Consider the following 57671-nt stretch of genomic DNA (forward strand, 5'->3'; position numbering starts at 1 on the left):
TTAGACGATACGCTCGTATCGTGAAAAAATCAAAAACCAGTTTCATGCGAAACTGGTTTTTGACTGCAGTATCAATCCTATAATCTTCGATCCAACTCGTTTGCCAAGTATCTCCAAACCCGCGTAAAATATAGGTTTTCCGATTACCTATTGCTCATGTTGTCCAGCGTTTCAGCAGGACAAGCAGGGAGTTGTTCCTCTTCTTTTATCCATGCCCATAGAAAATACTCCAAAAGACAACATGCAGTCGTCTCAAGGCGAAGCACGAAAACCATTGTTTTATGATCCGACTGAGCGGCGTATTCGTAGCTTCGTCACGCGAGCAGGTCGTTTGTCTGAAGCACAAGCCAAGGCGATCGAATTACTCGGTCCTAAATTTATGCTTCCTTACCAGAAAGATCACCTGGATTTTGACATTGTGTTTGGTCGACAGGCGCCAACCATTTTTGAAATTGGGTTTGGTATGGGGGAAACTAGTGCCAAAATTTCATCTTTAATGCCCGAGAAAAATTTTATTGGTGTTGAAGTGCATACGCCAGGCGTGGGGAATCTCTTGAAATTGACTGAGGCTGCGGGCTTGCAGAATCAGCGTGTCATCCAACATGATGCGTATGAAGTGCTGATCAACATGATCGCTCCAGCCTCACTTGCAGGTGTGCATGTGTTTTTTCCAGATCCTTGGCATAAAGCGCGACATAATAAGCGGAGATTGATTCAAGGGCCATTGGTCGCGTTGCTTGCATCGCGGCTGCAAACCGGTGCCTATATTCACTGTGCGACTGACTGGGAAGAGTATGCAGTTCAAATGCTTGAGGTGTTAAGCAACGAGCCAAGTTTGAAGAATACCGCTGACGGCTATGCTCCCCGTCCAGAGTATCGTCCAGTCACAAAATTTGAAAATCGTGGTCTAAAATTAGGACATGGCGTTTGGGATTTGGTCTTCGAAAAACGGTAGTTTTATTTTTTTAACTTAGCTGTGAATTCTTTATTCACGTGACAACCTCAATTTAATTGACCCTCGCAAGGCATACTTCGTGCCTTGCTTCTTGAACTCATCTGATACGGTGGCATCTTGTCATGTCGGTGTCATGAAGCTTCTCTAGAATCCGCCAACTATGACGGATTCAATCAATCACACGCACCAGCGTATTCTCATTTTAAGTGTCTCTGCGGGGGCTGGACATGCGCGCGCGGCAGAGGCAATCAAGGCGCAAGCCGCCATCACCTATCCGGAAAGTGTTGTGGTTCACTGGGACGCGATGGATTTTGTTACCGCTGGTTTCCGCAAGATTTACACGGATTTTTACATTAAATTAGTGAACCATGCACCAGCGTTATGGGGGTATCTCTATCACCGGAGTAATGACGCGAAACCCGATAGTACTTTGGAAAAATTGCGACGCCAACTTGAGCGTTGGAATGCGACCGCACTCGTTCGAGCGATCCAAGAATTTGAGGCTGATGCGATCATTTGCACCCATTTTCTTCCCGCAGAAATGCTGTCGCGTTTGCTTGCATCGCAAAGAGTCGAATGCCCGATTTCAGTCGTGGTAACAGACTTTGATCTGCATAGGATGTGGGTACATCAAGGTATCAGCCGCTACTTTGCAGCAAGTCATGAAGTGGCATTCCGTATGCAGCAATATGGAATTCCGCTGGAATGCATCAAAATTACCGGGATTCCGATCATGCCAAGTTTTGGACATCGTTGGGATCGCTTTGCTTGCTGCACTGAGTTGAAGTTGGATCCACAACGACACGTTGTGATGTTGATGGGAGGCGGTGCTGGTTTAGGGAATATGACCAGATTAGCCGAGCGGATTTTACATATGAGAACAATGGAATCTGATGTGAGTTCATTTCAACTTATCGTATTAACTGGAAAAAATGTTGAGGCGCTTGAATCACTGCAGGCATTAGAGCGTGAATTCCCTGATCGCCTACGTCCCATCGGTTTTCGCTCTGATGTCGAGCGTCTGATGGCTTGTGCGGATCTCATCATCACCAAACCCGGAGGATTGACGAGCTCTGAGTGCCTTGCAATGGGACTGCCAATGATTGTCAATGCACCGATCCCTGGTCAAGAGGAGCGCAATGCGGATTATGTGATCGAAAATGGAGCGGGACTAAAAGCAGTTGACGGTCTTGCACTGGAGTTCCGTTTACAGCAATTGCTATCGAATCCTGTGCGCTTAGCCGCGATGCAGAAACGCGCGCGTGAATTAGGACGAGCTGATGCTGCACGGTGCGTCATTGGCGACGTGATGCTACAACTTCGCTCTCATTCGATATGAGTTTAATTGGATCAGAAACATCGAGATGTACATGAGAATCGACTGGAAAAGATTGAGTCTGACAGTATGTTGGGTGAGCCTCATGGCCTTATTTTTTGCGCAAGTGGAAATTCAAATAGAAGGCGGAGCGGGATGGGCTACCAGTTTGCCCACATGGCGGATTGAGCAGCATTGGTTGCTCGATATCTTTTGGGGCGGTAGGGCGATGACAGGCTACCACGCTTGGATGTTTCCCTTTATTGCAATGATATTTCATCTGCCTTTCTTTTTTCTACATACTTGGAACTGGCAGCTACAAGTACGCGCAGTTGCTTGCATTATGTTATTTTGGATTGTCGAAGATTTTCTGTGGTTTGTTTTGAATCCTGCATTCGGCTTGGATCGCTTTACGCCGCAAATCGTGTTTTGGCACAAGCAATGGTGGTGGGGCTTACCAAAAGACTATTGGACCTTTTCTATTGTTGGAATTTTTCTTTTTTGGATATCATTTCGAACGCATTCGAATCGAAGTATTCCGTAATTCCCCTCATCGCGCTTGTCCGCACTTGGATCAGATCTCTATAGTTTGGTTCGTTTTAACTTTGTTGCTTGTTTATCTATTTTGGCGTTATTGCGATTTGTATGTCGGTCGCATCGTCATGCGTTGAATCGATTGAGATTTATCCTGTCGACAATTGCATTGTTGCGCTCAATTGAATTTGAGTTTCCTTACTTTGATTAAAAAAAAGCAAGAACTCCTTGAAATCTTAAGCTCACTGTATTACTATATTAATACAGTGAGCTTAAGAAGACGTTCTTATGATAAGTAATCGAGATTTAGCGGTGGATATTTTCCAGATTTCGACAGGAAGCACAGAACCCATTTATCGCCAGATGGTCGAGCAAGTGCGCCGTCAAATTCTTGGTGGCCAACTTTTGGCAGGAGATGCTATGCCTTCCGTACGAGAAGTTGCAACCGCTTTAGGTATCAACCCGATGACTGTATCGAAAGCCTATAGTTTGTTGGAAGCTGATGATTGGTTGGTGCGTCGGCGTGGAATGGGAATGGTCGTTGCAGAGAAAACGCTGAGCTTGGATGAAGCCAGTTCACGTTTAGCTTTACTCCGACCAAGTTTAGAACGTGTGGGAACGGAAGCAAAACAACTGCAGCTTCCTGCTGAGGCGGTGTTGAGTTGCTTATCTGAGATCTTAAATCAGAACGATCACGATACAAACACTCAAAAATAGACTTAGTCGTTGAATTAGAAATTTGACTTCATTATTGAGGAAAAAAATGAATACGAACTTGAATAGAAATAAATCGACATTGGCTCATAGTTTCGGTGTGCTGTTGATGAGCTGCCTCTGTTTTTCAATCTTGCCTGTTTTTGCGGAAGAAAAGAATGCACCGCTTACCGATCAAAAAACACGCGAAAATACGCAATCAACGACTTCTGCAAACGAGTCGCCTACGAGAGGGCTGTTGTTCGAAATTAAATCTGGAAATCAGCGAGCCTATTTATTTGGATCGATCCATATCGCCAAAGCGGACTTTTATCCCATGTCTTCGAAAGTCGAAGCTGCATATCGTCAAGCTGATACGGTCGCGATAGAAGCAGACACTTCTGATACGCAAGCTGTACAAGCGATGATGCCAAAATTATCGTACCTAGCACCAGATAAATTAGAAAATCATTTGAGTTCCACCACATGGACGAGTCTCAAAGCCGTCTTTGGCCCAGCACTTGAACAGATGCAAGCGTACAAACCCTTTGTTGTTACTTCGGGATTAGCAGTTCAGATCGGCATGCAAATGGGTTATGAACCCAAGTATGGAATCGATCTGCATTTTATCCAACGTGCGAAAAGTGATAAAAAAGCTTTGGTTGAGTTAGAAAGTTTAGCATTTCAAGCCGATGTGCTTGGTGGACTGTCTGACGAGGAAGGTGACGCATTGCTTAGTTCGACAATCGAGTCTTTAAAGAAACAAGAGTTCCTGAGCGAGCTTGATCATATCGTCAAGGCCTGGAAAGCGGCGGATGCGGCTGCGATTGCAAAACTATTTGTCGATTCAGCGAATAAAGATCCAGCATCAAAAAAAATGATGAAAATGTTGATGGACGACCGCAATGAGGGCATGGCCGCGAAAATTAATCAATTGCTGGGTTCAGGAAAAAAATTATTTGTTGTGGTCGGCGCTGGGCATTTGGCGGGTGAAAAAAGTATTGTTGATTTACTGAGAAAACAAGGCATAGAAGTCAATCAGATTCGCTGATTCTCGCAATTTAATTGCTTGGAGTCGACTCCAGCAAGTGATTTTTCAATTGATCTCTATTTTTAATCAGCATAGAAAGTTTGTCAGGATAGCCTATGAACGCACCGATTCTCATTCAAGGATTGAGCAAGCAATTCAAGCCACAAAGAGTGTTGAAAAATCTCGATTGGGAAGTGGAGGCTGGCAGTATTGTTGGTCTCCTCGGACGCAATGGTGCAGGTAAATCTACCTTGATCGAGTGTATGTTAGGGTTGCGCGACGCCGATCATGGTAGCGAGATCCGATTGTTTGGTGAAGATGTTCGGCATCTCAGCGATATAAGTAAGTCCAAAATCGGCTACGTTCCCCAAAGTAGCGAATTATTTGATTGGCTTACGCCACGTCAGATGTTGAAATATTTTAAGGCAATGTATCCGCGTTGGAATGATGTGAAAGTCGAAAACTTGATGAGACGTTGGGACGTTCCCTATGACAAAGTCATCAGTCAGTTTTCAGGTGGGCAAAAACAGCGTTTGTCGATAATCCGAGCGCTCGCCCACGAACCTGCTTTATTGATTCTTGACGAACCGGTGGCTAGTCTTGATCCTGCTGGTCGTCGCGATTTTTTACGTGAAATTGTTGATAGTGTGATCGATCAACAAACCACTATTGTTTTCTCGACGCACATCTTATCGGATCTTGAACGCGTTGCAATGAAGGTGGCATTCCTTGCGAACGGTCGTATCGTTCATCAACAGATGTTAGACGACTTGATGGAAGTTAGTTTGCAAATTAGTGGACCATCGTCCATCGTCAATCAACTTGGGCCACATAAAGTCTTACATGCGGAAACTAAACATGACGGCTATACCCGCCTTTTGGGTCAATGGACAGAACAGCAATGCATGAGTTTAAAAGCGCGCACGGACCTAAAGGTCGAGCGTCTCAGTTTGGAAGATTTATTTATTGAAATGACCAAGTAAATACTGCTGTCAAATCTGAAAAAAATGGTGCGTGCAAACTCGGATAGACGTCAAAAACTGACTTTGTAAAGTTCGTCTAATGGACGTGAATAGGTAAATTGAGCGTAGGACATGCGTAGGAGGAATCTCGAATTGAATAAAATTTTTAATATTTGGATGCAACCCGTTTATGCGCGCTTTAATATTGAAAATACCAAATGGCTTTGGTTGATTCTCGCATTTTTTCCAATCTCCTCTCAGCTTGTTGCTTTGCTTATTGAGTTGCCTAAGGCTGATCGCTTTCATTGGCAAACTTTTGCAGGAGCATTGGGATTGAGTTTGCTAATTTTGTTGGTTTTACTCTCGTATGTTTGGTTTGTGATGTTGGTACAGAACATTGGAATTCAATTCTCTCCAGCAAACGCGAATTTGATTCCACGCTTGCGATCCACTTTGCAAATCGCGATCGCGCTTCCTATCATAGTCTTTGCATTCTGCGGCATGCTGGCGAGTTGGATTGTCACCAAACAATTTTCAATGCTACCTGCATTTGTGTGCGTCATTGTGAGTGTGTTTTTCTTGTTGATTGTGCGAACGCAATGGGCGGTAATTCCGATGGTCATGTGCTTTCAGGTTCCCACCTTGCTGGTTCGCTCTGGTGTGAAAGATTTAGATAAGCAACTTGAACAGATTTTTCATCTGCCGATTGATTTGTTGCTTTTGTTGTTCTCCGTTTTAATTGTGATCTTTTCACTCCGTTGGATTTTTGTGGTTCGTGATGCCAAACTCTATAAAATGTATCAGCGAACCGTTGCATTTCGTCATGGACTGGCGGGTGGACGTGTGTCTGAAACCTCGGGAATGAGAATGTTTTCGAATCCCTATTTGTGGTGGATGAAGCAAAGAGTGCGGCGAGTTTTTACGCAGAAAGACGGTGCCGATCAGTCTCACTTTGGTGCTTCTGCGATGAAGTTAAGTGCATTTGTATTGGGGCCAAGATTACATTGGACAACCATTTCAGCGCAATTGATTGCAATGATAGTGACCGGATTGTTTGCGATGTATTTGATGCGAGTTTTCTCCAGCGAAAGTAGTGTTGATTTTATGACTGGATTCGGCTTGGGATTTGGTGCGATCGTTTTGATCTTGCAGTGTTTGCTGTTTAGTATGCAATTGCCGCATGTGTTGTATCAGACACGGATTGAACAAGGATTAATTTCTTTGACGCCAGCGGTCACCGATCTACGTCGTTTTGATCGTCTCTTACGTACTTTCCTATTGCGGCAATTTCTTGTTCTATTTGGTATTAGTTGTCTCACCTCGGCATTTTTGATTGGACGTGGAACGGGACTTAGTTTGCGATCTGCGATCGTTATTTTGTTACTGAGCGCGATATTCCCGATGATCATGGGAATTGCACGCAATCACAGCAAAATGCGTAGCGCGAATGATCATCCATTGCTGGTAATCATCTTGACTTCGTTAGGAATATTTGGGCTTTGTGCTTGTTCTCTCTTTTTGCTTCCTTTGAGCATGGCGCTATTCTATGCAGGGCTAATCGTCTTGGTGACGACATATTATTTTGTGCGACGTCTACGCACATTTGACCTACATCCTGGCTTCCCTATTGGGCGTTCTGTTTGAAGTAACAAACGCTGCTGATACAAACCATTCGGTGTTGGATTTATTGCGGCCTTGGGTGCGATGAACTACTCTATGAATTCAGCGATGAGACTAACGAGTTCTGTCCCGTAGCTTTCCAGTTTTTTCGCACCTACACCTGAGACGCCGCGTAAATCGTCTAAGCTGCGCGGTTTTGCTCTTGCGATTTCTCGTAAGGTTGTGTCATGAAAAATAATGAATGCTGCCGTATTGTGTGCTTTAGCAGTTTCAACACGCCACCAACGCAAACGCTCGAAGATCGCTTGTTCTTGATCATTTAAGTTCGTTTCACTGAAGTCTCTAGCGGACTGGCGTTTATGCTTCACTGCTTTGTCAGCCTTTTTATATTGCCGCAGCTGTATTCGCGTTTCACCGCGCAAGACCGGGCGCGAATTTTCTGTTAGCTTTAACGAACTAAAGTTGTCATAGTCGACGCTGACTAAGCCTAGTGCGATTAATTGCCGGAGGAGTGCGCGCCATTCTGCTTCGCTTTTATCTGATCCAATTCCGAAAGTCGATAGTTGATCATGCCGCCATTGTTTTACGCGATCGGTATCAATTCCACGAATAACATCGATCACGTGTCCGGCTGCAAATCGTTGATCGACACGATAGATTGTTGAAAGGATTTTTTGCGCCGCAATCGTGCCGTCAAAAGAAATCGGTGGGGACAGACAAGTGTCACAGTTACCGCAAGGCTCTGATTCTTGTCCAAAATAGTCCAATATATGGACGCGTCGGCAATTTAGTGTTTCGCAGAGTCCTAGCATCGCATCAAGCTTGGCACCTTGTACACGTTTAAACGTTTCGTTGGCTTCGGATTCGTCAATCATTCGACGTTGTTGCACAACGTCTTGTAGACCATATGCCATCCAGGCATTGGCATTGGCGCCGTCTCGACCAGCTCGCCCTGTTTCTTGATAGTAGCCTTCAATACTTTTTGGTAAGTCCAAGTGTGCTACAAAGCGCACATCAGGTTTGTCTATTCCCATTCCAAAGGCGATTGTGGCCGTCATGACGATGCCGTCTTCGCGCAGAAATCGTGCTTGATTTCTGCTTCGGTCAGCTTGTTCCATTCCAGCATGATAGGGCAGCGCTGTAATGCCGTTTTCCTTGAGAAACTCTGCCGTTTCCTCGACTTTTTTTCGTGATAAACAATAGACGATACCGGCATCTCCAGCGTGTTGTGCCTGAATAAAGTCGAGCAGTTGCTTTCTACCGTTTGCCTTTTCGACGATTTGATAGCGGATATTCGGACGGTCGAATGACGCGACGAACTGCATCGCGTTTTCAAGTTGCAAACGATGGATGATTTCATCGCGTGTCTGTTGATCGGCCGTGGCAGTGAGTGCGATTCTCGGTATCGATGGAAAGCGTTCGTGAAGAACGGAAAGTTTGATGTATTCGGGGCGAAAGTCGTGACCCCATTGCGATACACAGTGTGCCTCGTCGATCGCAAACAGCGCAATCGGAGTGACACTGAGCAACTCTAAGCAACGCTGCGTCATAAGCCGTTCAGGCGCGATATAAACTAAGTCGATTTCACCATTGCGCATTAATTTTTCAATGCGGAGCGCTTCGTCGAAACTTTGCGTCGAATTCAGAAAAGCTGCCCGCACACCCACTTCAGCTAAGGCGTCGACTTGATCCTGCATTAAGGCGATGAGTGGTGAAACTACAATCCCCACACCATGCCTAATCAACGCTGGAATTTGGTAGCATAAAGATTTTCCACCGCCAGTCGGCATTAAGACCAATGCATCGCCACCTCGTACGACGTGATCGACGATTTGCCCTTGCTGTGAACGAAATGCGGGATAGCCGAATACAGTTTGCAACAAGTGCAGGGCTTGAGTTTGAGCGGAGCTTAGGTTTGACTGCATAGCGTCTAGTCGATTACTCGGCCCAACTAATGACACCAGTGTAAGCAGTCAGTAAAATCATACAGCCAAAGGCAATCCTGTACCACGCAAAGGCATTAAAACTGTGGGTACTCACATATTTTAGTAGCCAACGTACGCAGAAAAAAGCAGAAATAAATGCTGCAAGGGTACCCAAGCCAAACATTGGAATATCTTGAACCGAAAGCTCACTGCGTGCTTTGTATAATGAATAGATGGTTGCGCCCAGCAATGTAGGAATCGCCAAAAAGAAAGAGAACTCTGTGGCGGCTTTGCGTGACATGCCAAACCACATTGCCCCAATGATCGATGCGCCCGAACGACTTGTGCCTGGAATTAAGGCCAACGATTGCGCAAGTCCAATTTTAAATGCATCGATTAAACGCATATCATCGACTGTCTCAATTTGTGGCGGACGAACTTGCAAGTTTTGGCGGTGTTTGCGTTCGGTCCAAAGTATGAATATGCCGCCTAGGATGAGTGCAGCCGCAACGGGTTCAGGTTTGAATAAATGGGCCTTAATTTGCTTACTAAAAAGTAGACCTAGGATTGCGGCTGGAAGAAATGCAATTGACACGTGCAGGGCAAATCGTTGTGCGGTAACGTCGGTGGTGAGGCCGCGTAGCACCTGTGCGATGCGTGAACGATATTCCCAGCAAACTGCAAAAATTGCGCCCGCTTGAATCACAATCTCAAAAACCTTGATTTTCTCGCCGGTAAAATTTAGCAAGCTACCGGCCAAAATAAGATGACCCGTCGATGAAATTGGCAAAAACTCTGTCAACCCTTCGACGATACCCATGATGATAATTTTGATTGCAAGAGTGAAATCCATAGTTCGAGTGTAAGCAGTAGATCAACTAATAAAAAATAAGGGACGAAGCTTATCACGCATGTCCCCGAATTGCGCCGAAAACGTTAAGGATAAATTCTTAATTTTCCGCCATTTTTGTTCGATCTAAAAACGTCGCCTGTGGTGCGGTCTCTGCCTCCAGTTTTGCTAACCAATGCAGTGCGTACTCACGCGTCTCCCCGCACATTTCTACGGAAGCTTGTAGGCCTGAGCAACAACTTGGTCGATTTGCTTGCGCAAAGATCGCACAACGAAGTTCCGAAGTGAGTTGCGTGCAAGCAATGCCTGCTGGTTTGCCATTTGGCATTCCAGGCAGGGGACTGGATAGGGAGGGAGCAATGCAGCAGGCCGCACAACCTGGGCGACAATTCATGTGAAATATTTATAAAATTCAAAGGCTTATTTTAGCTGCTTTCATCAGTTCGAGGCATGCGAATTGTTGATTGCTTGACCAAATGCAAGCAAAGCTTTACATTAATGACTCACGAGTAAGTTAATTTTTGGATTGTTTGTTGTTATGATGTCATGTCCATTTAAGCCACGATGGGAGCGACGTAAAGATGCGCGACCACAAGAGCTGCTAAGTGCGGCTTTGGATCATTTTGTTGCGCGCGGATTCGCTGCGACGAGGTTGGACGATGTTGCAAAATCTGCAGGCGTCTCGAAGGGCACCTTATATTTATATTTTTGTAGCAAAGAAGAGTTGTTCAAAGCTGTCGTGCGCGAGTCGATCGTACCATTGCTAGGTGAAGCCGAGGGCGTTATCGAGCAATTCGAAGGATCTAGTGAGGAGTTGTTTCGTCTCGTGATGACCACATGGTGGGACAGCATAGGCGCGTCGAAATTGTCTGGTTTGCCAAAGTTGATGTTGGCGGAGGCAGGTAACTTTCCCGAATTGGCTCGATTCTACCAAGAGGAAGTCGTTGATCGGGGCGAGAAGCTTGTGACCACAATGTTGCGTCGCGGCATTTCCCGCGGTGAAATTCGGGATATGGATTTGACGATTGCTCCCAAAATTTTGGTGTCCCCAATCATCATGATGATGATGTGGAAACATTCAAATGGTGTTTGCCAAGTCGAACCCGACAAGCTTGGCTCGTTCTTAGACTTTTATATTGATATGGCGCTACGAGGAATTTTGCTTCCGACAAATGAGGGTCAATTGGAACCCACAATGGTAAAGTAGTGCGATTCTTTGGTTTCAATCAAGCAATTCTCAAATTTTTTTGCTTTGAATTGGAAATAAGTCGTAAAACACAGGTTTCACTGTTCATTTTGAGAAACGCTTTGATAAAATGAGGGTTTAACCTTTGTCACGCCAGTGAACAAATGATTGAACTGATGCTTTACCCTAATTTAATGCAACGAGAAACTGATATGAACATCGAACAAGCCCGTTTTAACATGATCGAACAGCAAATTCGTCCAACTAATGTGAGTGCGCCCGAAGTGCTGGAGTTGCTCGGTGTAGTGAAACGAGAAAATTTCTTCCCGGCTGGGCAGAAAAGTTTAGCTTTCTTCGATACGGGTTTGCCATTGGCGGCGGGGATTGTCTCTTTGAGCCCTAAATTGGAAGCCCGTATTGTGCAAGATGTGGCAGCAAAGAAAACGGAATCGGTGCTGGTAGTCGGTGCTGATAGCGGTTATTTAGCGGCACTACTAGCCCATCAGGCTCGACATGTTACTGTGTTGGAGGCTGTAGCTGAAGTAAAGACTTTGGCTCAAACGAATCTAAGCCAAAATGGAATCGTCAACGTTGATGTGCAATGGGGCGACGCACTGGAAAGTAGCCAATTTGCGACCTTTGACGTGATTGTTGTGACTGGTTCCCTAGAAACGGTTCCAACTAATTTGCAAGAGCAATTAAACGTTGGTGGACGATTGTTTGTCATTGTCGGAAAAGCACCCGTCATGACGGCGCAATTAATTACACGTGAATCCGAATTGTTTTTTAATACAAAGTCTTTGTTTGAAACAGTCATTCCAGCGTTGTCTCAAGTCAAGCCAATGTCAACGTTCACATTGTAATTTAACTTATAATTCAAGAAGATAATTAAATATGCAACACATTTCTGCACTAGAATTGGCGGCTAGGCTTGAAGATTCGTCAAAAAAAGCGCCATTTTTACTGGATGTGCGGGAACCTTGGGAGTTTGACACTTGTCATATTTCTCAAGCATGTTTGATGCCGATGCATAGCGTTCCTATGCGTTTAGATGAATTAGACCGTGACGCAGAGATTGTCTGTATCTGCCATCACGGCGGACGTAGTATGCAAGTAGCTAATTTCCTCGAGAGAAATGGCTTTGATCAAATCATTAATTTGACCGGTGGTATGCACGCGTGGGCATTGCAAGTTGATACTTCGATGCCTACATATTAGAGTCGTCTTTAGTGGTGCTAAGGATCTCTGTGTGAGTGATTTGTCGTCGTTGTGACAGGACGGATGGTCTTGGAGCGCGACATTTTAAATTTTTTCGGAGCATTTTATGCGTAAATCTATTATCGCTACTTTCATTGCGACCGCGTTTATTTCCTTGAATGCTGGTGCTAGCGATTTGCTGCAAATTTATAAAGAGGCATTGGTGAATGATGCCCAATTCAGTGCGGCACGGGCGGCAAAGCTGGCGGGTCAAGAGCGTTCGGTTCAAGGGCGAGCTGGGCTGTTACCAAGCCTTGGTTTGAGTGCTGGCGTCACAAAGACACATACTGAGTTTGATCCTGATTCAGGGCCGACCATTAGTGGGAGTTCGACAGGGCGATCAATGACGTTGGCATTAAGTCAGACTTTGTTCAATATGGCGACATGGGAAAATTACGAACAGTCCAAATTGGCAGTCGTAGCAACTGATCTTCAATTTGCTGCGGCTCAGCAAGATTTGATGTTGCGCGTAAGTCAAGCGTATTTTGATGTTTTGGCAGCACAAAACACATTGAAAACATTGCAAGCACAAAAGATTGCGGTGGCTGAGCAATTGGCATCTGCCAAGCGCAATTTTGAAGTCGGTACCCAAACCATTACGGATACACACGAGGCTCAATCGCAATATGATTTAATTATTGCGCAAGAACTCGCTGGTCAAGGTGATCTTGATGTGAAACGCGCTGCATTACGCCAAATTATCGGAAAAGATGCAGGCGATTTAGCGATATTGAAGGATGGTGTGCAGTTAAGTGCTCCAGTTCCTGCGGTTTTAAATGACTGGGTTAGTTCAGCGGAAAAACAAAATTTTAGTGTAGCAGCGTCAGAAGTTTCCTTGGAAGTTGCAAAACGTGAGATTAAGAAGAGTCGTGCCGGTCATTTGCCAACAGTGGATTTCTCTGCGACGACGGGCCGTAGCAATGGCTCTGCAACGGCAACAACACCAGGTGGAGTGACAAAGCCTACCACTTTGGGGGTGACATTAAAGTTCCCCATCTTCACTGGATTTGCCACTGACAGTCGCGTTCGTGAAACGATCGCCTTAGAAGATAAGGCCCGCAATGACTTAGAAAATTCTCGTCGAGTTGCTGCGCAAGCGGCGCGTCAATCATTTATCGGTGTGGTGAGTGGCCTGGCGCAAATTAAAGCTTTTGAAGCAGCGGAAATATCTAGTCAATCGGCTTTGGATTCAACCAAATTGGGTTATCAGGTTGGCGTGCGTATTAACATTGATGTGTTGAACGCGCAGCAAAAACTGTCGAATACGCGTCAAAGTTTGGCCAAGGCTCGCTACGATTCTATTCTCAATGGATTGCGTTTAAAAGCTGCTGCTGGAACTTTGAAAGAAACTGACTTGGTGGAAGTGAATGCATTGTTGACGCAATGAGTCTAGTCATTTTTCATAAAAAAACCCGCGTTGCGGGTTTTTTTATTTGTTCAATGCATTTTCTACCCACATGCACCAACGTAACCGCAAGACATGCAGCGTGAACAGCCATCAATTTTTTGCAAAGCGTAGGCGCCGCAGTCAGGGCATTTTTTACCTGTGGCGTTGTAATTCACTGGCGCAGAATCGGCTTCGAAAGCTAAATCTTCCATTCCATAAGCGAGTTGCTTGTTCTTGAATTTTTCAGCTAAGACGGTCATTGGTACTTGATTGCCACTCGCATCGAGGAAGCCACGCTTCATCAAGATGCGTTGAAGTGAATAACCAATTGCTGCGACTTCCGATTCGTGAAATAAAGGTGCTTGTGACCCATCATCTTTCGTGATCTTGCCACAACGAACCGTACCTTTATCCCACACAACTTCGCGCATATCGGCCAATGCTTTTGCAATGGATCCACCCGACCGTGCTGCCATGGAGAGCAGACGCATACTCGCTGATATCCACTGTTGGCCGTCATTTTTTTGTCCAGCAGGCATAAAGAACTCAAAGGGGCGCTCTATGGTTGCTTGCTCGCCGCCAATAATGCCTTGTACATGAATGAAGCTAACCGTTAGATAAACTGTTTTTTTGCCTTCATAAGTCATATATTGAACTTTTGAGGTTACCGACTCTAAATCTCCAAATGGACGACCATCAAACTGTTTTCGTAGTAAATCATCGTCAGGAATGACTTTTGGCGTAGGTGCAGTCGACTCTGTATTGACTGATAAAACACTGCCTAAAATATTGTTTGGACGATAGGTTGCCAATCCTTTGAGACCGGCACGCCAAGCATCCATATAGAGGTTTTGAAAATCTTCATATGGGTAATCGGCTGGTACGTTAACCGTTTTCGAGATCGCTGAATCTACGTAAGGCTGAACTGCCTGTAGCATTAGCATGTGATCATGGGCTGACATATCGAGCGCAGTGACAAATGCGGTTGGGAGTTGACTATCATTGGACACATCATGACCCAAATGGCGATACAGGCGCCACGCATGATCTGCTACTTCATAGATTTTATTGTCACCCGCGGCCATTCTCTTTTTCCTGTTATAGACCCAAGAAAAAGCAGGCTCAATGCCATTTGACGCATTGTCGGCGAATGCGAGCGTGATGGTTCCGGTTGGTGCAATCGATAGGAGATGAGAATTGCGCAATCCGTGTTGTGAAATCGCCTGCTGTAGATCAGCTGGGAGTCGTTGAGCAAAAGCGCCGTGAAGATACTGTTCGCTATCGAAAAGAGGAAATGTACCTTTTTCTTTGGCAAGATCTACTGAGGATTGGTATGCTGAATTACGCATTGCTTGCGCAATCGAACTGGCAAGCTCACGGCCTTTTTCAGAGCTATAGCGCACTCCTAGCATGATTAATGCGCTACCAAGACCAAGGAATCCAAGTCCCACGCGCCGCTTTGACATTGCTTCATCTCGTTGCTGTGGGAGTGGCCATGCGGTCGCATCGAGTACATTATCCAGCATTCTAGTAGCGACAGAGACGACCTCTTGGAATCCTTGCATATCAAAACTGGCAGCTTCCGTAAATGCAGCCTTGACGAAACGCGTTAAATTGATTGAGCCGAGACAACAGCAACCGTAGTCAGGCAATGGCTGTTCTCCACATGGATTCGTCGCTTCGATCGCTTCGCAATAATAAAGGTTGTTTTCCGCATTGATTCGTGACAAAAATAGGATGCCAGGCTCAGCGTGATCATAGGTTGATCGCATGACTTGATCCCATAAATCGCGCGCTTTTACTGTTTCATATACCCATAGCCCTTTTTCGTTTTGAATGGCACCTGCTTGTTGACGTTCCTCGCTAGGTTCTGCCTTATGAGAAAGCTCAAAATTTGTATCGTTTGCGACGGCCTCCATGAATTCGTCCGTGACACCGATCGAGATGTTGAAGTTAGTCAAACCACCTTTATCTTTGGCGTGGATAAATTCGAGAATGTCGGGATGGTCGCAACGCAGCACCCCCATTTGTGCGCCGCGTCTTGCACCTGCTGACTCAACGGTCGAGCATGATGCATTAAATACCTGCATAAATGATACGGGGCCCGATGCCCTAGAACGCGTCCCACGCACCAATGCATCTTTTGGTCGAATTGTCGAAAAGTCGTAACCTACACCGCCACCGCGTCGCATTGTTTCGGCCGCATCCGCTAAAGCAGCATAAATTCCGGGTTTGCCGTCGGTTGAGCTCGAGACGGAGTCGCCCACCGGTTGTACGAAGCAATTAATAAGTGTTGCATGTAAATCGAGGCCCGCTGCTGAATTAATTCTTCCTGCGGGAACGAAACCATTTTTTTGCGCCCACAGAAATTTTTCTTCATAGTAGGCTCGAAAATCAGGTGCTTCAACGCTAGCGAGCGCCTTCGCCACGCGACTCTGCACATCATGAATAGTTCTTTCGTCTCCTTTTGCGTATTTTTCTAATAGCACGTCAAGTGAGATTTCTTGTGGCAGCATATCGTTAATTCCTAGAATTTTTTCATTGGCGTTCATGCTAATTTCTTTGCGAATGTCGTAGACAAAAAGGGAGAGGTTAAAGAATTTTATCGATATTTTGACTGATAAATTTCAATTCATTATAGACCCCTAACGGCAATTTTCCTTGATAGCTCTCAATGCCTGTTGAATAAAAAAAACGGGTAGCTGCATTGTTTCTTTTGCATTCTTAAGAAATCTACTTACATAGAATGAAAATCTCGTCAGTTGAGATTGATCCGTTGTTATCATCAAGTTCGACATTTGCTGCTGCAAGATTGTTGTGTTTTTGGCTTTTTCCTGCGATGCGTTTTAGTTGGACGTAATTCGACTTTGAACATTTCATCGCCATTTGATTTAACTTAAGAAATTAAGCTTGTTCATCCGCTGCCTTTGATTTACTTAAGAATGATTCTCGTTTATAGTTTTAACTTGAACGAGAGATTTTTATCAGAGCACGTATGACAACTATCAATGACACGACAATAATTGCAGCAATGTCAACTAATTTATCAGCAGCGTCGACTTGTGGAAGAGTAAGTCTCTCGACCAACACGAAGAGTTTGGCTGAGATTGCGGTCGGAGAATATGGTACGGTGAGCCATTTGCAAGCGCCCGATGAGATGCAGGAATGGGCGACACAGTTGGAAGATCTCGGCTTTATTGTCGGAGAACCCGTTACTTTGATGGCAAGAGGTGCATTTGGTGGTGATCCACTCGTTATACGGATCGGACTATCAACGTTTGCGTTGCGTAAAGCAGAAGCGGCATGTGTGATTGTGCAAGTTGATTCATCTATGCATGACCGGCCTGCGAGAGTCGCTGCATGAGCCAGATTAAACCTGCGATTGTTCACTTCCATGCAACTGGGCCTTTAGTTGCGCTCGTCGGCAATCCAAATTGCGGAAAGACCGCCTTATTTAATCTGCTTACCGAAAGCAAACAAAAAGTTGCAAATTATGCTGGCGTCACGGTCGAGCGCAAAGAGGGGCGCCTCAAGACCAACTCTGGAAAGAGCTTGCGTGTATTGGATTTGCCGGGCACCTACAGTTTGCACCCACGTTCGCCAGATGAGCGTGTAACACACGATGTGTTATTCGGTAATGCAATTGGGGAAAAACGCCCTGATTTTATTGTTTGTGTTGTCGATGCGACCAATTTACGACGTGGGCTACGCTTAGTGATCGCGGTGCAGCGTTTGGGTATTCCTTGTATCGTTGCGTTAAACATGACGGATATGGCGGAGCAACGTGGTTTGCGAATCGATGAGCAAGCCTTATCCGTTGAGTTAGGCATCCCAGTCGTAAGGACAGTGGGGATAAAACAAGGCGGTGACCAAGCATTAAAATCAATGCTCGACCTACTTCTAAATCAACAAAATCGCCAAGTTGAAACGGTCTCTAACAGTGATTTGGCAGGGCAATCGCACACTGACTTAGACCATGAAAAAGTTCGTCAAATCCTTGCTAAATTAGGCTTAGATGAAATTATTCCCCATAATGTCAGCGATAAGATTGATCGGATTGTGTTGCATCCAATTTTCGGCCCAGCTTTGCTCGCGTTGATTTTATTTTTAGTTTTTCAGGCTGTTTTTGCGTGGGCAACGCTCCCGATGGATTTAATTAAAGCTGGCACGGAATGGCTGGCAACAACGGTTTCGTCGAGTTTGCCAGATGGTTGGGTTCAGAGTTTGATTGTGAATGGCATCATTGCAGGTGCTGGTGGGGTAGTGGTTTTTCTACCTCAAATTTTGATTTTGTTCTTTTTTATTTTAATTTTGGAAGAGTCTGGATACCTACCTAGAGCGGCGTTCCTATTGGATCGATTAATGGGAAGTGTCGGTCTATCTGGACGTTCGTTTATTCCTTTGTTATCGAGTTTTGCCTGTGCAATTCCAGGAATTATGGCAGCGCGAACGATTGCTAATTCACGAGATCGACTAGTCACGATCATGATTGCGCCTCTGATGACATGTTCAGCGCGTTTGCCAGTTTATGCGCTCTTGATCGGCGCATTTATTCCCTCGCGCCAAGTGATGGGCGTGTTTGAGTTGCAAGGCTTGGTTTTATTTGCCTTGTATTGTGCAGGAATTGTTGGCGCATTGATTGTCGCGTGGATACTTAAACGTTTTACGGCACAAGGTCAGATTCGTACCTTAATGATGGAATTGCCGAGCTATCACTTACCCACGTTTCGCAATGTTCTGACAGGCTTAAAACAGCGCGTTGTAATTTTTATGAGCCGCGTGGGTGGCATTATTATGCTGTTGACGATTGTTTTGTGGGTGCTGGCAAGCTATCCGAGTGCGCCTGTAGGGGCAACGGGGATGCCGATTGAATATAGTTTTGCAGGGTACATTGGCAAAGCCTTGGCTTATGTTTTTGAACCCATCGGCTTTAACTGGCAAATTAGTATTGCTTTGGTGCCTGGAATGGCAGCGCGAGAAGTTGCGGTTAGTTCTCTTGGAACTGTATATGCATTAGCTGCTTCTGGAAGTGATACAGCGGACGCACTTGCTCCGATTATTGCGCATCAATGGAGTCTGGCAACGGCGCTATCTTTGTTAGCGTGGTATGTTTTTGCGCCGCAATGTATCTCGACATTGGCAACCGTTAAGCGTGAAACGGGTGGTTGGAGAATGCCGATCATTATGATGCTTTATTTGTTCGGACTCGCGTATTTAGCTGCATTTCTAACATATCGAATTGCTCTCGCTTGTGGTCTAGGTTAATTCGATTGAATTGATTTAGCCAATATCCAATTGTGCGAGATGGTCTAATATACCTGACCATCCTTGCGTGACGCTTTCTCTGTATTCCATCCATACACCATCGTGGATCAAATTTAGCTCGCAGCCAGTTTGCGACGATCGAATTGAGATTGTGACGTAGGTTGCTGGAAAGGGGTTTCCGCCAAAGCTAAAGCGTAATCGTGAGGGGCGGATAATTTCAAGATATTCTCCAATATGAATTGCATCCTCACCATTCCGTGATTCAACGATACAAAATTGTCCCCCGACTCGTGCATCTATTTCTACTTTCTTCATGACACCTGTTGGTGTGACAAATAAGAATTTACCGGCTTTTTTAGGATCGAGCCAAGCATCAAAAATTGTATTCGCGGACATATTGAACTGACGACTCACATTTACTGTGCAAGTGGGTTTATCAGACATTGATCAAATTCCTTTCAGTCACTGTGAGCGGAGCAACAATTTTATGATGGGATTTTCGGCTTGTGAGGTTCCAGATGAAGAAACGAGTGCGCCAAGCCTTGGTCAAATATTGACATTGAATGCGTGCGAGTGCAAATAATCGAACAATCAAACTTGATTCAAACTTGATTGTGAGATAGGGCGATTAATTTAATATTTCTTCGATGACCTCGAAATACGATAGCGATTCAATGACCATATCGGAAGACTTGATTCAGGTCTGCTTGAATGGGGATCCGAGCAAGAAAAAAACCATCCGATGTTGCTGGATGGTTTTTTATTTTGGTGGAGACGGCGGGAATCGAACCCGCGTCCAGAAGCACTCTACAGACAGTTCTACATACTTAGTGCTGCCATTTAATTTAACCTAAGCGACGCGGACGCACACGCTGCGTTTAGGCGAGTTACCTATTATTTAGGCCTGAATTAAGTAACCCAATTCAAGACGATTCCCTATAAATGACTCTATGCTGTTTCCAGCCCGCCCTAGGGAAGAAGCGGTTAAGAGTTAGCAAGCAATTAAGCTGCTAATGCGTACGAGTTATCGTTTGCAGTTATATAGTTCTGATTGTATTTACGAGGTAGTCAGGCCTCGGTATGCCCTGCGCTGCTTTGCAACCCCTGTCGAAACCAGGTCGTCCCCAAAGCAATTAACAGTATACTCTATATAAAGCAAGTGATCCAAATTTCAAGTCACGATTAAATGATTGAATTGTCTTGGTCACACAATTATGCAGCTTTGGACTGCGATAATTTTCCTTTGATGAGTTCAAGAAGTTCTAATGGTGTATCGAGAATTGCGTCCGCTTTCCAGTGGGTCGGTTCGGTAGCACCACAATAACCCCATGCGGCAGCAACACTGGTCATTCCAGCTGCTTTGGCAGATAGGATATCTCTCTGATCGTCGCCAACATACCAACACTCGGCCGGTGTGATTTGTAAGCGACGTGCTGCTTCGAAGAGCGGCTCTGGATGAGGTTTTGCAAATGGTGTCGTGTCACCCGAAACGACACAATCCGCATCGTTTAGACGAATGAGCGGTACAAGTTGGTCAGTCAATTTTGCCGCTTTATTCGTTACTATACCCCATTGCAAGTGTAGAGATCTGAGTCCAGCTAGCAGCTCTATTACTCCTGGGAATAACGTGCTATGAGTTGCAATAGAATTTTCGTAATTCTCTATAAATTCGAGTCGCATCGATTCGTAATTGGGATTATCGGCTTGGACTTGGAATCCAGCACCGATTAGTCCGCGCGCACCTGCTGACGCGAAAGGTCGTAGGCTCAAGTAGGGCGCTGGATCTAGGCCGCGTCTGGTGCGCATTAAATTAACCGCGGCTGCAAGATCGGGTGATGTGTCAGCAAGCGTGCCGTCTAAATCAAATAGAATTGCTTTTGGAGTAATCATGGGCGAGTACAAGCGACCAAATAATTGACGCTGGTGTCTGAGTTGAGAGAATAAATTTGGGTGAGTGGGTTGTAGCTCATTCCTTTCATTGCATCAACAATGAGCCCAGCGTTGCGGATGTCCTGAGTAAGTTCTGCGGGCGTGATGAATTTTTCGTAATCGTGAGTGCCCTTTGGAAGCATCTGTAATACGTATTCGGCCCCAATAATAGCGAACAGATAGGCTTTAGGATTGCGATTGATCGTTGAGAAAAAGACTTTGCCACCTGGTTTTACCAAGCGTGCGCATGCTTTAATAATGGAGGCGGGGTCAGGAACGTGTTCCAACATTTCCATGCATGTGACAACGTCATATTGACCCGCTTCTTTTTCCGCAATCGATTCTGCTGCAATTTTCTCGTAGCGAACTTGAATTCCAGTCTCTAAACTGTGTAAATCCGCGACTTTCAATGCTTTGTCCGAAAGATCAATTCCCGTAACAAGCGCTTTGCGTTTTGCCATTGATTCAGCCAGGATGCCTCCGCCGCATCCAATATCGATCACTTTCTTTCCGGCAAGTGGCACGACATTGTTGATCCATTCAAGGCGGAGTGGGTTAATTTCATGAAGGGGTTTAAACTCGGAGCTGGGATCCCACCAGCGATGCGCGAGGTCGCTGAATTTCTGGATTTCAGAGGGGTCAACATTGCTTGGTATGGGTCTTGATTCGGTGCTTTGCATGGTTTTACCTTTGTTGCGCTGATAAAGTTGCGGCGAGTCAGCAATTTGAGTGTCTTTTCTTTTGATTACTTCAAAGTTGCATACATTTTAAAGTAAATGTGGGCGAGGCGTAAAAACCAAAGGACTTAATTCGAGTTTTTCGAATTAAGTTGGACTGGCAATAAAAAAACCCGCCGAAGCGGGCTTTTTCGTAAAGGTGAAATCGGATTACTTCGTAATTGTGCGAGTACCAACAACCTCGATCTCGACGCGACGGTTTTTCGCGCGGCCTTCTTTTGTTTTATTATCTGCAACCGGTTGCTTTTCACCTTTGCCTTCGGAGAAAACGCGTTTCGCGTCAATACCGCGGCTGATGATGTAAGCCTTGACAGCTTCTGAACGACGGATGGAAAGTTTTTGATTGTATTCGTCTGTACCAACAGAGTCAGTGTGACCGACCGCAACAATCACTTCCAAGTTCACATCTTTCAATTTCGATGTCATGTCATCGAGTTTGACTTTTGCTTCAGGTTTTAAGATTGCTTTGTCGAAATCAAAAAATGCATCAGCTGCAAATGTAACTTTTTCAGATGTTGGAACTGGGGCTGGAGCTGGTGCCGGTGGTGCTGGTGGAGGTGGTGGTGGAGCAACTGGTGCTGGCGGCGCTGGAGGTGCTGGTGGGACAATCGGCAAATCACATCCAGCAACAGCGTCAGCGGGTGTGTAGTAGCCAGTGCGCCAGCACAAACCGAATGGGTCACGAACGATAATGCCGCGCGCATCTTGTACGTATGCGCTGTATGGCGCGTTTGCTTTGATATCAGTAATCGTTTGTGCGCTTGCCGAAATAGAGGCAAACGCCGATGCTGCAATCGCGAGCTTGATTATAAGTTTCATATATTTTTCCTCGGTTGAGAATAAGCGCAGTGATGTGCGTTTAAATGATGCAAAAAGTATGTAAAAAAGTGCAAAGGTACAAAATGCTAATCTGTAACAATAGAATTTTATCACGAGCAAAGTGACAACAGTATGACTGTCATAGCAGAATTCTTCTAATTTTAAGTACAGTCTTGTGCAATGCATTAGATTCATTTTGCCACAAGTCCACCTAGGTGGATCAAAAGTCATGGCATGGCTAATTACAGCAAACTGATTGTGTCTTTTTTTGACAACAGCTTAAATGCTTCATGATTTAGTACAAATTCATGATCTTTTTGAAAATATTTGTGATGGCTTGATTGAGTGTAAGTCCGCATATTTCCCCCTCTTTAAAACGAGCTCTCTGTAAGGCTAGAAAAACGATGAATGCGAGAGTCAGCCGTGCTAAAATGAACAGTTGAATACTAAATTCGAAAAAAGCGTGTGAAAGAGACGCTTGAGAGTTAGTTAGCTTATGTAGGTCTTCCGCCAGCCTCGTGCTGGCTTGTTATTTTAACCAAGCTTACTGCTGATTTTTTAAGCAAATATTTAAGCAATTAGACAAGTCTGACCGCCAATGGATCAATTCGCAAAAGAAACACTCCCGATTTCCCTTGAAGAAGAAATGCGCAAGAGCTACCTCGACTACGCCATGAGCGTGATCGTCGGTCGTGCTTTGCCGGATGTGCGGGATGGTTTAAAGCCTGTGCATAGACGCGTTTTGTTCGCGATGCATGAAATGAATAACGTCTACAACCGCCCGTTCGTCAAATGTGCGCGTGTGGTCGGTGAAGTCATGGGTAAGTATCATCCGCATGGCGATGCTTCCATTTACGATACCTTAGTGCGTATGGCGCAGGACTTTTCCTTGCGTTACACCTTGGTTGATGGTCAGGGTAACTTCGGTTCGGTCGATGGCGATAATGCCGCGGCGATGCGTTATACCGAGTGTCGCTTGGATAAGATCGCAAATGAAATTTTGGCGGACATCGACAAAGAAACTGTCGATTTCGTGCCTAACTACGATGGCAAAGAAAAAGAACCATCCGTTTTGCCAACCCGTATTCCAAATTTATTGATCAATGGCTCTTCTGGTATTGCTGTTGGTATGGCGACCAATATTCCGCCGCACAATATCACTGAAATCATAAATGGCGCTTTGCATGTATTGCGCAACCCAGAATGCACGATTGATGAATTGATCGAAATTATTCCTGCACCAGATTTTCCAACTGCAGGTTTGATCTACGGTGTATCCGGCGTGCGTGATGGCTATCGTACTGGTCGTGGTCGTGTGGTGATGCGCGCCAAGACGCACTTTGAAGAATTTGGTAAAGAAGGCCGTACTGCGATCATCGTTGATGAGTTGCCGTACCAAGTGAATAAAAAGTCCTTGTTGGAGCGTATTGCTGAAAACGTTCGCGATAAAAAGCTCGAAGGTATCTCTGATATTCGCGATGAATCCGATAAGTCGGGTATGCGCGTTGTGATCGAATTGAAGCGCGGCGAAGTTCCTGAAGTCGTTTTGAATAATTTGTACAAACAAACGCAATTGCAAGATACGTTTGGTATGAATATGGTGGCCTTGGTGAATGGTCAACCGAAGTTGTTGAACTTGAAGCAAATGCTCGAATGCTTCTTGTCGCATCGTCGCGAAGTAGTCACACGTCGCACCGTATTTGAATTGCGCAAAGCACGTGATCGTGGTCATGTGTTGGAAGGTTTGGCAGTTGCCTTGGCAAATATCGACGATTTCATCGCGATTATTAAGGCGGCACCAACGCCGCCAATTGCGAAACAAGAATTGATGACGCGCGCTTGGGATAGCTCTATGGTGCGTGAAATGTTGACGCGCACAGCGGCTGATAATCCAGGCGGTATCGAAGCATTCCGCCCTGAGAGTTTGCCTAAGCACTATGGCATCCAGCCAGATGGCTTGTATAAATTGTCTGACGACCAAGCGCAAGAAATTTTGCAAATGCGTTTGCAACGCTTGACCGGCTTGGAACAAGACAAGATCGTTAATGAATACAAAGATGTGATGGCAGAGATTGCTGATCTCTTGGATATTTTGTCTAAGCCAGAGCGCGTCACTGTCATCATTACCGATGAAATGACAGCCTGCATGAACGAATACGGCATCGGCAATAAAGATGCACGTCGTTCCGAAATCGTCTTGAATGCGACTGATTTAGAAACAGAAGATTTGATTACCCCTGTCGATATGGTTGTCACCTTATCGCACACAGGCTATATGAAGTCACAACCATTGTCCGAATACCGTGCACAAAAACGGGGTGGACGTGGTAAGCAAGCGGCAGCGACAAAAGACGACGATTGGATTGAACAACTCTTTGTCGCGAATACCCACGATTACATCTTATGCTTCTCGAACCGTGGCCGTATGTACTGGTTGAAAGTGTATGAAGTGCCGCAAGGTTCACGTAATTCACGTGGTAAGCCGATTGTGAATATGTTCCCATTGCAAGAGGGCGAAAAGATTACGGTGATCTTGCCATTGTCTGGTGATAATCGTAGCTTCCCAGAAGACCATTATGTCTTTATGTCGACCAGTCTTGGTACCGTAAAGAAAACGCCATTGACTGATTTCAGTAATCCTCGTAAAGCGGGCATTATTGCTGTTGATTTGGATGAGGGTGACTTCTTGATCGGTGCAGCTTTGACCGATGGTAAGCACGACGTGATGCTGTTCTCTGATGCAGGCAAGGCAGTGCGTTTTGATGAGAACGATGTGCGTCCTATGGGGCGTACCGCACGCGGTGTGCGCGGTATGAATCTGGAAGAAGGTCAACAAGTCATCGCCTTGTTGGTGGCAGAAAACGAACAGCAATCCGTTTTGACGGCAACTGAAAATGGCTTCGGCAAACGCACGCCAATTACGGAATACACACGTCATGGCCGCGGTACCAAAGGCATGATTGCCATCCAAACTTCAGAGCGTAACGGTAAAGTCGTTGCCGCGACCTTGGTCGAACCAACTGATGAAATCATGTTGATTACCACTGGTGGCGTGTTGATCCGTACCCGTGTTTCAGAAATTCGTGAAATGGGTCGTGCAACACAAGGCGTGACTTTGATTGCAGTAGAAGATGGTACAAAACTCTCTGGTTTGCAGCGTATTGTGGAAACGGATGCTGATCCGGAAGTCGCGGATGCTGAGGCTGGTGAAGCTAACGGTGACGCACCTGTCGAAGAATAATCGCAGGGTGGGCACGGTTTACGTGCCCACGCGTTACGCTTAAGTTACTTCGGAAAATATTGAAATAAATCTCCGGCGTTTGCCGGACACGTGGGTGTAAAGCCTTGCCCACCTTACGTTTAATACTACGGTTTGAAAACCATGACGACGATCTACAATTTCTCAGCCGGCCCAGCCGTCTTACCGAAAGAAGTCTTGCAACAGGCAGCGAGTGAAATGTTAGATTGGCATGGCAGTGGCATGTCGGTGATGGAAATGAGTCATCGCGGTCCGGAATTTATGTCTATCTTGGCGCAAGCCCAAGCCGATTTGCGCGAGCTATTGAACGTTCCTGCTAACTATAAAATCTTGTTTTTGCAGGGTGGTGGCCTTGGCGAAAACGCGATCATTCCTATGAATTTGGTCGGGCGTAAAGCGCAGCCTGCGACGATTGATTTTATTCACGCCGGATCTTGGAGTGGAAAATCGATTAAGGAAGCGCAAAAATACGCAAATGTGAACGTTGCAGCGTCGAGCCAGGCGACGGGTTTTGACGTCGTTCCAAACCCAAGCAGTTGGCAATTGAGTGCTGATCCCGCGTACGTGCATGTGTGTACTAACGAGACTATAGACGGTGTCGAATATCATTTTGTCCCGGACGTCGCGGCGCAAACCAATAATGCCCCTTTGGTGGCCGACATGTCTTCGCATATTTTGTCGCGCGAGATTGATGTTGCTAAATATGGTGTGATTTTTGGTGGCGCACAAAAAAACATCGGCCCTGCAGGTTTGACCTTGGTCATTGTGCGAGAAGATTTATTAGGTTCTGCCTTATCCATTTGCCCGTCGGCCTTTGATTGGAAAAATGTGGCGGACAATGATTCCATGTACAACACGCCACCGACTTATTCCATTTATATCGCTGGTTTAGTGTTCCAATGGTTGAAGCGACAGGGCGGCGTAGCGGCGATGGAGCGTCAAAATATCGCGAAAGCCAATTTGCTGTATGACTTTTTAGATAGTACCGACTTCTATGTGACGAAAGTCGCTAAAGAATTCCGTTCACGCATGAACGTGCCGTTCTATTTGAAAGACGAATCCTTAAATGCCGCGTTTTTGACAGCCGCGAAAGAACGTGGTTTGTTACAGTTGAAAGGACATAAATCAGTCGGCGGCATGCGTGCCTCGATTTATAACGCAATGCCGATTGAAGGTGTGCAGGCTTTGGTGGCGTTTATGCGGGATTTTGCGATCGCAAACGGCAAGTAAGATTCGTCAAATAATAGATTCAAAATCATCAGCCCTTTCTTCGCATGGTACCCACCATCACCTAGAAACCGTGGCGCTGATGAATCAAGTCAAAAGCTTGAATTAGATTGAGTAGAAATAAGATTTTTTCAATCGTGCTTTAGGCATGTTTGAACCCAAAACGGTTTTTAGGTTTTCAAATGAACGACAATAAATTACTTCCTCTTAGAGAGAAAATCGATGCGATAGATACAGCAATTTTAGAGTTGCTGAATCAACGTGCCAACGTTGCGCAAGAAGTTGGGCATGTGAAAGCAGAGACCAATGCACCCGTATTTCGACCTGAGCGTGAGGCACAGGTTTTGCGCAATATGGCTGCAAAAAATACCGGCCCTTTGCTGAATGAAGATATTCAATTAATTTTCCGCGAAGTGATGTCCGCCTGTCGCGCGCTAGAGCGGCGTGTGGTGGTGGCATTCTTGGGACCTGTTGGCACTTTTAGTGAGCAAGCGGTGTATAAGCAATTCGGTCACGCGATCGAAGCTTTGCCTTGCATTTCTATCGACGAAGTATTCCGTGCGACCGAAGCAGGTACGGCCGATTTTGGCGTGGTGCCGATTGAAAATTCTTCTGAGGGCGCTATTAATCGCACTCTCGATTTGCTATTGCAAACGAGTCTGGCGATTAGCGGGGAAGTCGCGATTCCTGTGCAGCACAGCCTGATGAGTAAGTCCGGCACGATGGAAGGTGTGACGCGTATCTGTGCACACTCGCAAGCACTGGCGCAGTGTCAGGCTTGGCTCAATCAACATTACCCGCACGTCGAGAGACAAGCCGTTGCCTCTAATGCAGAAGCCGCGCGTATGGCGAGTGCCGATTACAGCGTCGCTGCAATTGCGAGTGAAATCGCTGGCCATCAATACAATCTGGGAATTGTCAGTGCGCATATTCAAGACGATCCGCATAACCGAACGCGTTTTGCGGTAGTGGGGCGTTTGAATACGACGCCTAGCGGCAAGGATCAAACCTCTATCGTGTTAGCCACGCCGAACAAGGCAGGTGCTGTTTACAATTTGTTGGCGCCTCTGTCCAAGCACGGTGTATCAATGACACGCTTCGAATCACGTCCGGCACGTACCGGCAATTGGGAATATTACTTCTACGTCGATGTCGAGGGGCATGCAATGGATGCCAAGGTTAAGGCGGCGATGGATGAATTGAATCAGGATGCGGCCTTCTTTAAAATTCTTGGATCGTATCCTTGCACGGTTTGATGTGAGGATAGGTGCAGGTTGCACCTTCACTACACTACGGATGAAATTCTTGAGCAAATAGGTTCGAATAACATTCCCTCTCCCGCAGGCGGGAGAGGGCTAGGGTGAGGGTGGTTCAGAAATTGTGAGTTGAATTTAGGAGTATGTTTATCGTCGCTCTTGATTTCTGTCCTTCTAAATATTTTTCTGGAATCTGAATCACCCTCATCCCCAACCCTTCTCCCGCTTGCGGGAGAAGGGCATAGTCAAAACGTGTTCTAACAAAATAATTGTTGATAGTGATTTTAAAAATGAAGAATGATGAGACGTCTGTACGTCCACGCTTTAACAAAGTTGTTCTGATCGGCGTTGGTCTAATCGGCGGCTCCTTCGCTTTGTCATTAAAAAAAGCGAACGCAGTAACGCATGTCGTCGGTTTGGACCGCCACTTAGCGTCTTTGGAGGCAGCGAAGCAGTTAAATTTTATCGATAGCTTTACCGAAGATATCGCATCAGCGGTGCAAGATGCGGATTTGATTGTGATCGCGACGCCAGTTGCCCAAACCGAAAAGATACTCAGCGCGATTTATCCGTATTTGGGGGCGAACACTTTAGTCACTGACGTTGGCAGTACTAAAGCCGATGTAGTGCGAGCTGCAAGAAATGCCTTGCATGAAAAAATCGCGCAATTTGTGCCAGCACATCCGATTGCCGGGCGTGAAAAAAATGGCCCTGAAGCAGCTATCGATGATTTGTATGTTGGCAAAAAAGTCGTGATCACGCGCCTAGCAGAAAATAGTGATCAAGCAGTTGAATTGGTTGCGCAAGCATGGCGTGCCTGTGGTGCCATCATTCATCATTTAAGCTCTGAGGAGCATGATCAAGTTTTTGCTTCGGTCAGTCATTTGCCGCATCTGTTGGCCTATGCTTTGGTAGATGATATCGCTGCAAAACCGCACGCTGATCGCCTATTTCAATATGCAGCGAGTGGCTTCCGAGATTTCACACGTATTGCAGGGTCTTCGCCAGAGATGTGGCGCGATATTAGTCTGGCTAATCGTGATGCGATTTTGGAGGAGTTGGATTCATATAGTGCCAAACTAAAACAATTGCGAGCAAGTTTAGAGGCTAATGATAGCGCTGGTTTAGAAGCAATTTACAGTCGTGCACAAACCGCGCGGCTGAATTGGATTACGGCAATCGAAGCGGCAGAAGCACAGAATAGAGATGGCGGCGACTAATTAGGTATAAATAAGTATAAGTAGATATAAATAGCTTGCGCGGTGCGCACTGAGCACTGAGGCGATTGGTTAAAAAAAGGGTGTGTACAGCCCACGCTACGCGAATAGATTCTGTTGTATTTAAATAGAGAAAAAGCATGAAAGAACACAGCAAACATTACCCACCATATCTTGACTTACATCCCGTGATGAAAGTGCAGGGCACAGTCCGCTTGCCGGGTTCTAAGAGTATTTCGAATCGGATCTTGCTGTTGGCGGCCTTGTCTAAAGGCACAACACAGATCCATGATTTGCTCGCATCCGACGACACGATGGTGATGTTAAATGCACTGCAAAAACTCGGTGTACATTGGACCCAAGAAGGCAACACGCACAACTATACGGTGATCGGTGCGAATGGCGTTTTTCCGAATCATCATGCGGATTTATTTATGGGCAATGCGGGTACCGCAATTCGACCGCTGGTGGCTGCACTCGCAGTCCTAGGTGGCGATTACACGGTACACGGGGTAGCGCGCATGCATGAGCGTCCGATTGGTGATTTGGTCGATGCTTTAAATGCCGTGGGTGCGCAGATTGATTACACAAGCAATCCTGGCTATCCACCGTTGCACATCAAGCGCGGGCATATCCATGCGCAGAAGATGCAAGTGAAGGGCAATGTTTCTAGTCAATTTTTAACTGCTTTGTTGATGGCTTCACCACTTGCTGCGCAGCATAGTGATGTGGTGATTGAAGTGGTGGGCGATTTAATTTCTAAACCCTATATCGAAATTACACTAAATCTGATGGCACGCTTTGGCGTCGAAGTTGTACGCGATGGTTGGCAGTGTTTTACTATCAAAGCGGGCCAGCATTATGTCTCGCCTGGAGTGGTGTATGTGGAAGGAGATGCTTCTTCCGCATCGTATTTTTTAGCGGCTGGTGCGATTGCGGGTGGGCCGATTCGAGTTGAAGGCGTTGGCAAAAATAGCATACAAGGCGATGTCCGTTTTGCTGAAGCACTAGAAAAAATGGGTGCCAAAATCACCATGGGGGATAATTGGATTGAGGCTGAAACACAAGGTCCACTGCAAGCAATTGATATGGATTTTAACCATATTCCCGATGCGGCGATGACGATCGCGATCGCTGCTTTGTATGCGAACGGTACCACGACTTTGCGCAATATCGAAAGCTGGCGGGTTAAAGAAACTGATCGCATTGTGGCAATGGCAACAGAATTGCGTAAACTTGGCGCGATTGTTGAGGACGGTCAAGACTTTATGACGGTCACGCCACCAGCCGAACTTGCGCCAGCGACGATAGATACCTATGATGATCACAGAATGGCGATGTGCTTTTCATTGGCGACCTTAGATGGTGTTGCGCGCCGAGGGGCAGCGATGCGGATTAACGATCCTAAGTGCGTTGCTAAAACTTTTCCTGACTTCTTCGAAGCTTTTATGAAGATCAAACACGAGGATTTATTTTGAACGGTTCTACCAGTATTCCTGTCATTAGTATTGATGGTCCTACCGCTTCCGGTAAAGGAACGGTCGCGCATCGTGTGGCGAAGCAGTTGGGTTTTCATTACCTCGATTCGGGCGCGCTGTATCGTTTGACTGCCTTATCCGCGATACGTCATGGGATCGCCTTGGAACAAGAGCAAGCAATTGCTGATTTGGCACGTGTATTGCCGTGCCGATTTGAAAAAGGCCATGTATTTCTCGCAGGTGATGATGTGACGGACGCGGTAAGGCAAGAAGCAATTGGCGTTGCTGCCTCGAAAATTGCCGTTTTACCATTGGTTCGAAAAGCCTTGGTCGAGTTGCAAGTGTCATTTCGTCAATTGCCCGGTTTAGTGGCGGATGGGCGTGACATGGGCACTGTGATCTTCCCTGATGCAATCCAAAAGGTCTTTTTGACCGCAAGTGTGGAAGCACGTGCAAATCGTCGCTATAAGCAATTGATTGAAAAGGGTTTTCCTGCTAATATGGAAGACTTGGTAAAAGATTTGGCAGAACGTGATGCTCGCGACATGGCTCGCACAGAAGCGCCTCTCAAACCCGCACCAGGCGCGTTTATCTTAGATACGTCTCATATCACTGCGAACGAAGCAGTGCATCAGATACTTAGTCTCTATACTGACGCGGTAAGAAGTAAAAAATAATCGTCTTATTTTTTTGCGTAAGAATCCCCAAGCTCAGATCGTCTGCTGGGCTTGTTGATAGGTTCTCATTTAGGCGCAAAGTCTGAATGAGTTTGTTTAACTCAACCCGGTAAATAGACCTTTTGTCCTATTCCGGCTAACTCGTAAATATTATGTCTACAGTCTACATGTCTCAAGATTTCGCAACTGGTGCAGATAGCTTCGCAGCTTTGTTCGAAGAGTCTTTGTCACGCCAAGATATGCGCTCCGGTGAAGTGATTTCTGCCGAAGTCGTTCGCATCGACCACAACTTCGTGATCGTGAACGCAGGCCTCAAATCTGAAGCCTTTATTCCTGTTGAAGAATTCAAAAACGACCAAGGTGAATTGGAAGTTAATATCGGTGATTTCGTATCCGTAGCGATCGAATCATTGGAAAACGGTTTCGGTGACACAATTTTGTCCCGCGACAAAGCAAAACGTTTGGCATCATGGCTCGCGCTGGAAAAAGCGTTGGAGTCTGGCGAAATGGTTGTTGGTACAGTCAATGGCAAAGTAAAAGGTGGTTTGACAGTTCTCACGAACGGCATCCGCGCATTCTTGCCAGGTTCATTGGTTGATACACGCCCAGTTAAGGATACAACTCCTTACGAAGGCAAAACAATGGAATTCAAAGTTATCAAGCTCGACCGTAAGCGTAACAACGTTGTGTTGTCACGTCGTGCAGTTGTTGAAGCTTCTATGGGTGAAGAACGTCAGAAATTGATGGAAAACCTGAAAGAAGGCACAGTGGTTACTGGCTTGGTTAAAAACATCACTGACTACGGTGCGTTCGTTGATTTGGGCGGCATCGATGGCTTGTTGCACATCACTGATTTGGCATGGCGCCGTGTACGTCACCCATCTGAAGTTCTCACAGTGGGTCAAGAAATCACTGCGAAGATCCTCAAGTTTGATCAAGAGAAAAACCGTGTTTCTCTCGGCGTTAAACAATTGGGTGATGATCCATGGACAGGTTTGGCACGTCGTTACCCAGCAAACACACGTTTGTTCGGTAAAGTAACAAACTTGACAGACTACGGTGCGTTCGTTGAAGTTGAACAAGGTATCGAAGGTTTGGTCCACGTTTCCGAAATGGATTGGACAAACAAAAACGTTGCACCAAACAAAGTTGTTCAATTGGGCGACGAAGTTGAAGTTATGGTATTGGAAATCGACGAAGAACGTCGTCGTATCAGCTTGGGCATGAAACAATGCAAAGCAAATCCATGGGATGACTTCTCCTTGAACTTCAAAAAAGGCGACAAAGTTAAAGGCGCAATCAAGTCTATTACTGACTTCGGCGTGTTCATTGGCTTGACAGGCAACATCGACGGTTTGGTGCATTTGTCTGATTTGTCTTGGAACGAAACAGGTGAAGAAGCAGTTCGTCGCTTCAAGAAAGGTGACGAGTTGGAAGCAGTTGTGTTGGCGATCGATGTTGAACGTGAACGCGTTTCTCTCGGCGTAAAACAATTGGAAGGTGACCCATTCAACAACTACTGCGCAATGAATGACAAAGGCGCATTGGTGACTGGTACAGTGAAATCTGTTGAAGCTAAAGGCGCAGTAATTCAATTGGCTGATGAAGTTGAAGGCTACTTGCGTGCATCTGAAATCTCCCGCGATCGCGTGGAAGATGCTGGTACACACTTGAAAGTTGGCGACACAGTTGAAGCATTGGTATTGAACATCGACCGTAAAGCACGTGGTATTCAATTGTCTATCAAGGCAAAAGATACAGCGGATACACAAGAAGCAATGGCAAAAATGTCGACAGACTCTAATGCTGCTTCTGGCACAACAAGCCTCGGTGCTTTGTTGAAAGCTAAGCTTGATAACAAAAACTAAGCAACGACCTGGTTTGATTTATGACTAAGTCTGAGCTGATTGCTCGTTTGGCCGAGCGGTATCCGCAACTTGTTGCTAAAGACGTGGATATCGCGGTGAAAACTATTTTGGATGCGATGTCAGATGCGTTGGCTACAGGTCAGCGCATAGAAATTCGCGGCTTTGGTAGTTTTGCTTTAAATAGCCGTCCGCCACGTATTGGTCGTAACCCAAAATCGGGAGATAAGGTGATGGTGCCTGAAAAACGGGTACCGCATTTTAAACCTGGTAAAGAGTTGCGAGAGCGTGTGGACGCAACCGTCGGTCAACCTATCCACAACGTTGATTAGTATTGTCGAGGCTGTATTAATTAAATTGTGGTTTGCTTCTATCGCAAATATGGAGGCATTTAGCGAAAAACGAGAAATTTGCGCTAAAAAAAAACAAAACGGCATAACGGATTTCCGATATGCCGTTTTTTTTCACGTACAATTTCATTTATGGGATTCCATTGCGAGTCATAAGCGTAACTCTAGTCAATGAATGTGAGACGCGCATTGGCTAATTTTGCTCTGAGCTTAGTAGGATTATTATGAAAATTATTTCGAAAATTGTTTGGCTTATCGTTTTCGTTGCTTTTTTAGGTTTCGCATTAAAGAATGACAAGATCGTTACTTTGGAATATTTCTGGGGTTATCAGCAGTCAGCGCCTTTGGTTATTTTGTTGTTATGTTTTTTTGTTGCAGGTGCAGTGTTTTGTTTGCTCGCCATGGCTCCCACGGTTTTTCGCCATCGGAGAGATATCTCTCGCCACAAAAAGACAATTGCTGAGATTGAAAAAGAACGGCAAAGCGAGCAAGCCGCTGCGAATCAGGCTCCAACACCTGATGCTGTTCCGAACACGACGCGTCACCCATAAACTTTCCACATAGATGAATCAATATGGAATTTGAAATTTGGTGGTTATTAGGAATCCCCCTATTTTTTAGCTTAGGTTGGATCGCCGCACGGGTCGATATACGACAGCTTATCTCTGAATCCAGTAGCCTGCCGAAAGGGTATTTTAAAGGCTTAAATTTTCTGCTAAACGATCAACCCGATAAAGCAATCGACGCTTTCATCGAAATCTTAAAACTTAATCCTGAGACAGTTGAGCTACATTTTGCACTCGGTAGTTTGTTTCGACGTCGCGGTGAAACCGAGCGTGCGATTCGTGTGCACCAAAATCTTTTGTCGCGCCCAGATTTGCCAATTGAGCAGCAAACACAGGCGATGTTCGAATTGGGGCAAGATTATTTGAAGGCTGGATTATTAGATCGAGCTGAAGAGACCTTCAATCAGCTAGTCGCTGGACAGTATGCAATTTCTGCAAGGAAAGCGCTTTTGGAAATTTATCAACGAGAAAAAGAATGGCTGCGGGCGATCGACGCTGCACATGCATTGCAAGAATCGGGTGCCGGTGGCCGACAAAAAGAGATCGCCCAATTTTATTGTGAAATTGCACAAGATGAATTGGTCCATACTCACCCTGAAGCTGCGATGGCAATGCTAGAGAAAGCCATCAGCACGGATCGACATAATGTTCGCGCTGTGGTCTTAATGGGGGATATTCACTTAGCTAAAGGCGATCTTGAACAAGCGGTTCTTGCTTGGCGCAAAGTCGAACAACAGAGCGTCCCACACGTTGCTTTAGTCGCACAACGTTTGATGGATGGATATCGAAAATTGGATCGTCCGTTAGAGGGGTTGAATCTCTTAAAATCCTACTTGGCAGAAGCGCCATCGATTGATTTGTTGGAAGTCGTTTTCAAAGCAAGTTTGGAGTTAGAGAGCGTTGTTGAGGCAAATCAGTTAGTGAGTAATGAATTGCGACGGACACCCACCTTGCTCGGGCTCGATAAGTTACTTGATGCGCGAATGATGGTTGCACCACCTGAAGTGCTACCGGAGCTGTCAATTGTAAAAAATTTAGTCAATGGCTACGCGCAAAAATTTACCCGCTACCAATGTACGCACTGTGGTTTCAAAGCGCGGCAATTCTATTGGCAATGCCCTGGCTGCAGTAAATGGGAAACCTATCCACCTCGTCGCACAGAAGAGTTGAATGTCATGAACTAGTTCGGACGTCGTCTTCGAGTATCAATCGATCTGTTTTTACGAAGATGGAACACATGGCTCGAAGCTTGATTGAATCTTTCTATGGCTTTTGAGCTTTGTTGTGCTGCGATAAGCGAATATTTTATGAAATGATTAGATAAATGAAAATTACTATTATTGGCACTGGCTATGTTGGATTGGTTACCGGAGCTTGTTTAGCGGAAGTGGGTCATGATGTTTTTTGCCTCGACGTTGATCAACGCAAAATTGATATTTTGAATGGTGGTGGAATACCGATTCATGAACCTGGTCTCGATCAGGTTGTTACGCGTAATGTTGCTGCAGGACGCTTACATTTTTCGACTGATGTGATTGCTAGTGTCGCTCATGGCGATGTTCAGTTTATCGCCGTTGGCACTCCGCCAGATGAAGATGGATCAGCTGATTTGCAATATGTTCTTGCAGCTGCGCGTAATATTGGCAAGCATATGTCGAACTTTAAGGTCATCGTTGATAAATCAACAGTTCCTGTCGGGACAGCCGATCGCGTGTCTGCTGTCATTGCGGACGAATTGAAGGCGCGTTCTTCGAGTTTAGAATTTGCTGTTACCTCTAATCCTGAATTTTTGAAGGAAGGAGCAGCCGTCGCTGACTTTATGAAACCGGATCGCTTGGTGATCGGACACGGACAAGATGCGCAAGGTACTCGAGCACAAATCATGCTGCGTGAAGTCTATTCTAGCTTTGAAAATTCAGGCCACCAGATTTATTGGATGGATGTTCGTTCTGCTGAATTTACAAAGTATGCAGCTAACGCGATGCTAGCGACGCGAATTTCGTTCATGAATGAATTGGCGAATTTGGCGGATAAAGTCGGTGTTGATATTGATGCGGTAAGAAAAGGGATTGGCTCTGATCCGAGGATAGGCCCAGGATTTTTGATGGCGGGTTGTGGGTATGGAGGTTCATGTTTTCCGAAGGACGTTCAAGCACTCGTCCGTACTGCCCAAGAATTTGGCCATGATCTTAAAATTTTGCAAGCGGTGGAAGAAGTCAACGAGCAGCAGAAGCATGTTCTTGTCTCCAAAATTTTTAGTCAATATGGTTCTGATTTAAGAACGAAGCAATTTGCCCTTTGGGGCCTAGCGTTTAAGCCGGATACGGATGATATGCGCGCAGCTTCTTCGAGAGTGCTAATTAAAGAATTATTATTGGCTGGTGCGTCGATTGTTACTCATGATCCTGTGGCGATGGATGAGGCTCAGCGTGTGCTCGCTTTAGATTTTGTAGAGTCCCCAGATTTGTTAAAACAGATTCGTTTCGAAAATGACGCGATGCAAGCTCTGGATGGCGCAGATGCATTGATTATTGTGACTGAATGGAAAGTTTTTCGTAATGCAGTATTAAGCGAAATGAAGCAGCGACTCAAACATAGCGTGATCTTTGATGGACGTAATCTATATGATCCACGCGAAGTGCAAGCTTTGGGTATTGAGTACCATCCGATCGGACGTGCAGTTTTGACCAAGTTTTTGCAAAAATGATCAACTCGAATCTCGATATGAATATGAATTCGCAAAAACGTATTTTAGTAGCTGGTGATGTCATGCTAGACCGCTATTGGTTTGGGGAAGTGAATCGGATTTCACCAGAAGCGCCCGTCCCAATCGTCCGTGTTGAACGTCGTGAGGAGCGCTTAGGAGGTGCCGCAAATGTAGCTCGAAACGCTGTCGCATTAGGTATTGAAACCAGTTTGTTGGGAGTAATTGGCGAAGATGAAGCTGGGCAGCAAGTTGAATCTTTGTTGAAACAAGTCGGTATTCGTAGTTATTTAAATCACGACCCCAGTATCTCAACAATTATTAAGTTAAGAGTAATTGGTAGGCAACAGCAATTAATCCGAATTGACTTTGAAGAAAAGCCGACTGAGCAAGTGCTGCAGGATAAATTGTCGCGATTTCAAAATTTGATATCCGAATACGATGTCATCGTCCTTTCTGATTATGCCAAAGGTGGTTTGGTGAATATTGCTCAGATGATTGCGAGCGCAAAAAAATTAAGCAAGGTAATTTTGGTCGATCCGAAAGGTAGTGACTATTCGATCTATAAAGGCGCGACAATGTTAACACCGAATAAATCGGAGTTAAAACAAGTGATTGGTCAGTGGCGCGATGAAAGCGATTTGACGGAGAAAGCGCAAAACTTGCGAAAAGAATTGCAGATGCAAGCCTTGTTGTTAACCCGATCAGAAGAGGGCATGACCTTATTCACGGATGCGGAGGTATTGCAGGTCCCAGCAATGGCGAGAGAAGTATTTGATGTGTCTGGCGCTGGTGATACCGTCATCGCTACCGTGGCTGCGATGTTGTCAGAGGGGAAAAATTTACAAGAGTCCGTTTTAATTGCAAACAAGGCTGGTGGCATTGTTGTTGGAAAATTGGGTACGGCAACCGTTACAAGAGATGAATTATTTCAAAAAAACTAGCTTTTTGGTAAACTTCATGTAATATTTATTTGTAATGATTTATTTGCATTTTTTTTGACGTGCAAAGCAAGGTCGTATTTTAAATACTGACACAATGAATCATTACCGTGGGTTTACTCTTCGATCAAACTTTTTTGGGAGCTAATGATGTTAAAGAAATGGTTATTTTCTCTGGTAAGTCTACTCGCTAGCGTCAGTTTTGCTTTTGCCGATGTTGATGTAAATAAGGCTGATCAAGCAGCATTGGACGGAGTTAAAGGTATCGGTCCTGCTAAGTCTAAGGCTATCTTAGCGGAAAGAGCGAAAGGTGGTGAGTTTAAGGATTGGCATGATTTCGAAACGCGCATCAAGGGAATCGGCGAGAAGAATGCAGTGAAGCTATCCGATGCTGGTTTGCGTGTAAATGGACAGGCGAAAACTTCTGTTAGATCTGATACCCCAGCGGTGAAATCAAACAAGGAAAAAATGAGTAAATAGCTAACCAAGAAAAGTTAAATTTGCCTGATAAAGAGCCTCGCATGTTGAATGCGAGGCTTTTTTTATAGTCCTGATTCTGCAGAGTTGGGAGAGTAATTGAGGCGGCTTTAGAAAATCTTCGATTGAAATTTCGTGTTTCGAGACAGAAATCTGTTGATTCGCTGCGCCATACTTGCGGTGATAAGTAAGCGATTTGGTTTGGTAAGTTGTTTGAAACCTAGTGTTGTAGCTTGTCGATTGTTGATGGAAATAGGTGAGGGAAAGACTGATAGGTATCGAAGTTGAACATTGATGTAAAACTTATGGGGTGGTCAAAGCAATTCATGACTTTTCGCTTATGTCGAACCGGGTTAGATGTATGTTTCGCTGGGGCAGAATAGAGCAGAAAAATTGTCATCTAACGCATTCAGGTGGGCTCACTTCCTGAAGATGGGGAAATTTGTTCGACGAATGAAAGATGTGTTTTAGATCAGCTTTTTGTAATTAGTTTCGCTTATTTAATTTAATTGAAGACCACTGACTTTACTTGGATAAATCAGCTCGCGAAAATCTGACCGATATTGGTCGCTTGAGAGAGCTCAATAAATTGCAATTGCAGGGCAATTGGAGATCACACTGCTTTGGGTTCATAGCTCGGTTGCCTTTGAATGTGCAAATCCGCAGCAACACGGGTGTTTGCGATGGGGATCAGAATGTATGAAAAGGAGCCAAGTTGGAAACGATTGCTGGAAGCTTTTCTTTTTCCAATTAAACTCCCTTGAGTTGAACTGCGTACTGTGTTCGCGAACGGCACTCAAATTGCTGAGCACCCGTCAATTTAAACGCTCATTTCTGATCAAGCGGCGTTGTCCATTGTCCATCGATAATCTGGACGGTTTGCTTTAAGATTGCGATTGTTTTGTCAAAAAAATCAGCTTTGATTTTATCGCTGGTGTCGGTGGGTTGGTGATAGTCAGCATGGTCTTCTACGCCAAAGTACAAGTGTGGAATTCCTGCATTAAAGAAGGGAAAATGATCTGATTGTGGAGTCCAATTATCAACTCCTTGGTCTGGTCGATCATGTCCAAACAGAACTTTGATATTGGATGTGTCCGCAATAGGCGATAACAGGGTTTTCAATTCTGGTCTATAGTGTGTGCCGCTCACATACAGTTCATTTTTGTCGCCTCGACCTATCATGTCGAAATTGATGTTGAATGCAATGCTTTTGGCAGAAACTGGACCATGTTTCAGAAACGCTTTTGCACCGACTAGGCCCTGTTCCTCTCCATCAAAAAATGCATACACCAAGGTGTGTTGAGGAACTCGGTTTGCGTAGTGTTCTGCTAATGCAAGGACACCTGCAACACCAGAGGCATTGTCGTCTGCTCCGAAATAGACGCCTCTACGATTGCTTCCTAAATGGTCGTAATGCGCGGAAATCACGATCGCACCGATGTTCGTCCCCTTACTTCCTGACTGACAGGCAAGAATATTTCGTCCAATCACTATTCCAGTGCGTGCTTTATGTTCAAATTCTTGTTCAAATTTTTCTCCACAGGGCTTTAATCCGATTTCTTTAAGTCGTTGCAAAATGTAAGTACGGGCACGCGCGCTTCCCTCGCTGCCAATTTCCCGTCCTTGCATTTCCTCACCTGCTAGTGTTTGTAAGTCGCGCATAGCTTGCGATACTGTTTGGGCTTGGCTTATGTGAGATCCCATCATGAGTGATACAGCAAACACGGTATGTTTAAGTAATTGCATAATGCTCCCTAAATATGTTCGGATGTGACTTAGTGTTGATCGTTCGCGATTTGGTTCAATTTGTGATAATCGGAATCAAGTTTGCATGAAGAAAATTGGGGGGGCAGAAAGTCAAAAGCCTGCTCGTTTAGCACCGAGCAGGCTTTCAATACATCAATAATCAGCGAAGACTACTTGCTGATCGTTCTTATTTTTTCTTACGCGAAGTTGGCAGCAGCGAAATCCCAATTTGCCAATGCCCAAAAAGCCTCAAGATATTTTGGGCGCGCATTCCGATAATCGATGTAGTAAGCGTGTTCCCATAAGTCACAGGTGATGAGTGGCTTGTCCTCTGTCGTCAATGGTGTTGCTGCATTCGATGTGTTGACGATATCAAGGGTGCCGTCAGCTTTCTTTACCAGCCAAGTCCAGCTTGAGCCGAAATTTCCAACGCAAGATTTTGTGAAGGCTTCTTTGAATGCATCAAATGAGCCCCATTTCGCATTGATTGCGTCGGCCAGTGCGCCATTCGGCGTCCCGCCACCATTTGGTTTTAAACCATTCCAATAGAAAGTGTGATTCCAAATTTGTGCAGCATTGTTGAAAACACCTCCAGCGGATTTTTTTACGATCTCTTCTAAGGTTGAGTTTTCAAACTCACTGCCTTTAATAAGGTTATTCAAATTGGTAACATAAGTTTGGTGATGCTTCCCATAATGATATTCGAGCGTTTCTTGTGAAATATGCGGAGCGAGCGCATCGAGAGCGTATGGCAATGCTGGTAATGTATGTTCCATGGCAATTCCTATTCAAAGATCAAAAAAACTTAGATTGATAAAACCGTGCTTTAAAACGCATACGCATAGGCATGCAAGCACAAAAAGCAATATTGTAAGCGTTTGCGAGTTTGCTTGCAGCTAAAGCATTGATTTTGTTAACCGCACTTCAGCGATTCGAATTTCACTTTGATCGCTGGCGGTTCGCATTTGCAATTTTTCTTCGGCGTGAATTTGTTTTGCGTTTCGAATCACGGTTCCATCGGCTTGTTGCAAGATAATGTATCCGCGCTCCAAAGTTCGCTGAGGATTGAGCATTTCTAATTTTTCACTTAGATTGCGCAGATTAGTATGTTGCTTTTGTTTAAGTTGTTCCATTTGGCGAAGCAAGGTCTCTTGCCAATGCTCGAGGCGTAGTTGTGCTTGCTTGCAATCTGGTCGTCTATGATGCCATCGACCTTGATATTGTTCGAGTTGGTTTTTCTTCGTTTGCCATAGTTTTCGCATCGCATTGTGCAAATACTTCGCATTTTGCGAAATCTCGAGACGTTTCATTGTTAAACTGGCTTCTGGACTTCGCAGACGGTGTGTCATCCAGTCCAATTTTTGAGCATGTGTTTCGAGCTGTCTTTGTACTAACTTTTTAAGTTTGACTTGCGCTTCACTTACTTGAAAAAGTAGCTCGGAACGTGATATCGCAACTAGTTCGGCTGCCGCGGTTGGTGTTGGAGCGCGTAGGTCGGCGACGAAATCCGCAATCGTGAAGTCGGTTTCGTGTCCAATTCCACTGATGATAGGTAGGTTGCAATGAGCGATCGTTCGTGCGAGAACTTCTTCATTAAATGCCCAGAGATCCTCAATACTGCCGCCCCCACGACAAACAATAAGTGCATCGCATAGGTTGTCGTTGTCTGCTTGGGCGATCATTTGTGCGATTCGAACGCTTGCTCCATCTCCTTGTACAGGGCATGGGTAGATGATGATCTCGATGTGAGGTGCACGTCTTTTTAGTGCGCTTAACACATCCCTTAGCGCAGCAGCATTCGGACTGGTGACGATGCCAACTTTACGAACAAATTTTGGCAGGGATTTTTTTCTTTTTTTGTCAAATAGTCCTTCTGCTTCCAGTTTTTCTTTGAGTTGTAAGAAAGCTTCATATAGGTTGCCTATCCCTGCGCGTCGAATCGCCTCGACATTGATTTGGAAGTCACCTCGTGGTGTGTAAAGACTCACTAAAGCACGCACCTCGACTTTATCTCCTTCTCGTGGAATAAAGCTGGCGAATTGTGCGCGTCCTTTGAACATCACCGCGCGCACCTGTGCTTGCCCGTCTTTTAAGGTGAAGTACCAATGGCCTGAAGCGGCTCGCGTTAGATTTGAGATCTCTCCCGCAATCCAAGTCAATGGAAAATTCTGTTCGAGTAATTTGGCGACCGCATTGTTGAGGGCGGAAACGCTCAGAACGAGATCGGTTCTTTGAATGGATGGAGTAAAAAATTGAGTTGACATAGTCTGATGATTTATAAGCTATCCACAGATAGTTGAACTTAGTGCGAGGATGGCATGGACACGGTAACTTGTCAAAAGCGATTTGAGGTTTTCAGCGTAACTCAATGATTTTAATGGATTAATTAACTTTAGGTTTTATGCTTAAGTGCTAGATAATTAAAAAATCATTTAATAATATTAATTTTTTGCTGAAAGGAATTGTGCTTATGCACAAAGTTATCCACAGAAAATACCAGTTAAGGAAAATGATGAACGTGCGGTAATGTGAATTTGCGGTGCTATAAAGCTGCTAAAATTAGTGGCAAGCTGAATTTGCTGAATGAAATCATGCACTTACGTGGATGTTATTGCCTTGTTCACAAAGATGTCCACAATTTATGTGCAAAACTTGTGAAGTTTGCTGGTTTTTCTAAATTGTGTATTTATTTACCTAGTCAAATTGATATGAAAAATGGAGATTGTTGCGTTTGAAAAATCTTTGATTAATTTTCTTGCACCTTGTTTTTATGGTTTTAAATCAATGATTTAAAACCATGTGAGCGCATTGTTCACATGGTTTTCCACAGTTTGTGTGTAAAACTTAATTTGCCTGCCATCAGTTCGCTATTTGCTTTAGCGTAGTGAGAATATCGGAACCTGTTGAATTCATGCTCAATTTAGGAGCGATAAAATATTTATTATTAAAATCAAATGCTTAGCGATTAGCTCAAAGGATATCCACAATCTTGCACACAGTTTTTGTGCATAAGTTTGGAATCGCGCCCTTTCTTGGATTGTGAATAGCGAGCGACGACAATTTGTTCTTTAAAAGAAATTTCCGTCTTGCTACTTGCTCAGTGTCAGACAACAAGTTACATTGCGGACTGAGTATGTATGCGTATGACGATTAACGTAGTATTTTTCTGGCAAGGAGTTTCATTTGTTCGCGATCATTCAGGCGGCTGGCTGGCCTATTTATTTTCTATTAGTGGCATCGATTGTTGCTCTCGCACTCATAATTGAAAGAAGTTTATCCCTTAGGAGACAACGGATTTTGCCGAAGACTTTGCTTGAGGAAGTCATCCGTGTCTACCAAAGTGGCAAGATCAAACAAGAAGTGATTGATCAGTTGGCAATTAATTCGCCGTTAGGACGCGTCTTGGCTGCGGGCCTACGAAATGTGAATGCACCACGTGAAGTAATGAAAGAGTCGATCGAGGAAGCGGGTAGCGCAGTGGCCCATGACCTGGAAAAATTCTTGACGACTTTGGGGACGATTGCTTCCTTGGCGCCGCTCATGGGTTTATTTGGAACTGTCGTCGGTATGATTGAAATTTTCGGCTCGCAAAATGCAGCAGGCGCAAATCCAGCTCAATTGGCGCATGGGATCTCAGTAGCGTTGTATAACACGGGATTTGGCTTACTCATCGCTATGCCAGCAATGATTTTTTATCGCCATTTTCGCGCGCTAGCGGATAGCTTTGTCGTTGAGATGGAGCAGCAAGCTGTGAAATTTGTTGACATCGTTCATAGTACGAGAAAGTAAGTTATGAATTTTCGTAAGGGACATGGAAAAGAAGATCCAGAAATTAATTTGATTCCGTTTATTGATGTCTTGTTGGTGATTTTGATTTTCTTGATGGTGACAACAACGTACAGCCGTTTTACCGAACTGCAAATTACATTACCAACAGCGGATGCCGAAAAAGCGCAGGAAAAACCGAGTCAAATTGAGATTGGAATTGACGCGCAAGGGCGATACAAAATCAATAATGAAGCGGTGAGCTTTCTCGATGCAGTCACTTTAGCAAGTGATTTGAAAAAAGCAGCCGATGGATTGAGTGTCGGTAAAGCAGGGGGTGTTGATCCGGTTGTTATTATTAATGCGGATCGGGCGACAAGCCATCAATCGGTCATTGATGTTCTGGAAGCAGCACGAATCGCTGGGCTGGCGAAAGTAACGTTTGCTGCACAAGCAAGTACCAATGCGAGGTAGGCTCCATTGCGTATTTTCTCGTGAGGAAAACTAAGTTTATTTTGTTCCTTAGTGGGTAATAAAAAGAGAGTCTTGGCACTCTCTTTTTTCATGTTTGTCAGAAGATATTGTTTTTTTAGATTTGAGGAAATGTTGTGCTGCGTGCAGTAGTTGAATCATTTTTTATCCACACTTGGTCAAGACGAGGTCTATTTGCGATTTTGCTTTGGCCAATTTCAAAGCTATTTGAATTTCTGATTCATTTTCGTTATGGTCTTCAAGTGCTTGGATTTCGAGCACAGACTACCTTGCCGGTGCCGGTCATCATCGTTGGAAATATCTATCTTGGTGGCACTGGAAAAACACCAATGGTAATTTGGTTGATTGAAAATTTACGCCAAGCTGGATGGAATCCAGGTGTTATTTCGCGTGGATATGGAGCTCGGGTTGAGAATATACAAGAGGTTAATAACGATTCCCTAGCAACTGAAGTTGGTGACGAACCGCTGTTGATTTTTCAGCGAACATCCTGCCCGATGATGGTTGGACGTCGACGAGTTGCTAGCGCCCAGCAATTGTTGAACAAGTATCCAACGATAGACGTCATTATTTCAGATGATGGTTTGCAACACTATAGGCTTGGGCGCGATATTGAGATTCTTATGTTTGATCAGCGAGGAGTTGGGAATGGCTTGTTATTGCCTGCGGGTCCCTTGAGGGAGCCTGTGCGTCGTAGACGAGACTTCACGATACTGAACTCTGTGGAATGCGAGAGCCTGCCAGAAATTGGAAAAGTTGATTCAACGATGCGATTACAAGTTGAACTACTGACTAATTTGGCGCGCCCTGAAAAGCGTTTGCCACTGACCTCAATTTTAGGCAAAAAAATCTTGGCAGCGGCAGGAATTGGAAATCCTCAACGATTTTTTGATATGTTAAGTTTGTGCGGGTTAGATTTTGAATCGATGCCATTAGCTGATCATTTTGACTTTTCTCCAAAAGTATTTGCCGACGTGGATGCGGAAATCATTCTTATCACTGAGAAGGATGCAGTAAAATGTCGACAAATCGAGGTTTTGCGAAACGACCCTCGGATTTGGATTGTGCCGGTATCAGCACATCTTGATTCAAAATTCAGGGATAGTTTGCTTAATCTTTTAGCGATCACTTCGGAGAATAAAAATGGATGCACGTCTGCTTGATGTTTTAGTGTGCCCTTTGTGCAAAGGGCCTTTGGTCCATGATAAGGCAGCACAGGAATTAATTTGTAAAGCTGATCGCTTGGCGTTTCCAATTCGTGATGGAATTCCTATCATGTGGGAGGATCAGGCAAGGTCCATTCTTATCGATCATCCTTAATAGGTAGTGCTATGAGTTTTGTCGTGATTGTCCCTGCTCGGCTAGCTTCAACACGTCTACCGAATAAACCGCTTGCTGATTTGGGTGGTAAACCGATGGTGGTGCGCACAGCTGAACGTGCCTTGATGTCCGGCGCAACTGAAGTCGTGGTGGCAACGGATCATTCCGATATCTTTGCTGTATGCCGCGAGCATGGAATTGCCGCGCAAATGACCCGATCGGATCATCAATCTGGCACAGATAGAATTGCTGAAGTCGCTGCAGCAATGGGATTGTCGTCTGATGCGGTTGTGGTCAATGTGCAAGGTGATGAGCCTCTAATTGATCCCGGTTTAATTGCTGCAACCGCGGCATTGGTCAATGCTCAAACCCCAATGGCGACAGCAGCACACCCGATTCACGAATTGCAAGATTTATTCAATCCGAATTTTGTGAAGGTTGTTCTCGATAAAATGAATCGGGCTCTGTATTTTTCGCGAGCGACGATTCCTTGGGCGCGTGACGCTTTTGCTCAACAACCACCAGTCGTACCGATTGGTTTTCAAGCAATGCGACATATAGGATTATATGCTTATCAAAATCAGTTTCTGCAAGCTTACCCCTCATTGCCTATTTCTCCAATTGAACAAATCGAAGCATTGGAACAGTTGCGTGTTCTGTGGAATGGCTTCTCGTTAGCGGTTCATGTTACAGATCAAAGTCCAGCAGCAGGGGTTGATACACTGGAAGATTTGCAACGAGTCAGAACTTTTTTTTGAGGAACTGACAAAAATCCACCTGCTAACCTGTGGAAAGCGTTTCAAGCGGAAAAAACTGTGGTAAATTTCGTAAAGAACAAAATATACGACGGTGACCGTCCGATGCCGTTGCTTCGAAATAATAAAACTAAACTCAAAAATACCAGGTCTTGCAAGTTTCAAATTGCAAGGCGTACAGAATATTAAACTCGTCTAGGAAATAAAAATGCGTCTTATTTTGTTGGGAGCACCCGGAGCAGGCAAGGGCACGCAAGCCAATTACATTAAGGAAAAATTTGGTATTCCACAAATCTCTACGGGAGATATGCTGCGTGCAGCGGTCAAGGCAGGAACACCGTTAGGAATCGAAGCGAAGAAAGTCATGGATGCTGGAGGATTAGTTTCTGACGATATTATTATTGGCTTAGTTAAAGAACGTTTAAAACAAGATGACTGTGCAAACGGTTATTTGTTTGATGGTTTTCCAAGGACGACGCCTCAGGCTGATGCGATGAAGGACGCTGGAGTTGCAATCGACTATGTTTTGGAAATCGATGTCCCAGATAGTGCGATCATTGAGCGGATGAGCGGGCGTCGTGTTCATCCAGGCTCTGGTCGAACATATCATGTGAAGTTTAATCCGCCAAAAGTTGATGGAAAAGACGACGAAACTGGTGAGGATTTAGTTCAACGTGATGACGACAAGGAAGAAACAGTACAAAAGCGCTTGGCTGTTTATCACAATCAAACTGAAGTGCTAGTCGGTTACTATGGTGATTGGGCTAAGTCGGGTAAATCGGGCGCCCCTAAGTATCGTAAAATCGCTGGAGTGGGGGCCGTCGAAGCAATACGTGACGCGGCATTCGCGGCGCTAACAGAATAGAATGAGCGGACCTAGTGTCCGCTTTTTTTTTTGTCTTTGTGGTGATGTTTAGTTTTTTCGTTGTTTATTTTTTTGGAGGATCTTGATTCGTCTATGTGAGTAATTTTCTGTATAGTTTTTGTATTCCAATACCAGTTTCAGTTTTTTAAAAACAAAAATGTCTGTTGTTCTATTTCGCTTATTTCTATAAACAGTGTGATGAGCGCAAAGTCAAAAACTAAGCGCGATCAATACTAACAAAAATTGGAGGCGTCAACATGGTATTAAGTCTTTGGATTGTCGTAGCGTGCGGAGTACTTGCGGTACTTTATGGCTTAGTCACGAGAAGTTGGATTTTGAAACAGGATGCGGGAAATACCCGGATGCAGGAGATTGCAACAGCAATTCAAGAAGGTGCTGCCGCCTATCTGGCGCGCCAATATAAGACGATTGCGATGGTTGGCGTGGTTTTGTTTATTGCTATCGCATTACTGCCAGGGTTGGGGCCGCTTACAGCGGTGGGATTTTTGATTGGTGCCGTGTTATCAGGTGCTTGTGGTTTTATCGGGATGAATGTGTCAGTTCGAGCCAATGTGAGAACTGCGCAAGCAGCGACAAAAGGAATGAATCAAGCCTTAGATGTCGCTTTCAAAGGTGGAGCGATCACGGGAATGCTGGTTGCTGGATTAGGTTTGTTGGGTGTCGCTCTATTTTATATGTATTTGACTAGTGGTTCTGCAAATGGATTGTCGCAGCATGATTTAATCAAACCTCTAATTGGACTCGCATTTGGGGCTTCCTTGATTTCTATTTTCGCTCGTCTTGGCGGCGGTATCTTCACCAAAGGTGCTGATGTCGGAGCGGACTTGGTAGGTAAAGTAGAAGCGGGTATCCCTGAGGATGATCCACGTAATCCTGCTGTGATTGCCGATAATGTTGGTGATAATGTTGGCGATTGTGCTGGTATGGCCGCTGACTTGTTTGAAACTTATGTGGTGACTTTAATTGCGACGATGCTACTTGGCGCATTAATGGTAACAAATGCAGTGACAGAAGCGATTGTCTATCCTTTGATGTTAGGTGCAGTGTCTATTCCAGCATCAATCATTGGATGTGCTTTCGTTAAACATACTCCAGGTCAGAAGATTATGTCTGCCTTGTATAAAGGCCTGTGGTGGGCCGCTGGTTTGTCTTTGATCGGATTTGCTATCGTCACATTCATGCTGTTCAAAGATGATGTGTTGCGCCATCAAATGTTGATTTCATCTGTCGTTGGAATTGTTTTAACAGGTCTGATGGTTTACATCACGGAATACTATACAGGAACAGAGTTCAAGCCAGTTCGCCATATTGCTGAAGCTTCGACGACAGGTCATGGAACGAATATCATTGCGGGTCTCGGGGTTTCGATGAAGTCCACCGCGTATCCTGTTTTAGCTGTTTGCGTCGCAATTTTAATTTCCTATCAATTTGGCGGTGGCTTATACGGTATCGCAGTGGCCGCGACTTCGATGTTGTCGATGGCAGGCATTATTGTTGCGCTCGATGCTTATGGTCCAATTACTGACAACGCGGGTGGTATCGCCGAAATGTCCGGAATGGATGAGTCGGTACGTGCTATCACTGATCCTCTTGATGCGGTTGGAAATACAACGAAGGCCGTCACGAAAGGATATGCGATTGGCTCAGCTGGATTGGCCGCATTAGTCTTATTTGCGGACTACACACATGCATTGAGTTCGGTTGGCTTAGAAGTGAAATTTGATTTGTCAGATCCGCAAGTCATTGTTGGGTTGTTTATCGGCGGCTTGATTCCTTATTTGTTCGGCGCGATGGCAATGGAGGCAGTGGGACGTGCTGCTGGCGCGGTGGTTGTCGAAGTGCGTCGCCAATTCCGTGAAATCAAGGGGATCATGGATGGAAGCGGCAAGCCAGAGTACGATAAAGCAGTCGATATGTTGACGGCATCGGCAATCAAAGAGATGATTTTGCCTTCTTTATTGCCCGTTGCAGTGCCGATTTTAGTCGGCTTGACTTTAGGTCCAGCGGCTTTAGGTGGCATGTTAATGGGCACGATTATCACTGGTTTATTTGTCGCCATATCCATGACGACCGGCGGAGGTGCTTGGGATAACGCTAAAAAATATATTGAAGACGGGAATTTCGGTGGAAAAGGCTCCGAGGCTCATAAAGCTGCTGTGACAGGTGATACCGTTGGTGATCCATACAAAGACACTGCTGGCCCTGCAGTCAATCCCTTGATTAAAATTATCAATATCGTCGCTTTGTTATTGGTCCCCTTGTTCCCATTGGTGCCTTGGCTTAAGGCCCCCATGCAAGTTCCGCCTGCAATTACACACAAAGCGGATGTTCTGCCACAAATTGATGCACCAGTGGGGTTGGATGTTGTTAAAGTAAAGGCAGCGTCTGCTGTTGATGCCGCTTCTAAATAGAGACAATAAGTTTCAATTTAGTCTGTTTATCTAACTAAATTTTTACGAATTGGGCAGCGATTGCGATGCGATCGTTGCCTTTTTTATTCTTCAACTATTTTTTACTTTCTACAATGAGCGAAAAGCGAGATAATTGACGTTTACGTTAACGTCATTTCTCCCAAGCCATAACGGGAGTGATTGATTATTTTCTTATTTAACCTATACGATAATTGAAAATAGAGGGATATATGCAAATTCAAAATAGTGTATTTATTGTTACAGGTGGAGCATCTGGGTTAGGTGAAGCGACCGCACGCATGATCACCGCAAATGGCGGTAAAGTTATCATTGCAGATGTGCAGGTCGAGGCTGGGCAAGATTTGGCGGCGGAATTGAACGCTGTCTTTGTGAAGTGTGATGTGACACAGGAAGCAGATGGTCAGGCAGTGATTGCTGCAGCCACTGCGGCTGGTACATTGCGCGGCTTAATTAATTGTGCTGGAGTTGCGCCAGCAGTGAAAACGGTCGGTAAAGATGGTGCGCACCCATTGGAACTCTTTCAGCGAGTGGTAAATATTAATCTGGTTGGCACGTTCAACATGGCACGTTTGGCCGCAGAAGCAATGAGTAAGGTCGAAGCTGTTCAAGAAGAGCGGGGCGTTATTATTAATACAGCCTCAGTTGCAGCCTATGATGGTCAAATTGGCCAAGCCGCTTATGCATCCTCCAAGGCAGCGGTAGTCGGTTTGACTCTACCGATGGCTCGCGACTTATCGCGTAATGGTATTCGTGTGATGACAATCGCACCAGGTATTTTTGAAACGCCGATGTTGCTCGGTATGCCGCAAGAAGTGCAAGATGCACTAGGTAAGATGGTGCCATTTCCTTCTCGACTGGGGAAACCGAATGAATATGCTCAATTGGCAAAATCGATCATCGAAAATATGATGTTGAATGGTGAAACGATTCGTCTAGATGGCGCGATCCGTATGCAACCCAAATAAGGCCACATTTTGGTTCCAAAAATCACAGTTTTCTCCTTTCTTACAGACATTTTTCTTGTACGCGAATACACTAGATAAATAAGAAAAGATTGATTTTTGGAGTTCACTTAGAATGAATAGTAATGCTACTACGGGTTTAATTTTGACTGGGGGTGGCGCTCGCGCCGCTTACCAAGTCGGTGTATTGAAAGCAATTTCAGACATCTTACTCGAGCAAGGTTGGAGTCCAAAGAAAAATCCTTTTGGAATTATTTGCGGTACTTCTGCAGGTGCGATTAATGCCACCGCACTGGCTTCCCGTGCCGATCATTTTCAAGAATCAGTAAATAGTATATTGCATGTGTGGAGTCACTTTGAGGCTGCCCAAGTGTACCGAGCTGATTCTCTTGGAGTGATTCGTTCGGGCGCTCGTTGGCTGTCTATTATGTCGTTTGGATGGCTCTTGAATAAATGGCGCAAGTCACCTCCAACCTCGCTTCTCGATAATTCTCCTTTAGCGAACCTGCTCCATCGCATGCTCGACATGGAACGTTTGGATCAAGCGTTCGCGACCGATGATTTGCAGGCGCTGGCAGTGACGGCATCGTCCTACACGACTGGCCATCACCTTACGTTCTATCAAACTTTGAAAGAAATTGAGCCTTGGGTACGTAGTCAGCGCTTGGCTCAACGTGACTTTATTGGTATCCAACATCTATTGGCATCGTCTGCAATTCCATTCATATTTCCTTCTATTCCCTTGAATTGGGGGGGGCATCTGGAGTATTGCGGTGACGGTTCGATGCGCCAACTGGCGCCTATTTCTCCAGCGATTCATTTGGGAGCGAATAAAGTATTGATTGTGGGGGCAGGTCGTTTGACTGAGCCACCTCGTCAGAATTTTGATTTGGCAACTTATCCTAGTTTGGCGCAGATTGCGGGCCATGCAATGTCGAGTATTTTTTTAGATGGCCTGGCTGTTGATATCGAGCGCTTGACAAGAATTAATAAAACTTTATCGATGTTGCCATCCGATTTATTGCAAAAAACCCCATTAAAACCAGTCGATCTTTTGGTCATTGCACCTTCGGAGCGACTCGATGAAATTGCAAGTCGTCATACCCAGAGCCTGCCTTTACCGGTTCGAACAATGTTAGGTGGAATTGGTGCGACTGAAGTTCGCGGAGCTGCATTGGCATCTTATCTTCTGTTTGAGGCGAGTTACACCAATGAATTGATTGCACTTGGTATCAAAGATACTCATGCGATGAGGGAGGACGTCATTCACTTTTTTCATTCTCAGTCGACTGGCCAATACCCAGTTTCAACAGCTGAGTGTGTCACCGCATAGCTCACTTTCAAAGTGCCATAGTCTAGGCGCGATGGGTACGGTTGATTGAGGAGTCAAACTGAAATTCTCGACAAGAAATATGACGAGGCTTTTAGAATAATATGGAGCGATGTTAAAAGGTTCGTTATGAAATCTCTTTTCAAAAAGTTTTGGCTGACAGTCTTGCTGAGTTTAAGTCTGGTTTTTCCGGTATTTTCTCAAGATGAGGCTTTTGTCAGAGTTCAAGAATTACCGCGCGAAGCCCAGCAAACTTTGCGGATGATTCGTCAAGGAGGCCCATTTCCTTATGAAAAGGACGGATCTGTGTTTGGTAATTACGAACGTCAATTGCCAAAGCGCCCGAGAGGATACTATCGCGAATATACAGTGAAGACGCCCTATGCAAGAAATCGTGGCGCTCGACGGATCGTTGCTGGAGGCGCATATCCTAATTTCGCGGAGTTTTTTTATACCGATGACCACTATGCGAGTTTCAGAAAAATTCGAGAGTAAGGTCAAATTTGTTCTTCAAATCTGAATGAATCGTACGAATTTCAAAATGAGGATGAAATGAGTGTATTGAATGGAGCGGCCCCGAATACGGTGCAATTAATCGGGGAATATAGTAGCCTAGAATTGCAAAACCTAGCGATGCGGGAGGGGCAACACTTTTTATTTGCTCAATTTACCGGAACGAACGATAAGTCCAGTGTTTTGAACTGTATAGCGAAATCATTTGGTTTTCCAGATTATTTTGGCTTTAATTTTGATGCTCTGTACGATTGTCTGACCGATTCCCTATTTCAATCAGGTGTTCAGAAAGGGTTTGTTGTCGTTCTTGAGGATTTGCCAAATACCACTCAGTTCGACATTGAGATGCGTGAAACGTTGATGGATATATTCCGCGACTCTGCAAACTTTTGGGCTAGTAAGAATATCCCTTTTAGGGTCTTTTATTCTTTCAATTAATTAACTGAGTGCTATTGAAAGTGCCCGAATTGCGTGAAATTCGGCTGGTTTACTTGGGCTTAGACCGTGACAAGGGTACAATGCCGCAATGAAAAAAATCGTTATTTTAATTTCTGGACGTGGCAGCAACATGCAAGCCATCGTTCAAGCATCACAAGCCCAGCAATGGCCCGCTCAAATCGCGGCAGTAATTAGTAATAAACCTGATGCAGCTGGCTTAGCTTATGCTGCGAGTCAAGGAATTCCTACTAAAGTTGTCGATAGTAAAAGCTTCGCGTCTCGTGAAGATTTCGATACAGCTTTAATGCATGCAATCGATAACTATCAAGCTGATTTGGTCGTGTTGGCTGGCTTCATGAGAATATTGACACCGGATTTCGTGCAGCACTATGAAAATCGGATCATGAATATTCATCCCTCTTTGTTGCCAAGTTTCGTGGGTTTGCATACCCATCAACAAGCCCTGGATGCTGGGGTGAAGTTTCATGGAGCAACGGTGCATTTTGTGACTGCGGAGTTAGATCATGGTCCTATCATAGATCAAGCCTGCGTCAGAATTGAGCATGGAGACGATGAGAATAGCCTTGCGTCGAAATTGCTAGTTAAAGAACATGTCCTTTATCCACGCGCAGTTCGTTTGTTTGTGGAAGGTAAATTGGTGGTGCAAGGCAATCGTGTGATTGTCAATGGATCAGAAGCAGATCATTGCGCGATTTAGTCAGAGATAAAGTAGAGGGAAGATATGAGATTACCACCAGCCATAATTGGCCATACTGAGTCTGTATTGCGCGAAGTGTTGCGCTTTACCGGGCCAGCAGACGGAACACTTTCGCGGTATTTTCGCGAAAATCCTCGTTTAGGAGGGCGTGAAAGGGGAGTGATTGCTGAGGCAATTTATGGTTTGTTGCGTAACAAAAGTGTCTACACCAGTTTTTCAGAGTCGGGAAGTGGACCAGCGATGCGTCGAATTTCGTTGCTTGGGTTAGCTGACGCAGTCGGCATTGATTCCTTGGGGGGGCTGACAGAAGAGGAGGATAGTTGGTTACGCCGAGTGATGGAGATTGATCGTTCGCATCTACCCGTGACTTTGAAATCAAATTTGCCAGAATGGATATGGCAAAAATTATCGTTGAAGTTTGGTGAGGATGAAGCGATGAAACTGGCGATTGCATTAAATGCGCCCGCTTCATTAGATCTTCGTGTGAACGCTTTAAAGTCAAATCGTGAAGACGTCATCGCTTCATTGGCTCAGGCACCTATTTTGGCAGAGCCGACTCCTTTTTCGTCTTTAGGTTTACGCGTAATTAAAAAGCCTTCAATCCAAAATTTGCCCTTGTTTAAGGATGGAACGATTGAAGTGCAGGATGAAGGTAGTCAAGTTCTTGCACAGTTAGTTGGTGCAAAACGAGGAGAAATGGTGGCCGATTTTTGCGCGGGGGCTGGGGGGAAGACCCTAGCATTAGGTGCAACCATGCGGAATACTGGTCGCTTGTACGCATTTGATATTTCAGAAAAACGACTCGCAAAATTAAAACCACGCCTGGCTCGGAGCGGTTTGTCAAATGTACATCCGGTTGTGATCGCACATGAACGGGACGCCAAAATTAAACGCTTGGCGGGAAAACTTGATCGTGTTTTAGTCGATGCACCATGTAGTGGACTTGGAACATTACGTCGGAATCCAGATGTTAAATGGCGTCAAACCCAGGTTGGCGTGGCGGAATTAAATGTAAAACAAGCGTCGATTTTAGATAGTGCTGCCCGTTTAGTGAAAGGCGGTGGACGATTGGTTTATGCTACTTGCAGTATTTTGGATGAAGAGAATGAAGGAATTGTCGAACAATTCTTGGCAACCCATCCAGATTTCACATTATTACCTGCTTCAAAAGTGCTCGAAGAACAAAAAATTGATCTTGATATGGGGAGCTATCTTAAGTTGTATCCACATATCCACAACACAGATGGTTTCTTTGCTGCTGTCCTTCAGCGCAATAAAACAACTGCAAAATTAAAGGTCGAAGTCTCTACGGACGCGGAAACATTGTAAACGTAATGACACGATTTAATTTGGAATAGTAGTTTTGTTGAGAGCAATGATTCAAGTATCTTCGATGGGAATGATGGAAACACAGTCTTTGACACGCCTAATCGCGGAAATATCGACAGACTTCGGAAATGCGAGTCTGGTTTTTCAAGTGCTTGCATTGGTGACGTGTTTTGCACTAGCTTGGTTGCTCTCACGTCATATTCAGAGGTTTTTCGCCACCGTTGATCATAGTTCTGGCGTGATTAGAATTGGTGTGGAGAGTTTCTCTAGAGTCTTGTGGCCGTTGTTGGCATTGATTTTTTTGTTCTTGGCAAAACTGATTATTGGTCGATATCAGCATACGGCACTGCTTAAGTTATTTTTTCCGATATTAGGTTCGTTTGCCCTCATACGATTTAGTTTCTACGTATTTAGGCGCGCCTTTGTACGTGACGGAACGGTTGGCAACACGCTTCTTATTTTTGAAAAAATATTTGCAGCTTTGGTTTGGCTTGCCCTGGTCTTGCACTTCACTGGGTTGTGGGAAGAAATATTCATCGCGTTAGAAGAAGTGGTGCTCCCACTTGGAAAAAGCAAAGTTACATTGCTAGCGGTGTTACAAGGCGTCGCCTCGGTTGCGATGACTGTTATTTTGGCCTTGTGGGTTAGTGCGACACTTGAAGCTCGTCTCATGCTAATCCCAAATATGCATTCGTCTTTAAAGGTTGTGCTGTCACGATTAGGGCGCGCGATCTTTATCTTAATGGCGATCTTAATAAGTTTATCTTTGGTTGGAATTGATTTGACAGTGCTGTCGGTTTTTGGCGGTGCACTTGGCGTCGGATTAGGGTTGGGATTGCAGAGAATTACCAGTAGTTACGTATCTGGTTTCATCATTTTGTTTGATAGAAGCCTTTCAATTGGTGACATGATTACGGTCGATAAATTTAGTGGTTGTGTGACGCAGATTAATACGCGTTACACAGTGCTTAAAGGTTTGGATGGCGTCGAGTCGATAATCCCGAACGAAATGCTTGTGTCCAATCCTGTGCAAAATCTTTCCCTAACCGATAGGGCTGTCGTTCTGACGACCGACTTTACCGTTGCCTACGACACGGATCTTGATAGTTTGCTTCCCGCATTGATGGCCGTTGCGGCAAGTGTTCCACGCGTTTCGCGCAATATTGATACCTCTGCCTACCTATTACGTTTTGGTCCTGATGGTTTTGAACTGCGTGTCGGATTTTGGATCGAAGATCCTGAGAATGGGCGAACGAATGTGATCTCAGGCGTTAACAGGGCGATTTGGACTCTTTTACAAGAACGAGGTATCGAATTACCTTACCCGCAACGTGAAGTCACTGTTTTTCAGGCGCAACCGAAAATTTAGGCTTGAATCAGCGTAAAATTAAGATGTATTTGAGAAATTGTGTTCTGATAGTGACCTGCATTTGGAATTATGTTTTAGGAGTAGTGATATTTTGAGTAATTTTATCGATTTAGCGGTTGATTTTTTGAGTAACGGCTTTACCCGAGCTTCAGGGTGGCAAGTGTTTATTTTCACGATGGTCGTTACACATATTACGATCGCTAGTGTGACCATTTTCTTGCATCGTTGCCAAGCGCACCGTGCTTTGGAACTGCATCCCATCCCTAGTCATTTCTTTCGTTTTTGGTTATGGTTGACGACCGGTCAAGTAACAAAAGAATGGGCCGCAGTCCATCGTAAGCATCACGCAAAATGCGAGACAGAAGAGGATCCTCACAGTCCAGTGACCCGCGGTATCAAAAAAGTTCTTTTGGAAGGTGCGGAGTTATATCGCACAGAATCGAAGAATCTAGAGACAATTAGTAAGTATGGCCATGGTACGCCTGACGACTGGCTCGAGCGCAATCTATACACACGATTTAGTTGGCAGGGGGTTGCCTTAATGTTGATCATTGATTTCATGTTGTTTGGTGTTATCGGCGTGACTGTTTGGGCTGTTCAAATGATGTGGATTCCGGTCACTGCGGCTGGAATTATTAATGGTATTGGACATTATTGGGGCTACCGCAATTATGAATGTAATGACGCGGCGACAAATATAGTCCCTTGGGGAATTTTGATTGGTGGCGAGGAGCTGCACAACAATCACCATACGTTTGGTACTTCTGCAAAGTTGTCGTCCAAATGGTATGAATTTGATATTGGTTGGGGCTATATTCGCAGTTTGGAATTGGTGGGCTTGGCCAAAGTGAAAAAAGTCGCCCCTCAACCAAAGTTTAACGCGTCGAAGATGGTTGTTGATGTGGAAACTTTGCAGGCAGTGATTGCGAATCGTTATGATGTGATGGCGAAGTATGCAAAAACTTTGAAAAAGACTTGGCGTCTGGAATTACAGCAATTGCGCGAAAACGCACATTTGGAGAAGGGTTTCTTGAAGGCCGTGAAAAAAACTTTGCAGCGCGAACCAGCTAAGTTAGAAGCGCCGCAGCAGCAGCAATTGCTTGAACTATTCGCACATAGTGCTGCATTGAAAACA

At 45.0% G+C, this 57671-nt stretch carries 52 protein-coding genes and 1 other RNA gene (1 of these 53 only partly in view); 41 read left to right on the plus strand and 12 right to left on the minus strand.

Annotated elements, in window-relative coordinates; all coding sequences use genetic code 11:
* The first annotated feature begins 241 nt into the window (after positions 1-241).
* The 7 genes from trmB to KDM90_RS08045 all read left to right on the plus strand — a co-directional run bounded on the left by trmB (position 242) and on the right by KDM90_RS08045 (position 7133).
* Positions 242-955 (plus strand): tRNA (guanosine(46)-N7)-methyltransferase TrmB, encoded by a 714-nt coding sequence (gene trmB, locus KDM90_RS08015; RefSeq protein WP_212675095.1) that lies wholly within the window; start codon positions 242-244, stop codon positions 953-955.
* A 160-nt stretch (positions 956-1115) separates the two neighbouring features.
* Positions 1116-2294, plus strand: a complete 1179-nt coding sequence (locus KDM90_RS08020) for an MGDG synthase family glycosyltransferase (protein ID WP_212675096.1) — start codon at positions 1116-1118, stop codon at positions 2292-2294.
* 82 nt (positions 2295-2376) lie between these two features.
* Positions 2377-2814 carry a hypothetical protein gene (locus KDM90_RS08025; RefSeq protein ID WP_230409689.1) on the plus strand — a complete coding sequence of 146 codons (438 nt, stop codon included), beginning with the start codon at positions 2377-2379 and terminating at the stop codon, positions 2812-2814.
* A gap of 278 nt (positions 2815-3092) precedes the next feature.
* The gene (locus KDM90_RS08030) at positions 3093-3521 is read left to right on the plus strand and encodes a GntR family transcriptional regulator (protein ID WP_212675098.1); all 429 of its coding nucleotides are present in this window, start codon (positions 3093-3095) and stop codon (positions 3519-3521) included.
* 46 nt (positions 3522-3567) lie between these two features.
* Positions 3568-4548 carry a TraB/GumN family protein gene (locus KDM90_RS08035; protein ID WP_212675099.1) on the plus strand — a complete coding sequence of 327 codons (981 nt, stop codon included), beginning with the start codon at positions 3568-3570 and terminating at the stop codon, positions 4546-4548.
* A gap of 95 nt (positions 4549-4643) precedes the next feature.
* Positions 4644-5510 carry an ABC transporter ATP-binding protein gene (locus KDM90_RS08040; protein WP_212675100.1) on the plus strand — a complete coding sequence of 289 codons (867 nt, stop codon included), beginning with the start codon at positions 4644-4646 and terminating at the stop codon, positions 5508-5510.
* A gap of 132 nt (positions 5511-5642) precedes the next feature.
* Positions 5643-7133, plus strand: a complete 1491-nt coding sequence (locus KDM90_RS08045; protein WP_212675101.1) for a hypothetical protein — start codon at positions 5643-5645, stop codon at positions 7131-7133.
* A 65-nt stretch (positions 7134-7198) separates the two neighbouring features.
* Here KDM90_RS08045 and recQ read toward each other — a convergent pair whose 3' ends face one another.
* The 3 genes from recQ to KDM90_RS08060 form a co-directional block, all read right to left on the minus strand.
* Positions 7199-9034, minus strand: coding sequence for a DNA helicase RecQ (gene recQ, locus KDM90_RS08050; protein WP_212675102.1), 1836 nt, complete (start codon positions 9032-9034; stop codon positions 7199-7201).
* Positions 9035-9047: 13 nt separating this feature from the next.
* Complete coding sequence (locus KDM90_RS08055; protein ID WP_212675103.1) at positions 9048-9887, minus strand: undecaprenyl-diphosphate phosphatase; 840 nt, start codon at positions 9885-9887, stop codon at positions 9048-9050.
* Positions 9888-9984: 97 nt separating this feature from the next.
* Positions 9985-10278 (minus strand): YkgJ family cysteine cluster protein, encoded by a 294-nt coding sequence (locus KDM90_RS08060; RefSeq protein WP_212675104.1) that lies wholly within the window; start codon positions 10276-10278, stop codon positions 9985-9987.
* Positions 10279-10422: 144 nt separating this feature from the next.
* Here KDM90_RS08060 and KDM90_RS08065 point away from each other — a divergent pair, with 144 nt between their 5' ends.
* From KDM90_RS08065 to KDM90_RS08080, 4 genes are all read left to right on the plus strand, one after another.
* The gene (locus KDM90_RS08065; RefSeq protein WP_329605308.1) at positions 10423-11091 is read left to right on the plus strand and encodes a TetR/AcrR family transcriptional regulator; all 669 of its coding nucleotides are present in this window, start codon (positions 10423-10425) and stop codon (positions 11089-11091) included.
* Positions 11092-11282: 191 nt separating this feature from the next.
* Positions 11283-11933 (plus strand): protein-L-isoaspartate O-methyltransferase family protein, encoded by a 651-nt coding sequence (locus KDM90_RS08070; RefSeq protein WP_212675105.1) that lies wholly within the window; start codon positions 11283-11285, stop codon positions 11931-11933.
* 31 nt (positions 11934-11964) lie between these two features.
* A complete protein-coding gene (locus KDM90_RS08075) occupies positions 11965-12288 on the plus strand; it encodes a rhodanese-like domain-containing protein (protein WP_212675106.1) in 324 nt (107 codons plus the stop codon).
* A gap of 106 nt (positions 12289-12394) precedes the next feature.
* Positions 12395-13714 (plus strand): TolC family outer membrane protein, encoded by a 1320-nt coding sequence (locus KDM90_RS08080; RefSeq protein WP_212675107.1) that lies wholly within the window; start codon positions 12395-12397, stop codon positions 13712-13714.
* 62 nt (positions 13715-13776) lie between these two features.
* Here KDM90_RS08080 and KDM90_RS08085 read toward each other — a convergent pair whose 3' ends face one another.
* The gene (locus KDM90_RS08085) at positions 13777-16266 is read right to left on the minus strand and encodes an adenosylcobalamin-dependent ribonucleoside-diphosphate reductase (protein ID WP_212675108.1); all 2490 of its coding nucleotides are present in this window, start codon (positions 16264-16266) and stop codon (positions 13777-13779) included.
* A 443-nt stretch (positions 16267-16709) separates the two neighbouring features.
* Here KDM90_RS08085 and KDM90_RS08090 point away from each other — a divergent pair, with 443 nt between their 5' ends.
* Both KDM90_RS08090 and feoB read left to right on the plus strand, forming a co-directional pair.
* A complete protein-coding gene (locus KDM90_RS08090) occupies positions 16710-17078 on the plus strand; it encodes a FeoA family protein (protein ID WP_212675109.1) in 369 nt (122 codons plus the stop codon).
* The gene (feoB, locus tag KDM90_RS08095) at positions 17075-18979 is read left to right on the plus strand and encodes a ferrous iron transporter B (protein ID WP_212675110.1); all 1905 of its coding nucleotides are present in this window, start codon (positions 17075-17077) and stop codon (positions 18977-18979) included. The genes KDM90_RS08090 and feoB overlap by 4 nt, the downstream gene beginning before the upstream one ends.
* A gap of 15 nt (positions 18980-18994) precedes the next feature.
* Here the strand turns inward: feoB and KDM90_RS08100 are convergent, their stop codons facing one another.
* From KDM90_RS08100 to ompA, 5 genes are all read right to left on the minus strand, one after another.
* Positions 18995-19423, minus strand: a complete 429-nt coding sequence (locus KDM90_RS08100) for an SRPBCC family protein (protein WP_212675111.1) — start codon at positions 19421-19423, stop codon at positions 18995-18997.
* A 322-nt stretch (positions 19424-19745) separates the two neighbouring features.
* Positions 19746-20105, minus strand: a transfer-messenger RNA (tmRNA) gene (gene ssrA / locus KDM90_RS08105).
* Positions 20106-20191: 86 nt separating this feature from the next.
* The gene (locus tag KDM90_RS08110; RefSeq protein WP_212675112.1) at positions 20192-20869 is read right to left on the minus strand and encodes an HAD family hydrolase; all 678 of its coding nucleotides are present in this window, start codon (positions 20867-20869) and stop codon (positions 20192-20194) included.
* Positions 20866-21588, minus strand: a complete 723-nt coding sequence (gene ubiG, locus KDM90_RS08115) for a bifunctional 2-polyprenyl-6-hydroxyphenol methylase/3-demethylubiquinol 3-O-methyltransferase UbiG (RefSeq protein ID WP_212675113.1) — start codon at positions 21586-21588, stop codon at positions 20866-20868. Before ubiG ends, KDM90_RS08110 begins: the two co-directional genes overlap by 4 nt.
* A 207-nt stretch (positions 21589-21795) precedes the next feature.
* Complete coding sequence (gene ompA, locus KDM90_RS08120; protein WP_212675114.1) at positions 21796-22464, minus strand: outer membrane protein OmpA; 669 nt, start codon at positions 22462-22464, stop codon at positions 21796-21798.
* Between the two features lie 598 nt (positions 22465-23062).
* On the opposite strand from ompA, the gene gyrA reads away from it, so the two are divergent.
* From gyrA to KDM90_RS08185, 13 genes are all read left to right on the plus strand, one after another.
* Positions 23063-25705, plus strand: a complete 2643-nt coding sequence (gyrA, locus tag KDM90_RS08125) for a DNA gyrase subunit A (protein WP_212675115.1) — start codon at positions 23063-23065, stop codon at positions 25703-25705.
* A 141-nt stretch (positions 25706-25846) separates the two neighbouring features.
* Entirely contained in the window at positions 25847-26953 is a 1107-nt protein-coding gene (gene serC / locus KDM90_RS08130; protein ID WP_212675116.1) for a 3-phosphoserine/phosphohydroxythreonine transaminase, read from the plus strand.
* Positions 26954-27132: 179 nt separating this feature from the next.
* Positions 27133-28206 carry a prephenate dehydratase gene (pheA, locus tag KDM90_RS08135; RefSeq protein WP_212675117.1) on the plus strand — a complete coding sequence of 358 codons (1074 nt, stop codon included), beginning with the start codon at positions 27133-27135 and terminating at the stop codon, positions 28204-28206.
* Between the two features lie 290 nt (positions 28207-28496).
* A complete protein-coding gene (locus tag KDM90_RS08140) occupies positions 28497-29426 on the plus strand; it encodes a prephenate dehydrogenase (protein WP_212675118.1) in 930 nt (309 codons plus the stop codon).
* A gap of 137 nt (positions 29427-29563) precedes the next feature.
* On the plus strand, positions 29564-30901 hold the full coding sequence (aroA, locus tag KDM90_RS08145) for a 3-phosphoshikimate 1-carboxyvinyltransferase (RefSeq protein WP_212675119.1): 1338 nt from the start codon (positions 29564-29566) through the stop codon (positions 30899-30901).
* Positions 30898-31578: a (d)CMP kinase gene (gene cmk / locus KDM90_RS08150; protein WP_212675120.1), complete on the plus strand. Its 681-nt coding sequence runs from the start codon at positions 30898-30900 to the stop codon at positions 31576-31578. Before aroA ends, cmk begins: the two co-directional genes overlap by 4 nt.
* Before the next feature lie 167 nt (positions 31579-31745).
* On the plus strand, positions 31746-33446 hold the full coding sequence (gene rpsA, locus KDM90_RS08155) for a 30S ribosomal protein S1 (protein ID WP_189344559.1): 1701 nt from the start codon (positions 31746-31748) through the stop codon (positions 33444-33446).
* Between the two features lie 20 nt (positions 33447-33466).
* Complete coding sequence (locus KDM90_RS08160) at positions 33467-33775, plus strand: integration host factor subunit beta (RefSeq protein WP_212675121.1); 309 nt, start codon at positions 33467-33469, stop codon at positions 33773-33775.
* Positions 33776-34017: 242 nt separating this feature from the next.
* A complete protein-coding gene (locus KDM90_RS08165; RefSeq protein ID WP_212675122.1) occupies positions 34018-34344 on the plus strand; it encodes a LapA family protein in 327 nt (108 codons plus the stop codon).
* Between the two features lie 23 nt (positions 34345-34367).
* Positions 34368-35543: a lipopolysaccharide assembly protein LapB gene (gene lapB / locus KDM90_RS08170; RefSeq protein WP_212675123.1), complete on the plus strand. Its 1176-nt coding sequence runs from the start codon at positions 34368-34370 to the stop codon at positions 35541-35543.
* A gap of 140 nt (positions 35544-35683) precedes the next feature.
* Positions 35684-37066: a UDP-glucose dehydrogenase family protein gene (locus KDM90_RS08175; RefSeq protein WP_212675124.1), complete on the plus strand. Its 1383-nt coding sequence runs from the start codon at positions 35684-35686 to the stop codon at positions 37064-37066.
* 23 nt (positions 37067-37089) lie between these two features.
* A complete protein-coding gene (gene rfaE1 / locus KDM90_RS08180; RefSeq protein ID WP_230409690.1) occupies positions 37090-38007 on the plus strand; it encodes a D-glycero-beta-D-manno-heptose-7-phosphate kinase in 918 nt (305 codons plus the stop codon).
* 144 nt (positions 38008-38151) lie between these two features.
* Positions 38152-38484 carry a ComEA family DNA-binding protein gene (locus KDM90_RS08185; protein ID WP_329605309.1) on the plus strand — a complete coding sequence of 111 codons (333 nt, stop codon included), beginning with the start codon at positions 38152-38154 and terminating at the stop codon, positions 38482-38484.
* Between the two features lie 825 nt (positions 38485-39309).
* Here the strand turns inward: KDM90_RS08185 and KDM90_RS08190 are convergent.
* The 3 genes from KDM90_RS08190 to xseA form a co-directional block, all read right to left on the minus strand.
* Positions 39310-40227 carry a M20/M25/M40 family metallo-hydrolase gene (locus KDM90_RS08190; protein ID WP_212675126.1) on the minus strand — a complete coding sequence of 306 codons (918 nt, stop codon included), beginning with the start codon at positions 40225-40227 and terminating at the stop codon, positions 39310-39312.
* A 197-nt stretch (positions 40228-40424) separates the two neighbouring features.
* A complete protein-coding gene (gene sodB / locus KDM90_RS08195) occupies positions 40425-41003 on the minus strand; it encodes a Fe-Mn family superoxide dismutase (protein WP_212675127.1) in 579 nt (192 codons plus the stop codon).
* 120 nt (positions 41004-41123) lie between these two features.
* Complete coding sequence (gene xseA / locus KDM90_RS08200) at positions 41124-42491, minus strand: exodeoxyribonuclease VII large subunit (protein ID WP_212675128.1); 1368 nt, start codon at positions 42489-42491, stop codon at positions 41124-41126.
* A gap of 919 nt (positions 42492-43410) precedes the next feature.
* On the opposite strand from xseA, the gene KDM90_RS08205 reads away from it, so the two are divergent.
* From KDM90_RS08205 to KDM90_RS08275, 15 genes are all read left to right on the plus strand, one after another.
* Positions 43411-44016, plus strand: coding sequence for a MotA/TolQ/ExbB proton channel family protein (locus KDM90_RS08205; RefSeq protein ID WP_212675129.1), 606 nt, complete (start codon positions 43411-43413; stop codon positions 44014-44016).
* Positions 44017-44019: 3 nt separating this feature from the next.
* Positions 44020-44466: an ExbD/TolR family protein gene (locus KDM90_RS08210; protein WP_212675130.1), complete on the plus strand. Its 447-nt coding sequence runs from the start codon at positions 44020-44022 to the stop codon at positions 44464-44466.
* 134 nt (positions 44467-44600) lie between these two features.
* A complete protein-coding gene (lpxK, locus tag KDM90_RS08215) occupies positions 44601-45647 on the plus strand; it encodes a tetraacyldisaccharide 4'-kinase (protein WP_212675131.1) in 1047 nt (348 codons plus the stop codon).
* Positions 45628-45804, plus strand: coding sequence for a Trm112 family protein (locus tag KDM90_RS08220; RefSeq protein ID WP_212675132.1), 177 nt, complete (start codon positions 45628-45630; stop codon positions 45802-45804). The genes lpxK and KDM90_RS08220 overlap by 20 nt, the downstream gene beginning before the upstream one ends.
* Positions 45805-45815: 11 nt before the next feature.
* Positions 45816-46562 carry a 3-deoxy-manno-octulosonate cytidylyltransferase gene (gene kdsB / locus KDM90_RS08225; protein ID WP_212675133.1) on the plus strand — a complete coding sequence of 249 codons (747 nt, stop codon included), beginning with the start codon at positions 45816-45818 and terminating at the stop codon, positions 46560-46562.
* 205 nt (positions 46563-46767) lie between these two features.
* The gene (gene adk, locus KDM90_RS08230; RefSeq protein ID WP_212675134.1) at positions 46768-47424 is read left to right on the plus strand and encodes an adenylate kinase; all 657 of its coding nucleotides are present in this window, start codon (positions 46768-46770) and stop codon (positions 47422-47424) included.
* 257 nt (positions 47425-47681) lie between these two features.
* Positions 47682-49856, plus strand: a complete 2175-nt coding sequence (locus tag KDM90_RS08235; protein ID WP_212675135.1) for a sodium-translocating pyrophosphatase — start codon at positions 47682-47684, stop codon at positions 49854-49856.
* A gap of 230 nt (positions 49857-50086) precedes the next feature.
* Positions 50087-50842: a 3-hydroxyacyl-CoA dehydrogenase gene (locus KDM90_RS08240; RefSeq protein ID WP_212675136.1), complete on the plus strand. Its 756-nt coding sequence runs from the start codon at positions 50087-50089 to the stop codon at positions 50840-50842.
* A 112-nt stretch (positions 50843-50954) separates the two neighbouring features.
* Positions 50955-52172: a patatin-like phospholipase family protein gene (locus KDM90_RS08245; protein ID WP_212675137.1), complete on the plus strand. Its 1218-nt coding sequence runs from the start codon at positions 50955-50957 to the stop codon at positions 52170-52172.
* 126 nt (positions 52173-52298) lie between these two features.
* Positions 52299-52664, plus strand: a complete 366-nt coding sequence (locus KDM90_RS08250) for a guanyl-specific ribonuclease (protein WP_212675138.1) — start codon at positions 52299-52301, stop codon at positions 52662-52664.
* Between the two features lie 57 nt (positions 52665-52721).
* Positions 52722-53120: a barstar family protein gene (locus KDM90_RS08255; protein WP_212675139.1), complete on the plus strand. Its 399-nt coding sequence runs from the start codon at positions 52722-52724 to the stop codon at positions 53118-53120.
* Between the two features lie 88 nt (positions 53121-53208).
* Positions 53209-53838 carry a phosphoribosylglycinamide formyltransferase gene (gene purN / locus KDM90_RS08260; RefSeq protein ID WP_212675140.1) on the plus strand — a complete coding sequence of 210 codons (630 nt, stop codon included), beginning with the start codon at positions 53209-53211 and terminating at the stop codon, positions 53836-53838.
* A 24-nt stretch (positions 53839-53862) separates the two neighbouring features.
* Positions 53863-55167 (plus strand): RsmB/NOP family class I SAM-dependent RNA methyltransferase, encoded by a 1305-nt coding sequence (locus KDM90_RS08265; RefSeq protein ID WP_212675141.1) that lies wholly within the window; start codon positions 53863-53865, stop codon positions 55165-55167.
* 46 nt (positions 55168-55213) lie between these two features.
* A complete protein-coding gene (locus tag KDM90_RS08270; protein ID WP_230409691.1) occupies positions 55214-56536 on the plus strand; it encodes a mechanosensitive ion channel family protein in 1323 nt (440 codons plus the stop codon).
* Between the two features lie 91 nt (positions 56537-56627).
* On the plus strand, positions 56628-57671 hold the 5' portion of the coding sequence (locus tag KDM90_RS08275) for a DesA family fatty acid desaturase (RefSeq protein ID WP_268977737.1). Its footprint extends 159 nt past the window's final position; the window shows 1044 of its 1203 coding nt (coding positions 1-1044); its start codon is at positions 56628-56630; its stop codon lies off the right edge, out of view.

The organism is Affinundibacterium fentianense (assembly GCF_018139545.1).
In the GTDB taxonomy this organism is placed as follows: domain Bacteria; phylum Pseudomonadota; class Gammaproteobacteria; order Burkholderiales; family Burkholderiaceae_D; genus Undibacterium; species Undibacterium fentianense.

What these genes read in the sequence shown, in the direction of transcription:
- trmB (WP_212675095.1), top strand. Translation starts at nt 242, where the DNA reads ATGCAGTCGTCTCAAGGCGAAGCACGAAAACCATTGTTTTATGATCCG.
- KDM90_RS08020 (WP_212675096.1), top strand. Translation starts at nt 1,116, where the DNA reads ATGACGGATTCAATCAATCACACGCACCAGCGTATTCTCATTTTAAGT.
- KDM90_RS08025 (WP_230409689.1), top strand. Translation starts at nt 2,377, where the DNA reads ATGGCCTTATTTTTTGCGCAAGTGGAAATTCAAATAGAAGGCGGAGCG.
- KDM90_RS08030 (WP_212675098.1), top strand. Translation starts at nt 3,093, where the DNA reads ATGATAAGTAATCGAGATTTAGCGGTGGATATTTTCCAGATTTCGACA.
- KDM90_RS08035 (WP_212675099.1), top strand. Translation starts at nt 3,568, where the DNA reads ATGAATACGAACTTGAATAGAAATAAATCGACATTGGCTCATAGTTTC.
- KDM90_RS08040 (WP_212675100.1), top strand. Translation starts at nt 4,644, where the DNA reads ATGAACGCACCGATTCTCATTCAAGGATTGAGCAAGCAATTCAAGCCA.
- recQ (WP_212675102.1), bottom strand. Translation starts at nt 9,034, where the DNA reads ATGCAGTCAAACCTAAGCTCCGCTCAAACTCAAGCCCTGCACTTGTTG.
- KDM90_RS08055 (WP_212675103.1), bottom strand. Translation starts at nt 9,887, where the DNA reads ATGGATTTCACTCTTGCAATCAAAATTATCATCATGGGTATCGTCGAA.
- KDM90_RS08060 (WP_212675104.1), bottom strand. Translation starts at nt 10,278, where the DNA reads ATGAATTGTCGCCCAGGTTGTGCGGCCTGCTGCATTGCTCCCTCCCTA.
- KDM90_RS08065 (WP_329605308.1), top strand. Translation starts at nt 10,423, where the DNA reads ATGATGTCATGTCCATTTAAGCCACGATGGGAGCGACGTAAAGATGCG.
- KDM90_RS08070 (WP_212675105.1), top strand. Translation starts at nt 11,283, where the DNA reads ATGAACATCGAACAAGCCCGTTTTAACATGATCGAACAGCAAATTCGT.
- KDM90_RS08075 (WP_212675106.1), top strand. Translation starts at nt 11,965, where the DNA reads ATGCAACACATTTCTGCACTAGAATTGGCGGCTAGGCTTGAAGATTCG.
- KDM90_RS08080 (WP_212675107.1), top strand. Translation starts at nt 12,395, where the DNA reads ATGCGTAAATCTATTATCGCTACTTTCATTGCGACCGCGTTTATTTCC.
- KDM90_RS08085 (WP_212675108.1), bottom strand. Translation starts at nt 16,266, where the DNA reads ATGAACGCCAATGAAAAAATTCTAGGAATTAACGATATGCTGCCACAA.
- KDM90_RS08090 (WP_212675109.1), top strand. Translation starts at nt 16,710, where the DNA reads ATGACAACTATCAATGACACGACAATAATTGCAGCAATGTCAACTAAT.
- feoB (WP_212675110.1), top strand. Translation starts at nt 17,075, where the DNA reads ATGAGCCAGATTAAACCTGCGATTGTTCACTTCCATGCAACTGGGCCT.
- KDM90_RS08100 (WP_212675111.1), bottom strand. Translation starts at nt 19,423, where the DNA reads ATGTCTGATAAACCCACTTGCACAGTAAATGTGAGTCGTCAGTTCAAT.
- KDM90_RS08110 (WP_212675112.1), bottom strand. Translation starts at nt 20,869, where the DNA reads ATGATTACTCCAAAAGCAATTCTATTTGATTTAGACGGCACGCTTGCT.
- ubiG (WP_212675113.1), bottom strand. Translation starts at nt 21,588, where the DNA reads ATGCAAAGCACCGAATCAAGACCCATACCAAGCAATGTTGACCCCTCT.
- ompA (WP_212675114.1), bottom strand. Translation starts at nt 22,464, where the DNA reads ATGAAACTTATAATCAAGCTCGCGATTGCAGCATCGGCGTTTGCCTCT.
- gyrA (WP_212675115.1), top strand. Translation starts at nt 23,063, where the DNA reads ATGGATCAATTCGCAAAAGAAACACTCCCGATTTCCCTTGAAGAAGAA.
- serC (WP_212675116.1), top strand. Translation starts at nt 25,847, where the DNA reads ATGACGACGATCTACAATTTCTCAGCCGGCCCAGCCGTCTTACCGAAA.
- pheA (WP_212675117.1), top strand. Translation starts at nt 27,133, where the DNA reads ATGAACGACAATAAATTACTTCCTCTTAGAGAGAAAATCGATGCGATA.
- KDM90_RS08140 (WP_212675118.1), top strand. Translation starts at nt 28,497, where the DNA reads ATGAAGAATGATGAGACGTCTGTACGTCCACGCTTTAACAAAGTTGTT.
- aroA (WP_212675119.1), top strand. Translation starts at nt 29,564, where the DNA reads ATGAAAGAACACAGCAAACATTACCCACCATATCTTGACTTACATCCC.
- rpsA (WP_189344559.1), top strand. Translation starts at nt 31,746, where the DNA reads ATGTCTCAAGATTTCGCAACTGGTGCAGATAGCTTCGCAGCTTTGTTC.
- KDM90_RS08160 (WP_212675121.1), top strand. Translation starts at nt 33,467, where the DNA reads ATGACTAAGTCTGAGCTGATTGCTCGTTTGGCCGAGCGGTATCCGCAA.
- KDM90_RS08165 (WP_212675122.1), top strand. Translation starts at nt 34,018, where the DNA reads ATGAAAATTATTTCGAAAATTGTTTGGCTTATCGTTTTCGTTGCTTTT.
- lapB (WP_212675123.1), top strand. Translation starts at nt 34,368, where the DNA reads ATGGAATTTGAAATTTGGTGGTTATTAGGAATCCCCCTATTTTTTAGC.
- KDM90_RS08175 (WP_212675124.1), top strand. Translation starts at nt 35,684, where the DNA reads ATGAAAATTACTATTATTGGCACTGGCTATGTTGGATTGGTTACCGGA.
- rfaE1 (WP_230409690.1), top strand. Translation starts at nt 37,090, where the DNA reads ATGAATTCGCAAAAACGTATTTTAGTAGCTGGTGATGTCATGCTAGAC.
- KDM90_RS08185 (WP_329605309.1), top strand. Translation starts at nt 38,152, where the DNA reads ATGATGTTAAAGAAATGGTTATTTTCTCTGGTAAGTCTACTCGCTAGC.
- KDM90_RS08190 (WP_212675126.1), bottom strand. Translation starts at nt 40,227, where the DNA reads ATGCAATTACTTAAACATACCGTGTTTGCTGTATCACTCATGATGGGA.
- sodB (WP_212675127.1), bottom strand. Translation starts at nt 41,003, where the DNA reads ATGGAACATACATTACCAGCATTGCCATACGCTCTCGATGCGCTCGCT.
- xseA (WP_212675128.1), bottom strand. Translation starts at nt 42,491, where the DNA reads ATGTCAACTCAATTTTTTACTCCATCCATTCAAAGAACCGATCTCGTT.
- KDM90_RS08210 (WP_212675130.1), top strand. Translation starts at nt 44,020, where the DNA reads ATGAATTTTCGTAAGGGACATGGAAAAGAAGATCCAGAAATTAATTTG.
- KDM90_RS08220 (WP_212675132.1), top strand. Translation starts at nt 45,628, where the DNA reads ATGGATGCACGTCTGCTTGATGTTTTAGTGTGCCCTTTGTGCAAAGGG.
- kdsB (WP_212675133.1), top strand. Translation starts at nt 45,816, where the DNA reads ATGAGTTTTGTCGTGATTGTCCCTGCTCGGCTAGCTTCAACACGTCTA.
- adk (WP_212675134.1), top strand. Translation starts at nt 46,768, where the DNA reads ATGCGTCTTATTTTGTTGGGAGCACCCGGAGCAGGCAAGGGCACGCAA.
- KDM90_RS08235 (WP_212675135.1), top strand. Translation starts at nt 47,682, where the DNA reads ATGGTATTAAGTCTTTGGATTGTCGTAGCGTGCGGAGTACTTGCGGTA.
- KDM90_RS08240 (WP_212675136.1), top strand. Translation starts at nt 50,087, where the DNA reads ATGCAAATTCAAAATAGTGTATTTATTGTTACAGGTGGAGCATCTGGG.
- KDM90_RS08245 (WP_212675137.1), top strand. Translation starts at nt 50,955, where the DNA reads ATGAATAGTAATGCTACTACGGGTTTAATTTTGACTGGGGGTGGCGCT.
- KDM90_RS08250 (WP_212675138.1), top strand. Translation starts at nt 52,299, where the DNA reads ATGAAATCTCTTTTCAAAAAGTTTTGGCTGACAGTCTTGCTGAGTTTA.
- KDM90_RS08255 (WP_212675139.1), top strand. Translation starts at nt 52,722, where the DNA reads ATGAGTGTATTGAATGGAGCGGCCCCGAATACGGTGCAATTAATCGGG.
- purN (WP_212675140.1), top strand. Translation starts at nt 53,209, where the DNA reads ATGAAAAAAATCGTTATTTTAATTTCTGGACGTGGCAGCAACATGCAA.
- KDM90_RS08265 (WP_212675141.1), top strand. Translation starts at nt 53,863, where the DNA reads ATGAGATTACCACCAGCCATAATTGGCCATACTGAGTCTGTATTGCGC.
- KDM90_RS08270 (WP_230409691.1), top strand. Translation starts at nt 55,214, where the DNA reads ATGATTCAAGTATCTTCGATGGGAATGATGGAAACACAGTCTTTGACA.